The organism is Rhodospirillales bacterium (assembly GCA_016699855.1).
In the GTDB taxonomy this organism is placed as follows: domain Bacteria; phylum Pseudomonadota; class Alphaproteobacteria; order Reyranellales; family Reyranellaceae.
On record CP064988.1, the window covers coordinates 114,085 to 171,755 of the forward strand.

General features: G+C 70.3%; 35 protein-coding genes, 4 tRNA genes, 3 rRNA genes and 6 pseudogenes (2 of these 48 only partly in view). 14 read left to right on the forward strand and 34 right to left on the reverse strand.

Translation table 11 applies throughout. The features are described 5' to 3' along the window. Nucleotides 1–6,507: pseudogene (locus IPK81_00540) on the reverse strand (glycosyl transferase); it reaches 2,191 nt to the left of the window's first position. Nucleotides 6,508–6,707: 200 nt separating this feature from the next. Between IPK81_00540 and IPK81_00545 the strand changes: the two are divergent. The 3 genes and pseudogenes from IPK81_00545 to IPK81_00555 all read left to right on the forward strand — a co-directional run bounded on the left by IPK81_00545 (nt 6,708) and on the right by IPK81_00555 (nt 8,476). After that, a pseudogene (locus IPK81_00545) lies at nt 6,708–7,088 on the forward strand (mandelate racemase/muconate lactonizing enzyme family protein). A gap of 206 nt (nt 7,089–7,294) precedes the next feature. Continuing rightward, nucleotides 7,295–8,299, forward strand: a complete 1,005-nt coding sequence (locus IPK81_00550) for a phytanoyl-CoA dioxygenase family protein (GenBank protein QQS12826.1) — start codon at nt 7,295–7,297, stop codon at nt 8,297–8,299. Nucleotides 8,300–8,326: 27 nt separating this feature from the next. Further along, the gene (locus IPK81_00555; protein QQS12827.1) at nt 8,327–8,476 is read left to right on the forward strand and encodes a hypothetical protein; all 150 of its coding nucleotides are present in this window, start codon (nt 8,327–8,329) and stop codon (nt 8,474–8,476) included. 514 nt (nt 8,477–8,990) lie between these two features. Here IPK81_00555 and IPK81_00560 read toward each other — a convergent pair. From IPK81_00560 to IPK81_00660, 21 genes and pseudogenes are all read right to left on the reverse strand, one after another. Further along, on the reverse strand, nt 8,991–9,758 hold the full coding sequence (locus tag IPK81_00560; GenBank protein ID QQS12828.1) for a tetratricopeptide repeat protein: 768 nt from the start codon (nt 9,756–9,758) through the stop codon (nt 8,991–8,993). 115 nt (nt 9,759–9,873) lie between these two features. After that, nucleotides 9,874–10,194: an adenylate/guanylate cyclase domain-containing protein gene (locus tag IPK81_00565; protein ID QQS12829.1), complete on the reverse strand. Its 321-nt coding sequence runs from the start codon at nt 10,192–10,194 to the stop codon at nt 9,874–9,876. Nucleotides 10,195–10,426: 232 nt separating this feature from the next. Next, nucleotides 10,427–10,503: transfer RNA gene (locus IPK81_00570), tRNA-Met, on the reverse strand. A 67-nt stretch (nt 10,504–10,570) separates the two neighbouring features. Next, nucleotides 10,571–10,685 (reverse strand): 5S ribosomal RNA (rrf, locus tag IPK81_00575). Nucleotides 10,686–10,783: 98 nt separating this feature from the next. Next, a 23S ribosomal RNA gene (locus IPK81_00580) occupies nt 10,784–13,533 on the reverse strand. A 295-nt stretch (nt 13,534–13,828) separates the two neighbouring features. Then, nucleotides 13,829–13,904, reverse strand: a tRNA-Ala gene (locus tag IPK81_00585). An 18-nt stretch (nt 13,905–13,922) separates the two neighbouring features. After that, nucleotides 13,923–13,999 (reverse strand) — tRNA-Ile (locus IPK81_00590). 190 nt (nt 14,000–14,189) lie between these two features. After that, nucleotides 14,190–15,521, reverse strand: a 16S ribosomal RNA gene (locus tag IPK81_00595). Together the 16S, 23S and 5S rRNA genes with 3 tRNA genes alongside form the textbook arrangement of a ribosomal RNA operon. A 415-nt stretch (nt 15,522–15,936) precedes the next feature. Beyond that, entirely contained in the window at nt 15,937–16,977 is a 1,041-nt protein-coding gene (locus tag IPK81_00600) for an NAD(P)/FAD-dependent oxidoreductase (GenBank protein QQS12830.1), read from the reverse strand. A 66-nt stretch (nt 16,978–17,043) separates the two neighbouring features. Continuing rightward, nucleotides 17,044–17,120: transfer RNA gene (locus tag IPK81_00605), tRNA-Met, on the reverse strand. 35 nt (nt 17,121–17,155) lie between these two features. Further along, nucleotides 17,156–18,256 (reverse strand): tRNA 2-thiouridine(34) synthase MnmA, encoded by a 1,101-nt coding sequence (gene mnmA, locus IPK81_00610; protein QQS12831.1) that lies wholly within the window; start codon nt 18,254–18,256, stop codon nt 17,156–17,158. A gap of 142 nt (nt 18,257–18,398) precedes the next feature. Next, nucleotides 18,399–18,899 (reverse strand): glycine zipper 2TM domain-containing protein, encoded by a 501-nt coding sequence (locus IPK81_00615; GenBank protein QQS12832.1) that lies wholly within the window; start codon nt 18,897–18,899, stop codon nt 18,399–18,401. Nucleotides 18,900–18,973: 74 nt separating this feature from the next. Continuing rightward, on the reverse strand, nt 18,974–19,177 hold the full coding sequence (gene iscX, locus IPK81_00620; protein QQS12833.1) for a Fe-S cluster assembly protein IscX: 204 nt from the start codon (nt 19,175–19,177) through the stop codon (nt 18,974–18,976). Between the two features lie 13 nt (nt 19,178–19,190). Next, nucleotides 19,191–19,525 (reverse strand): annotated as a pseudogene (locus IPK81_00625) (ferredoxin family 2Fe-2S iron-sulfur cluster binding protein). 31 nt (nt 19,526–19,556) lie between these two features. Then, nucleotides 19,557–21,445, reverse strand: a pseudogene (hscA, locus tag IPK81_00630) (Fe-S protein assembly chaperone HscA). Beyond that, nucleotides 21,442–22,065 (reverse strand): Fe-S protein assembly co-chaperone HscB, encoded by a 624-nt coding sequence (gene hscB / locus IPK81_00635; protein QQS12834.1) that lies wholly within the window; start codon nt 22,063–22,065, stop codon nt 21,442–21,444. The pseudogene hscA and the gene hscB overlap by 4 nt, the downstream one beginning before the upstream one ends. Before the next feature lie 40 nt (nt 22,066–22,105). Beyond that, nucleotides 22,106–22,426 (reverse strand): iron-sulfur cluster assembly accessory protein, encoded by a 321-nt coding sequence (locus IPK81_00640; GenBank protein QQS14907.1) that lies wholly within the window; start codon nt 22,424–22,426, stop codon nt 22,106–22,108. Between the two features lie 87 nt (nt 22,427–22,513). Beyond that, nucleotides 22,514–22,926 (reverse strand): annotated as a pseudogene (iscU, locus tag IPK81_00645) (Fe-S cluster assembly scaffold IscU). A 30-nt stretch (nt 22,927–22,956) separates the two neighbouring features. Beyond that, entirely contained in the window at nt 22,957–24,195 is a 1,239-nt protein-coding gene (gene iscS / locus IPK81_00650) for an IscS subfamily cysteine desulfurase (GenBank protein ID QQS12835.1), read from the reverse strand. 19 nt (nt 24,196–24,214) lie between these two features. After that, the gene (locus IPK81_00655; GenBank protein ID QQS12836.1) at nt 24,215–25,339 is read right to left on the reverse strand and encodes a cysteine desulfurase; all 1,125 of its coding nucleotides are present in this window, start codon (nt 25,337–25,339) and stop codon (nt 24,215–24,217) included. A gap of 29 nt (nt 25,340–25,368) precedes the next feature. Further along, the gene (locus IPK81_00660; GenBank protein ID QQS12837.1) at nt 25,369–25,878 is read right to left on the reverse strand and encodes an Rrf2 family transcriptional regulator; all 510 of its coding nucleotides are present in this window, start codon (nt 25,876–25,878) and stop codon (nt 25,369–25,371) included. Nucleotides 25,879–26,143: 265 nt separating this feature from the next. Here IPK81_00660 and IPK81_00665 point away from each other — a divergent pair, with 265 nt between their 5' ends. Further along, complete coding sequence (locus IPK81_00665; protein ID QQS12838.1) at nt 26,144–26,800, forward strand: alpha/beta hydrolase; 657 nt, start codon at nt 26,144–26,146, stop codon at nt 26,798–26,800. Here IPK81_00665 and IPK81_00670 read toward each other — a convergent pair. Next, nucleotides 26,801–27,854: pseudogene (locus IPK81_00670) on the reverse strand (anhydro-N-acetylmuramic acid kinase). It abuts the gene before it with no gap. Between the two features lie 160 nt (nt 27,855–28,014). Here IPK81_00670 and IPK81_00675 point away from each other — a divergent pair. Then, nucleotides 28,015–29,271 carry a tyrosine--tRNA ligase gene (locus IPK81_00675; protein QQS14908.1) on the forward strand — a complete coding sequence of 419 codons (1,257 nt, stop codon included), beginning with the start codon at nt 28,015–28,017 and terminating at the stop codon, nt 29,269–29,271. Between the two features lie 7 nt (nt 29,272–29,278). Here IPK81_00675 and IPK81_00680 read toward each other — a convergent pair whose 3' ends face one another. Continuing rightward, complete coding sequence (locus IPK81_00680) at nt 29,279–32,449, reverse strand: hypothetical protein (GenBank protein ID QQS12839.1); 3,171 nt, start codon at nt 32,447–32,449, stop codon at nt 29,279–29,281. Between the two features lie 82 nt (nt 32,450–32,531). Between IPK81_00680 and IPK81_00685 the strand changes: the two genes are divergently transcribed. Both IPK81_00685 and IPK81_00690 read left to right on the forward strand, forming a co-directional pair. Beyond that, nucleotides 32,532–35,480 carry a bifunctional [glutamine synthetase] adenylyltransferase/[glutamine synthetase]-adenylyl-L-tyrosine phosphorylase gene (locus IPK81_00685; GenBank protein ID QQS12840.1) on the forward strand — a complete coding sequence of 983 codons (2,949 nt, stop codon included), beginning with the start codon at nt 32,532–32,534 and terminating at the stop codon, nt 35,478–35,480. Continuing rightward, nucleotides 35,477–35,941 (forward strand): peroxiredoxin, encoded by a 465-nt coding sequence (locus IPK81_00690; protein QQS12841.1) that lies wholly within the window; start codon nt 35,477–35,479, stop codon nt 35,939–35,941. The genes IPK81_00685 and IPK81_00690 overlap by 4 nt, the downstream gene beginning before the upstream one ends. 22 nt (nt 35,942–35,963) lie before the next feature. Here the strand turns inward: IPK81_00690 and IPK81_00695 are convergent, their stop codons facing one another. The 5 genes from IPK81_00695 to IPK81_00715 all read right to left on the reverse strand — a co-directional run bounded on the left by IPK81_00695 (nt 35,964) and on the right by IPK81_00715 (nt 42,747). Beyond that, complete coding sequence (locus IPK81_00695; GenBank protein QQS12842.1) at nt 35,964–36,785, reverse strand: hypothetical protein; 822 nt, start codon at nt 36,783–36,785, stop codon at nt 35,964–35,966. Between the two features lie 415 nt (nt 36,786–37,200). After that, the gene (locus IPK81_00700; protein ID QQS12843.1) at nt 37,201–38,175 is read right to left on the reverse strand and encodes a D-2-hydroxyacid dehydrogenase; all 975 of its coding nucleotides are present in this window, start codon (nt 38,173–38,175) and stop codon (nt 37,201–37,203) included. A gap of 43 nt (nt 38,176–38,218) precedes the next feature. Further along, nucleotides 38,219–39,001: an enoyl-CoA hydratase/isomerase family protein gene (locus tag IPK81_00705; protein QQS12844.1), complete on the reverse strand. Its 783-nt coding sequence runs from the start codon at nt 38,999–39,001 to the stop codon at nt 38,219–38,221. 65 nt (nt 39,002–39,066) lie between these two features. After that, nucleotides 39,067–40,183, reverse strand: a protein-coding gene (gene prfB, locus IPK81_00710; protein ID QQS12845.1) for a peptide chain release factor 2 whose coding sequence is annotated in 2 segments (ribosomal slippage) — nt 39,067–40,113 and nt 40,115–40,183 — 1,116 coding nt in all. Because the reading frame shifts where the segments join, the coding sequence is not laid out codon by codon here. 32 nt (nt 40,184–40,215) lie between these two features. After that, nucleotides 40,216–42,747 carry a penicillin-binding protein 1A gene (locus IPK81_00715; protein QQS12846.1) on the reverse strand — a complete coding sequence of 844 codons (2,532 nt, stop codon included), beginning with the start codon at nt 42,745–42,747 and terminating at the stop codon, nt 40,216–40,218. A 1,524-nt stretch (nt 42,748–44,271) separates the two neighbouring features. Here IPK81_00715 and IPK81_00720 point away from each other — a divergent pair. Continuing rightward, entirely contained in the window at nt 44,272–47,046 is a 2,775-nt protein-coding gene (locus IPK81_00720; GenBank protein ID QQS12847.1) for a ribonuclease E/G, read from the forward strand. Nucleotides 47,047–47,156: 110 nt separating this feature from the next. Here IPK81_00720 and IPK81_00725 read toward each other — a convergent pair whose 3' ends face one another. Continuing rightward, complete coding sequence (locus IPK81_00725) at nt 47,157–48,341, reverse strand: pyridoxal phosphate-dependent aminotransferase (GenBank protein QQS12848.1); 1,185 nt, start codon at nt 48,339–48,341, stop codon at nt 47,157–47,159. Nucleotide 48,342: 1 nt separating this feature from the next. Beyond that, entirely contained in the window at nt 48,343–49,821 is a 1,479-nt protein-coding gene (locus IPK81_00730; GenBank protein QQS12849.1) for a gamma-glutamyltransferase, read from the reverse strand. 7 nt (nt 49,822–49,828) lie between these two features. Between IPK81_00730 and IPK81_00735 the strand changes: the two genes are divergently transcribed. After that, on the forward strand, nt 49,829–51,076 hold the full coding sequence (locus IPK81_00735; GenBank protein ID QQS12850.1) for a M48 family metalloprotease: 1,248 nt from the start codon (nt 49,829–49,831) through the stop codon (nt 51,074–51,076). A gap of 92 nt (nt 51,077–51,168) precedes the next feature. After that, nucleotides 51,169–51,909, forward strand: coding sequence for a DsbA family protein (locus tag IPK81_00740; protein ID QQS12851.1), 741 nt, complete (start codon nt 51,169–51,171; stop codon nt 51,907–51,909). 21 nt (nt 51,910–51,930) lie between these two features. Here the strand turns inward: IPK81_00740 and IPK81_00745 are convergent, their stop codons facing one another. From IPK81_00745 to hppD, 3 genes are all read right to left on the reverse strand, one after another. Further along, nucleotides 51,931–53,406 (reverse strand): hypothetical protein, encoded by a 1,476-nt coding sequence (locus IPK81_00745; GenBank protein ID QQS12852.1) that lies wholly within the window; start codon nt 53,404–53,406, stop codon nt 51,931–51,933. A 100-nt stretch (nt 53,407–53,506) separates the two neighbouring features. After that, nucleotides 53,507–54,151 (reverse strand): maleylacetoacetate isomerase, encoded by a 645-nt coding sequence (gene maiA / locus IPK81_00750; protein ID QQS12853.1) that lies wholly within the window; start codon nt 54,149–54,151, stop codon nt 53,507–53,509. A gap of 80 nt (nt 54,152–54,231) precedes the next feature. Next, the gene (gene hppD / locus IPK81_00755; GenBank protein QQS14909.1) at nt 54,232–55,272 is read right to left on the reverse strand and encodes a 4-hydroxyphenylpyruvate dioxygenase; all 1,041 of its coding nucleotides are present in this window, start codon (nt 55,270–55,272) and stop codon (nt 54,232–54,234) included. Between the two features lie 142 nt (nt 55,273–55,414). On the opposite strand from hppD, the gene IPK81_00760 reads away from it, so the two are divergent. The 4 genes in view from IPK81_00760 to accC are tightly spaced (at most 49 nt apart) and all read left to right on the forward strand, a layout consistent with a single transcriptional unit that may run on beyond the window. Next, on the forward strand, nt 55,415–55,906 hold the full coding sequence (locus IPK81_00760; GenBank protein QQS12854.1) for a winged helix-turn-helix transcriptional regulator: 492 nt from the start codon (nt 55,415–55,417) through the stop codon (nt 55,904–55,906). Between the two features lie 49 nt (nt 55,907–55,955). Further along, a complete protein-coding gene (gene aroQ, locus IPK81_00765) occupies nt 55,956–56,414 on the forward strand; it encodes a type II 3-dehydroquinate dehydratase (protein ID QQS12855.1) in 459 nt (152 codons plus the stop codon). 23 nt (nt 56,415–56,437) lie between these two features. Next, the gene (gene accB / locus IPK81_00770; GenBank protein ID QQS12856.1) at nt 56,438–56,896 is read left to right on the forward strand and encodes an acetyl-CoA carboxylase biotin carboxyl carrier protein; all 459 of its coding nucleotides are present in this window, start codon (nt 56,438–56,440) and stop codon (nt 56,894–56,896) included. 49 nt (nt 56,897–56,945) lie between these two features. Beyond that, on the forward strand, nt 56,946–57,671 hold the 5' portion of the coding sequence (gene accC / locus IPK81_00775; GenBank protein ID QQS12857.1) for an acetyl-CoA carboxylase biotin carboxylase subunit. The gene runs 618 nt beyond the window's last position; the window shows 726 of its 1,344 coding nt (coding positions 1–726); it begins with the start codon at nt 56,946–56,948; the stop codon falls past the right edge of the window.

Genomic DNA, 57,671 nt, shown 5'->3' on the forward strand with positions numbered 1-57,671 from the left:
CGGTCGCTCACGGGATCGTTCGACCACGGTGTGAGCTGGTTGTCCCGGCTGTTGAGCGACCATGTGTAGCCGCTGCCCTCGGTCGCGACCTGGAATCCGAAAGCGGGATTGGCGACGACGTTTATCCACGGCGCCGGCGTCGACCTGCCCGGTCCGAGCACGGTGACGTACTCGCGCCCGTTCGGCGAGAAGCCGCCCAGCCCGTTGAAGAACTGCAAGGACGCCAGCGCCGCCACGGATGCCTCCGCGCCGGCGGGCGCGGCGCGCTCGACCAGCGGCTTGCGTCGCGGCGCCGGCTGAGCCGGCGCCACCGCCTGTATCCGCTCGAGCTGGTCCCCCAGGGTGCCGCGGCGGCCGACCAGCACGGCGCGCGCCACCGCCGGCAGCAGCGCCCGGGTCTCGGCCGAGATCAGGTCGGCGCGCAGCACGAACACCGCTCCGGGCGTACCAGCGCCGAGATGCGTGCGGGACCGGTTGGTGCGCACCAACGCCTCGAGCGCGATCTGCAGATCCTGCACGTAGGACGCGCCCCGCTCGTTGAGGATGACGAGGTCGACCTCGAGACCCTTCAGGCGCCAATACTCGTGCGCCCGCAGAAGTTCGCGGACGATGCCGATGTCCTCGATCTCGTCGATGCGCGCGAGCACGATCGGCAGATCGCCCGAGATGCCCTGCGCCCACAGCGCCGGCGGCCCGCCGGCGCCGCGCCGGATCGCGTCCGACGAGGGACGCATGGCCACGCCGGCGTAGAGCACGTGCCCGGCGAGGCGCTGGTACGTGGCGGCGTGGCCCGATTCGATGTCGAGATGGCGCAGCTGGACCTGGGCGTGGGTCCACGCCAACGTCACGGCGCGCTCATAGGCGTTGACGTCGTGGTGGCGGTCGATCGCGGCCAGCACGTCCGCGCGCGACGCCGCCGCCATCGTCCAGAACGCCACCCGCGCCGTGCCGCCGGCGGGAATCCTCACGCGGCGGCGCAGCGCGAAGACCGGATCGAGCACCGCGCCAACGGTGTTCGACAGGCTGCGGCCGTCCATCACCGACACCGGCGCCCGCGCGCCGCGGCCGCGCCCCAGGAAGCGGGCGCGGTCGGTCTCGATCTCGACCTCGCCGACCGTCTCGCCCTCCACCACGGCGAGATGCGCGGCCCAGATCTCGGGCTCGTCCGGCGCCCGGCGCCGGCGCGTCGCCAGGATGGCGCCGGAGTCCGCGAGATACTCGGTCTGCACGAACATCTTGGAGAACGCCTGATGGGCGGCGTCGGCGAGCGGCGCGGCGAGCGCGATCTCGGCGTACGATGTCAGTTCGATCGTGCGCGCCCGCGTGCCGGAGTTCGAGATGCACACGCGGCGAACCTCGGCGTCGTCCTCGGGCGAGACGACGATGTCGAGATGCGTGGTCAGCGTGCCGTCGCGGCGGATGAACTCCGCGCGGTCCTCGGCGAAGACGATGTCGCAGCTGTCGGGCTCCACGGCGGTGGGCTGGTAGGTCGCCGACCACACGCCGCCGGACTCGGCGTCGCGCAGATAGACGTAGCTGCCCCAGTCGTCGCGCGTCGAGTCCTCGCGCCAGCGCGTCACGCCGATATCGCGCCACTTGCTGTAGCCGGATCCGGCGGTCGTCAGCATCACCGAGTAGCGCCCGTTGGAGAGCAGATGCGCGCTCGGCCGCGGTCCGTGCGGCCCGCGGAACCGCCGCAGAACGGCCGGCTCGAGGTCGTCGACCGACGCCACGGTGCCCACCTCCTCCGCGCGGGGATGCGCCAGCGCGACCTCGCGCGGCGTCCTTTCCTGCAGCAGCAGTTCGGTGGCGCGCACGATGGGTTCGGAGTGGAAGCGCGTGCGCATGACCCCGTCGAACAACGCGTTGCCGATCGCGACGATGGTCATGCCCTGGTGGTGCGCCATGTAGGCCCGCACGATGGAGACGTCCCTGCCCTCGGGCAGGCGGGTCGGCGTGTAGTCCAGCGCCTCGTAGAAGCCGTACGCCCCAAGGCGCCCGCGGCGGCGAGCCGCGCGAAGTTCGCGCTGGCCGCGGCCGGGTCGACCATGGCGGCCAGGCCGGTGGCGTACGGCGCCACCACCGCGTTCTCGCTCAGCCCGCGTTTGAAGCCGAGTCCGGGCACGCCGAAATTCGAGTACTGGTAGGTCAGTTCGCGGTCGCGGGCGTTGTAGGCCGATTCCGAGATGCCCCACGGCAGTCCGAGGCCGGTGGCGTAGGCTATCTGGCGCCGCACGACCAGCAGGTTGGTGCGTTCGACGAGGCTGCCGAGCGGCGCGCGGACCACCAGCGACGGCATCAGGTACTCGAACATCGATCCCGACCACGAGATCAGCGCCGCGCCGCCGCCCAAGGGCGTGACGGCGCGGCCGAGACGGAACCAGTGCCGCGTCGGCACGTCGCCTTTGGCGATCGCCATGAAGCTGGCGAGCCGCGCCTCGGACGCCAGCAGATCGTAGCAACTCGGGTCGAGCCTCTCCTCGGCGACGCCGTAGCCGATCGACAGCAGACGCCGGTCGGCGTTGAGCAGGAACGCGAACTCCATGGCGTCCGCCATCCCGCGCGCCGTCGTCTCGATGGCCTCCAGCCGGCCCGACAACGACGGATCGACCGCGCCGGCGTCGCGCCGGTGGCTCTCGGCGCAGCGACGCGCGGCGTCGACCCAGAACAGGAGATGCGCGCCGCCGTCATCGCCGCGTTCGCCCGCGAACGTGCGCGCTAGATCGGCCGCCAGGCGCAGCCGCGGCAGGAGCGCCGCGAGGCGGTCGGCACCGCCCCCGGCCCGCGCCCTCCGGTCCGACGACGCGCACAACGCGCCGATCTCGGCCGCGATCTCGTCGCGCGTCACGGCATGGGTGCGCCGGTCGTCCGCGAGGCGCTCCAACTCGCCGCGCGCGAGGCTGAGGGCGTCGTGGATCCCGGCGAGGATGCCGGCATCGGCCGGCACGCCGGCGATCCAGCTCCGGCACGCCTGCGCGAGGGCGATCAGATGGCCGGCGAGATTGCCGCTATCGACCGAGGAGACGTAGCGTGGATCGAGCGGCCGCAGGTCGGTCGTGTCGTACCAGTTGTAGAAATGGCCCCTGAAGCGTTCCAGCCTCCGCATGGTCGCCAGCGTGGCCTCGATCCGCTCGACGGCCTCGGCACCGCCGATCCAGCCGAAATCGCGGGCGCTGACGATGGAGAGCAGGTAGAGGCCGATATTGGTAGGCGAGGTGCGGTGGGCGACCACCGGCCGCGGATCCTCCTGGAAATTGTCCGGCGGCAGCATGTTGTCGGCCGACGTCACGTGGCTTTCGAAGAAGCGCCAGGTGCGGCGGGCGACGAGCCGTAACGCGTCCGCGTCGACGGGCGACACCGTGAGGTCCGCCGCGTCGAGCGGCGAGAGGCTGGCCCAGTGCGCGATCGCCGGGGCCGCGATCCAAGCCGCGATGAACGGCGCGGCGACCAACCACGCCCCGTCGTCCGCGGCGACGACGAGGATGGCGGCGGCCAGTCCGACGGCGACGCCGCCGGCCATGTTGCGGACGGCCCCGACAGGATCGGCGCGGGCCGCCAAACCGGCCTGCGTCGCGGTGACCCAGTCCAGCAGGTTGCGGCGGCTGACGAGCAGACGGAACAGGGTCCGCCCGATGGCGTCGAGCATGAGGCAGCCTTGATGGGCGAGGAACGCGACCAGCAGTCCCGACTGCGCCGCCGCCATGAGCAGATCGTCGCGCAGCGTGCTCAGGTGGCCGCGCAACCCGACGCCGGCGTGCCGCGGCAGGAGCGACGATAGAACGGGCAGCAACGCCGGCATCGCGACCGACAACAGGACGAATCCCGTCCAGACGACGGCGCCCGCCGCCGGTAGCGTCCAACCCGCAAGCAGCGCCGCGACGGCGGCCGGAGCGGTCAGCGAGCGGCGCAGGTTGTCGAACATCTTCCAGAAGCCGATCACCGGCATGGCGCCCGCGGCGCGCCTCCCCCGGCTCCGCCGGCGCCGCGGCCGAGGATCCATGGCAGCAGCTGCCAGTCGCCCCGCGCCCAGCGGTGCTGCCGGGCGGCGGCGACGACGTAGCGGGCCGGATATTCCTCGACGACCTCGATGTCGGACACCAGACCGGACCGCGCGAACACGCCCTCGAACAGGTCGTGGCTCAGCATGGCGTTCTCGGGCACGCGCCCGTCGAGCGCGGCCTCGAAAGCGTCGACATCGTAGATGCCCTTGCCCGAGTACGACCCCTCGCCGAACAGGTCCTGGTACACGTCGGACACGGCCGACGCGTAGGGGTCGATGCCGCTGTTGCCGGAGAACACGCGCTGGAACACCGAGCCCTCGCGGCCGATCGGCAGCGAAGGGGTGACGCGCGGCTGCAGCACGCCGTAGCCTTCGACGACGCGGCCCTCGGCGGGGTCGATACGCGGCCGGTTCAGCGGGTGCGCCATCTTGCCGACGAGCTTGCGGACCGTGTCGCGCGGCAACCTGGTGTCCGAATCGAGCGTGACGACATAGCGCACGCCGCCGGGCGCCGTCGCCACGCCGGTGAAGGTCGTGTCGACCGCTCCGCGCAGCAGGCGGTTCAGCTCGTGCAGCTTGCCGCGCTTTCGCTCCCAACCCATCCACGTGCCCTGGCTCGCGTTCCAGACACGGCGGCGGTGCAACAGCAGGAACCGGTCGCTGGCCGGCATGGGTTCGTAGCGCTTGTTGAGCCGCGCCACGCCGGCCATGGCGGCGTCGAGCAGCTCGGGTCCCCTCGACGCTCGCGGTCGAGGCGTCCGCCCAGTCAGATAGAAGCGCGAAATGCACTTCGCCGCCCGGGTTGGCGAGATAGTGCTCCTCGAGCCGGTCGATCTGCTCGTCGAGCGCCGCCCGAGTCGTCAGCAGCACGGGGACGGCGACCAGCGTGCGCAGCTCCGGAGGGACGCCGCCACGCAGCTCGAGAGCCGGCAGGACCGTCGCGCCGACGGTCGTCGTCAGCCACCGGTTGACGATGGTGATCGCCATGTCGATGGCCGGCAGGAGCCCGATGATCGTGAAGGCGCCGAGCGTCGTGCCGCGCACGCCGGCGGCGGCGAGCGCGAACAGCGACGCCAGCAGCACGGCCGCGTAGACCAGCGCGATGCTGCCGACATAGCCCCCGATTCCGGCCGTCGCGAAGAACCGCCCCAGCGACAACGGGTACCCCCGGCAACCGACCGTGGCCTCGAAGGCGGCGCGGCCGCCGCCGATCAGGTGGTACCCGGGATCGCTTCGCCGAGCGTCATCCCGCGCGCGCGCGCGGCGGCCTCGACGGCCGCCCGCGCGGTCTCCAGCTCCGAGACCGGCGCACGGCGCGCGATCCGCTCGATCGCCGTGCGGTAGAGGTTGCGGGTGGCGAAATCCATCTCCGCGAACCGGCAATCCGTGCGCAGCACCGCGTCGACGAGGCTGACCCTCTCGAACAGATCGGCCCAGTCCACGTCGGAGATCAGCCGCATGCTGGTGATGATGTTGCGGACGGTGACGTTGGTGGCGCCCTGCCGCCGCAGCTCGTCACGCACCAGCTCGTCCGCGGTCGTCCCCTGCGCGGCGAGGCGCTCCTCAAGCCAGCCGAGCGCCGGCGTCTGGTTGGGGTCCTGGTCGCGCAGGCGCTGCACGAGCTGGACGGCGAATCCATCCGGCATCGCGCCGCGCTCGTAGGCCGCCAGCGCCGCGGGATCCGCCGCCTGGCCGTTCGCGCCGAGCAGCCGGTCGACGGCCGCGTCGGCATCGTCGCGCGCCGAACGACGGGCGACGATGCGCTGGGCGGCGCGCCGGAGGTTCTCGATCAGCACGATGCGCAGCGTGATCGCCACCGCCCACAGCTCGCCGATCGTCAGCGGCTGGACGTTCTGGTAGGCGCGCACGAAGCGGCAAAGCAGGTCGGAATCGAAGCGGCTGTCGGTGTGCGCGACGAACGCCCAGGCCAGGCCGAACACCCGCGGATAGCCCGCGAACGGACCATCGCTCAGCTTCGGCAATTGGCGGTAGTAGCCGGCCGGGAGGTCGGCGCGCACCTCGCGCACCTGCTCCTCGACGATGTGGTAGTTGTCGAGCAGCCACTCGGCGGCCGGCGACACGGAGCGCCCGTCGCCCACGACATTCGCGATCGAGCGGTACGCCGCCAGCAAGGCCCGTTCGTTGTCGCCCAGGCGGGCGGCCAGCGGCGCGACCCGGCGCGCCTTCGCCGTCACCGGCTGGCTGGCGGCCAGGCTTTCGGCGTGCTGCTCGAGCCGCTCGACGCTGAAAAGCTCCTGCCGGATGGGCGTGTCGTCGTCCCATGGCGGCGCGGACCGGACGCGCGCCCCGGCGCGGAGGATCGTGAAGTTCAAATAACTCTCAAGCTCAAGCCCATCCAGGATGAGGTAACGATCTAGCCGCCTCGTGGTTGCGCGCGGACGCGCGCGAACGCCCGCGCCGGCCGCCGCCCGGGCGGCGACGTCACGGCCCCGGCATGCGCGAACGGAAGCGGCGCCGACGCGCGCGCCGACGTTCACGTTGTCCATTCCGGATCGAGTCGGCATCCGCTGGCGCCGAAGCCTGCATGTGGGCAGCCAAACGGCCGGTTCACAGGTGTCGCTGAAAAGAAACCCGGAGGGTCGCGTCGCGCGCGCGGGCATTCGCGCGTCCCGGATCGAAGAAAGGCGCCCGTCTGGGCGCCTTTGGATCCGGTCGGTCTGTGGAATGGCTGCGGGGCACGCCACCACCCCACTCCAAGGCCTGGATCTGTGCCTCCGAGACGCTGGCCTACACCCACTCCTTCCGCGAATACCTCGAGACCGGCGTCGCGGGCGTCGCCATGCTCGACCTGTCGTGGCGCGGCGGCCTCTCCGAAGCGCGGGAGATCGCGGCGTTGGCCGAGGCGTGGCACGTGCCGGTGGCGCCGCACGAGCGCACCGGCCCCGTGGTCTACGCCGCGTCGTGCCATTTCTCGCTGCATGCGCGCAATGCGCTGATCCAGGAGAGCGTGCGCGCCTTCTACACCGGCTGGTACACGGAGCTGGTCACCGACATCCCACCGATCGTGCAGGGCGAGGTGACGGTCAACATGAAGCCCGGGCTCGGCCTCGAACGGCTGCCCGGCATCGAAAGGCGCGTGGCGCCATCGTGCGCACGTCCCGCGCATGACCGGGGCGTCGCCCGCCCGAGCGGCCCCTCCCCTTCCAGTATTCGCGCCAGTTCGAGAGACCTCCGGGGAATCCCGGTTGACTTGCCCCCCGCCGGTTGGCGAGCATGCGGGGAAAATCAGAGCGCGCGGCGCCCTGACGCCGCACTAGAGAAGCGAGACGCGCCATGAACCACGCCGTCGGGTCCACAGCGGCCAGCCGAAGCGTCTCACGCGCCGAGCACGCCGCCGGCATGGTCGCCTACCAGGACGCCGGGGTGAAGCTGGCTGCCGAGATCAACAACCGCGGTCCGCTGCGCCTGACCGAGGCGGGCCGGCTGCATCCCGACATCGTCGCCGCCTACTGGAAGCACGGCTATTACATCTTCGAGGGCGTGATCGACGCGGACGAGATCGCCGCGCTGCGCACCGATGCCTTGACCATGCTCGAGCGCGCGCCGGTCGGGCCTGAGGCCAAGGTCGATGCGCGGGGACGACCCGCGCTGGGACTCGACTACAAGCGCTCACCCTATCGCTACACGAAACCACTGGCCGATCCTTGGGGCGGGACCACGCTGCTCGGTGGCCGGCATCCAGCGCAGATGTCGCAGCCGAGGCCGGACGCCGACGCACCGGAGCACGTCGTCTTCCTGATGTCTTCGATGTGCCAGTCGATGCCTTCGGGGCTTCGCGTCTATGGCCATCCGAGGCTGCTGGCCGCCGCCGCCTCGATCAACGGCGACGATTTCGTGCCCTTCAACGACGCGATCTTCGTCAAGCAGGCTGGCCTCGGCGGGTCCGTCGCGTGGCACCAGGATGGTGTGACCCACTGGAACAATCCGGAATGGGACGAGGGTATCCACGGCTTCAACTTCCAGGTCCAGCTTTTCCCGACGACGCCGGCGAACTGCCTCTGGGTCATCCCTGGCTCGCACAAGCACGGCAAGGCCGACATCAAGGCGATGGTGGCCGCCAATGGCGGGTCGGAGCAGCTGCCGGGCGCGTTGCCGCTGGTCTGCGAGGCCGGCGACGTCACCATGGTGAACCGGCAATGCGTGCACGGATCCTTCGCCAATTCCTCACCCGACATCCGCGTCTCGCTGACCTTCGGCTTCCATCGCCGCAAGTCGGTGCTGGGACAGAAGGCGGCGCTCTCGGTCGAGGACGGCGTGCCCGTGCACGACGAGCAGTGAATTTTCGACCGCTCCGCCGTCATCCAAGTGGCGATCGATGCGCGCCACCAGGACCGGCCGCGGGAGACGCGCTTCCGCTACGTGCCCTTCGCTGCGCTGGAGGACGAATACCGCTTCACTCCGGAGACCCGGGAGCGCGTGATCCGCGACTACTACATCAAGGACCTGGCGATCTGACGGGACTGCGGCTGGTCGGCCCTGCCGGAGCCGCCGTTGTGGCGCCTCGCTCGCGCGACCGATGGGACGGACGGGGCGCAAGCTGGATCGCTCCAACCGGCACGCGCCGGTCGAGCGCGTTCACGGGCGTCGCGTTACTACACGCATAGGCAACAGGCGCTTTCGAGGACGAACCTATTAGCTTGAGCACCACGCCGCCGGTACCGGTCATCGTGACGACAGCGCGAGCGGCGGCACGGACGTTCAAAACGACCACGATCGAGGATTCGCTGGGACGGTCACCACGCTGTGTCGGGCCCCCGGGGGAGCCGCCCAATCAACGGATCGCTTCGGCGGGCTTCCCCGTGAATCCCGCGACGTGTCCATGCCGGGGCGTAGATCGTCGAGAGCAGACGATGGTTTGCGGCGCGTCGAGATGCGCCTGGTGGTGATCGAAGAACGACTACGCCGGGATGGGCACGGTAGCATCTGTTCCGGCGGTCGCGGGCGTCGTCCGAGGCGAAACGCCCGTGCGCTACGATGGCGTTTCCAAATCGGGAACGAAGCCCGCTGCGCGGAGGATTGGCAGCGAATCGGATCGGAGAGGCTCAGGAAAGATTCCGAAGAGCTTTGCCAGCGTCGCCGGCCCGAAGCCAGGAAGAATTCGCGCCAACCGCTTCAGCTGCTGTTCGGCCCCGGCCCTGTTGCCGCGCGCGCTTTCGGCAACGATCAGCCAAGCGTAGCTCATCGGATAGCGCGGGGGCGCTCCCTCTATCACCTTGTGCGCCCAAGCGACCGCATCGTCGTAGCGCCGCAGCTCGATGCTGGCGATCGCCAGCGCCATCTGCGCCTGGTAGCCCGCAGGATCGAGCGGGCTCAAACGCAGCGCACGGTTCGCATCCTGGATGGCGCGCTCTTGCTCGCCGGACATGGCCAGGACGGCGGCCCGGTGGCCATACGCGGTTGCCGAGTTCGGATTCAACGCCACCGCCTTGTCGAGGGCGGCGCGCGCGCCGCCAACGTCGTTCTCGACAATCAGCAGCGCAAACCCGGCGTAGGCGAGAGCGGTGGCGTCCTCGTTGGCCGTCTCCAAGGCCCGCCGGGCGTGGGTGGCCGACTTGGCCCGTGCCTCCTCCCGCTCGGGCTCTCCGGCGGCGCGGAAGATCTGGGCGTACGCCAGCGCGCGAAACGCGTGCGCCCGGGCGTAGTCGGCGTTCAAGCGCAGCGCTTCACCCAGCAGCCTGATAGCCTCGACGGCCTCGGTCGCCGAATTGGCGATGATCAGCGGCAGGGCGCGCAGCAAGTAGTCTTACGCGTCCAGATTGACCGGGGCTTTGCGTTGCGCACGCTCGATCTCGGCCCGACGTAGTGTCGGCTGAAGGGCGCCCACCACGTTCTCCGTGATGCGGTCCTGAAGTTCAAACACGTCCGCGAGATCGCCTTCGTAGCGATCCGCCCAGAGATGGGCGCGCGTGTCGGCGTCGATCAGCTGTCTGGCCGTGGTTGGCGGTGGCCATCGCCTGCTGGAACTCGATCGCGGCCGACAAGGCGTCGACCGCGCTGCCGAACTCCACCAGCGCGCCGTCACCCGTCAGTTTCACGATCCGCCCGCCGTGCCGCGCGACGACCGGCTCAAGCCGCTCCGTCCGGTGCGCCCGCAGCGCCGCCAGCGTGCCGGACTCGTCGCGGCCCATCAGCCGCGAGTAGCCGACCACGTCGGCCACGACGATCGCCGCCAATCTGCGCTGCTCGCGTACCAGAGTGGTCCCCAGATGCCTGCGTGAACGGACTGTAGGCTCCGGGCGACAGGCGCGGCAACTGGCCGGCGTCGCCATCGCAGGAGCCTGGTGGACGCAGGCCACGCGACGGATCCAATGGAGCCGCTCCGGACCGCGCGCACCACGCTGCCGCGGACGCAGGTGTTCCAAACGCAAAAGCCCGCCGCCCTTTGGGGCTGGCGGGCTTTTGGTGTGGTTGCGGGGGCAGGATTTGAACCTGCGGCCTTCAGGTTATGAGCCTGACGAGCTACCGGGCTGCTCCACCCCGCGGGGGGTGGTAAGGGGGCGTGGGTTCGTGGAGATGGTGCGACGTTTCCGGGTGTTGCGCTCTTTGAAGGCCTGGCGGCGACCTACTCTCCCGCGTCTTGAGACGCAGTACCATCGGCGCTGAGGGTTTTCACGGCCGAGTTCGGGATGGGATCGGGTGTGCACCCCTCGCCACAGCCACCAGGCCGTCGAAGAGCGCGGCCGGGGACGTGTCGACGTGTGTCGTGTCGGGCAGGGAAGCGCCCGCGCGGCGGGGGCTCGCCGTCGCACGGGACGCGGAAGAAGGATCAAGCCGGTCGAGCGATTAGTACCGGTTAGCTGCACGCGTTACCGCGCTTCCACTCCCGGCCTATCGACGTGATGGTCTATCACGGCTCTAGGGAGACCTGGTTTCGAGGAGGGTTTCGCGCTTAGATGCTTTCAGCGTTTATCCCGTCCGTACATAGCTACCCGGCGATGCGGCTGGCGCCACAACCGGTACACCAGAGGTACGTCCATCCCGGTCCTCTCGTACTAGGGACAGCGCCTCTCAAGTCTCCAACACCCACGGCAGATAGGGACCGAACTGTCTCACGACGTTCTGAACCCAGCTCACGTACCGCTTTAAATGGCGAACAGCCATACCCTTGGGACCTGCTCCAGCCCCAGGATGCGATGAGCCGACATCGAGGTGCCAAACCTCCCCGTCGATGTGGACTCTTGGGGGAGATCAGCCTGTTATCCCCGGCGTACCTTTTATCCGTTAAGCGATGGCCCTTCCACGCGGAACCACCGGATCACTATGACCGACTTTCGTCTCTGCTCGGCTTGTCGGCCTCGCAGTCAGGCGGGCTTATGCCATTGCACTCCACAGCCGATTTCCGACCGGCTTGAGCCCACCATCGCGCGCCTCCGTTACTCTTTGGGAGGCGACCGCCCCAGTCAAACTACCCACCATGCAGGGTCCCGGATCGCGTTGCACGACCTCGGTTAGACATCAGAGAACGAAAGGGCGGTATTTCAAGGGTGGCTCCACGAGAGCTGGCGCCCAGGTTTCATAGCCTCCCGCCTATCCTACACATCCTTTCCCTAATGCCACTGCAAAGTTGTAGTAAAGGTGCACGGGGTCTTTCCGTCTGACCGCGGGTACCCCGCATCTTCACGGGGAATTCAATTTCGCTGAGCCGGTGTCGGAGACAGCGGGGAAGTCGTTACGCCATTCGTGCAGGTCGGAACTTACCCGACAAGGAATTTCGCTACCTTAGGACCGTTATAGTTACGGCCGCCGTTTACCGGGGCTTCGATTCAAGGCTTGCACCTCTCCTCTTAACCTTCCGGCACCGGGCAGGCGTCAGACCCTATACGTCGCCTCTCGGCTTCGCAGAGCCCTGTGTTTTTGTTAAACAGTCGCTACCCCCTGGTCTGTGCCCCTCGACCATGGTTGCCCATGGCCGAGGCCCTCTTCTCCCGAAGTTACGAGGGCATTTTGCCTAGTTCCTTCGACACCGTTCTCTCAAACGCCTTGGTATACTCTACCAGTCCACCTGTGTCGGTTTCGGGTACGGTCTATACGCTGGAGCTATTTCCTGGAACCCCTTCGCCGCCCCCGCGCTCCCTTGCGGGACCTATCGCGGAGACGGCACACGGGATCCGTCACTACCAGCAGGTGCGGGAATATTAACCCGCTTCCCATCGACTACGCCTCTCGGCCTCGCCTTAGGGACCGACTAACCCTGCGCGGATTAACCTTGCGCAGGAACCCTTGGACTTCCGGCGGAAGCGTTTCCCACGCTTCTTATCGCTACTCATGTCAGCATTCGCGCTTCCGATACCTCCAGGACCCCTCGCGGGTATCCCTTCGCAGGCTTACGGAACGCTCCGCTACCGCTCGTCTCTCGACGAGCCCGAAGCTTCGGTGCGTGGCTTCAGCCCCGTTACATTTTCGGCGCAGGCCGGCTTATTTAGACCAGTGAGCTGTTACGCTTTCTTTAAAGGATGGCTGCTTCTAAGCCAACCTCCTGGCTGTTTTGGCCTTCCCACATCCTTTCCCACTTAGCCACGACTTGGGGACCTTAGCTGTCGGTCTGGGCTCTTTCCCTCTCGACGACGGACCTTAGCACCCGCCGTCTGTCTGCCGCGCAAGACTCGCCGGTATTCGGAGTTCGGTTGGGTTTGGTAAGGCTTTGGGCCCCCCTAGCCCATCCGGTGCTCTACCCCCGGCGGCGTTCACGCGACGCGCTACCTAAATAGCTTTCGCGGAGAACCAGCTATTTCCCAGTTTGATTGGCCTTTCACCCCTAGCCACAGGTCATCCCCTACCTTTTCAACGGGAGTGGGTTCGGTCCTCCAGCGCGCGTTACCGCGCCTTCAACCTGCCCATGGCTAGATCACTCGGTTTCGGGTCTACTCCGCGCGACTGAAACGCCCGTTTCAGACTCGCTTTCGCTGCGCCTTCGCCTATCGGCTTAAGCTCGCCGCGCAGAGTAAGTCGCTGACCCATTATACAAAAGGTACGCCGTCACCCTCGCGGGCTCCGACTGCTTGTAGGCGTCCGGTTTCAGGTCTGTTTCACTCCCCTCATCGGGGGGCTTTTCACCTTTCCCTCACGGTACTTGTCCACTATCGGTCGCCAAGGAGTACTTAGGCTTGGAGGGTGGTCCCCCCATCTTCAGACAGGATTTCACGTGTCCCGCCTTACTCTAGGATCTTCAAGAGCACTACCCGTACGGGGCTATCACCCGCTCTGGCGCGCCTTTCCAGACGCTTCCGGTTTGACACGAAAGACCACTGGCCTGATCCGCTTTCGCTCGCCACTACTAGCGGAGTCTCCGTTGATGTCCTTTCCTCCGGGTACTGAGATGTTTCAATTCCCCGGGTTCGCCTCCCGCGCCTATGGATTCAGCGCGGGATCACCTTAAAAGGTGGGGTTTCCCCATTCGGATATCTCCGGATCAACGCTCGTTCGCAACTCCCCGGAGCTTTTCGCAGCGTACCACGTCCTTCATCGCCTCTCGGCGCCAAGGCATCCACCAAACGCCCTTATCACGCTTGATTCTGCTTCGCTTCCGTCCTGGCGCGCCTTGGCGACACGCCGGACGTCGTCCCGTGCGAGGGCCAACCCCCGTCACGAGGACGCTTCTCTTACCCGCCGGCACGGAACGCCGCCCTCTCGGACGCGCCCGTACCGGACGTCAAGACTTCGTCACACCATCTTCACGATGTCATACAGCCCCGCGGGCTCGCGCCCGCCCGGCGCCCGGACCCTGCGGCCCGGCACGCGCCGTTCTCGTTGTCTTCCGGCAGGCCCCGCGGTCGGGGCGTCGCCTCCGGGCTCGCGCCCGGCGGGTCCTGGTGGAGGCGGACGGGATCGAACCGACGACCTCCTGCTTGCAAAGCAGGCGCTCTCCCGACTGAGCTACGCCCCCGTCGTCCCCGCCTTCGGGTGGTGGGCCAGGGAGGACTTGAACCTCCGACCTCACGCTTATCAAGCGCGCGCTCTAACCAACTGAGCTACTAGCCCGCGATCCCCGCGGCTCCACAGCCCTGGACCCGCCCGCCCCGGAAGGGCGCGGATCCACGGCTTCTGCCAGGAAGGGAAACGTTGGCGGCGGCGTCGATCCCCGCGCCGGCCCCCGAGGGGGCCGTCGAAGAGGCAATGTACCAAGCACGGTCCGAAGAACCGGGTCGCCCTGACCCCGGACCATCCTTAGAAAGGAGGTGATCCAGCCGCAGGTTCCCCTACGGCTACCTTGTTACGACTTCACCCCAGTCACTGATCCTACCGTGGCCGACTGCCTCCTTGCGGTTGGCGCATCGTCTTCGGGTAGAACCAACTCCCATGGTGTGACGGGCGGTGTGTACAAGGCCCGGGAACGTATTCACCGCGGCATGCTGATCCGCGATTACTAGCGATTCCACCTTCATGGGCTCGAGTTGCAGAGCCCAATCCGAACTGAGACGGCTTTTCGAGATCGGCGCGGCCTCGCGGCTTGGCACCCCTCTGTCACCGCCATTGTAGCACGTGTGTAGCCCAGCCCGTAAGGGCCATGAGGACTTGACGTCATCCCCACCTTCCTCCGGCTTGTCACCGGCAGTTTCTCCAAAGTGCCCGGCTTTACCCGATGGCAACTGGAGACGAGGGTTGCGCTCGTTGCGGGACTTAACCCAAGCCCCCGTCAATTCCTTTGAGTTTCAACCTTGCGGCCGTACTCCCCAGGCGGTGTGCTTATCGCGTTAGCTACGACACCGAATGGGTAAACCCGCCAACGTCCAGCACTCATCGTTTACGGCGTGGACTACCAGGGTATCTAATCCTGTTTGCTCCCCACGCTTTCGCGCCTCAGCGTCAGTAATGGTCCAGATGGCCGCCTTCGCCACCGGTGTTCTTCCCAATATCTACGAATTTCACCTCTACACTGGGAATTCCACCATCCTCTCCCACTCTCAAGTCCCCCAGTATCGAACGCACCTCCCAGGTTGAGCCCAGGGCTTTCACGTCCGACTAAAAGGACCGCCTACGCGCCCTTTACGCCCAGTAATTCCGAACAACGCTTGCCCCCTTCGTCTTACCGCGGCTGCTGGCACGAAGTTTGCCGGGGCTTATTCTGCGGGTACCGTCATCATCGTCCCCGCCAAAAGAGCTTTACAACCCGAAGGCCTTCATCACTCACGCGGCATGGCTGGATCAGGCTTGCGCCCATTGTCCAATATTCCCCACTGCTGCCTCCCGTAGGAGTCTGGGCCGTGTCTCAGTCCCAGTGTGGCCGATCGTCCTCTCAGACCGGCTACCGATCGTCGCCTTGGTGCGCCGTTACCACACCAACTAGCTAATCGGACGCGGGACCCTCCTTCGGCGATGAATCTTTCCCCCTCGCGGGGATCATCCGGTATTAGCCCTAGTTTCCCAGGGTTATCCCGAACCAAGGGCAGGTTCCCACGCGTTACTCACCCGTGCGCCGCTCCCGTATTGCGGGGCGCTCGACTTGCATGTGTTAGGCATGCCGCCAGCGTTCGTTCTGAGCCAGGATCAAACTCTCATGTTCAATCCACCAACCGGCTCTCACCGGTCAGCTTCATCTTTAGGGATCCCGTCACTAACCCGAACGTCAGCATCCACATCCATCCCCACTGGCGCCGCCTCGCGGCGACACCACCGGAAACAAACGCAGATCTGCGTCCTCGCTAACGACGGCATTCCATCCACCGCCGCCAGCGTTTCCCTTCCCCTATCCAACCTGTCCATACAGCGGGGAGCTTCCGCCCCCAATTCCCGCCGCCGATCCGCTCCGCTCGCGCGCTGCGTTTCCCCGTCGAGAGGCGCGCTTATAGGGACGCGATTCCGCCGTGTCAAACGTTAAAAGACAGAAACGTCACGCGACGGAAAAATCCCGGCAACCATTGCATCGGATCGATTCCAGCGCGGCCCGCGCGCACGGCGCGCGAAGCCCCACGCGACGATCAATCCAAGCGGGCCACCCCGGAGGTCGTCGAATACTCGAAATGGAGCGGCTCGTCCGGCCGCAGCGCCGCGCGGATCGCGCGCGCCGCCATCGCCGCCTCGCTGAATCCACACAGGATCAGCTTGAGCTTCCCCGCGTAGGTCGCGATGTCGCCGATCGCGAAGACGCCCGGCAGATTGGTCGCGCACGTCGCCGCGTCGACCGCGATCAGATCGCGCTCCCGCGCCAGGCCCCATGAGGCGATCGGCCCGAGGTCGGTCGACAAACCGAAGAACGGCAGCAACGCGTCGGCCTCGAGGCGCCTCGTGTCGCCGTCCAGCGTCGCCACCGTCACCGCGCGAAGCGTCCCGCCGCGGGCGTCCAAGCCGTGCAGCTGATATGGCACGACCAGGTCGAGCTTTCCGGCGGTGGCGAGCGCCTTGAGGCGCGCCTCGCTCTCCGGCGCCGCGCGGAACTTCGCCCGGCGGTGCACCACCATCACCCGCGCGGCGATCTCCGACAGCGACAGCGCCCAGTCCACCGCGGAATCGCCGCCGCCGGCGATCACCACCCGCCGTCCGCGGAAATCCTCGCGGCGCGCCACGTGGTAGAACACGGACGTCCCCTCGAGCGCCTCGATGCCGTCCAACGGCGGCCGGTTCGGACCGAAGGCGCCGACTCCGCCGGCGATCACGACGGCGGCGCCATCGATCACGACGCCACGCGAGGTCGTCGCCCGCCAGCCGCCGCCGTCGCGGCGCTCCAGCCGCGCGACGCTCTGGCCGAGGTGGTAGACGGGGTCGAACGGCGCCGCCTGCGCCACCAGATTCCGTATGAGGTCGCCGGCGTCGATCCGCGGGATTCCGGGAATGTCGTAGATCGGCTTCTCGGGATAGAGCGCGACGCATTGCCCGCCGACGTCGTCCAGCGCGTCGACGACGTGGCAGCGCAGCCGGACCATGCCGCATTCGAACACCGCGAACAGGCCCACCGGCCCCGCCCCGACGACGATCACGTCGGTGTCGTGGCGGCCACCGGCCGCCGGGCGCTGCTCGTCCATCGCCTCGCCCCCGCCGCCCGCGCGGCGCGCCGTCGCGGGTGGATCGCCTCGTCGGTTCCGGAGAAATGGTAGCTGGGGGCGGACTTGAACCGCCGACCCCGGCATTATGAGTGCCGTGCTCTAACCAGCTGAGCTACCCAGCCGTGCGCAGCGGAGTTAATCCGCATCCCACCGAAAATCAAGCGCGTTCCACCGCGGGCTCCGGCGCCGCGTCACGCCGGATGGTCCCTCCGCCGAGCACGCGATCGCCCAAGTCGGCGTCGTAGATCACGCAGGCCTGACCGGGCGCGACGCCGAACTCGGGCGCGTCGAACGCCACGGCCAGACCATCGCCGGCCGCGCGCACGACCGCCGCGCGCAGCGGCTGGCTCGACCGCAGGCGCACCAGCACGCGCATGCCTTCCACCGGCGGCCCGGCGGACGCCAGCCAATTGACGTCGCCGAGCGTGATCGTCGTCCGCCCAAGCGCCGCGCGCGGTCCGACGACGACCCGTCGGCGCGCCGGATCGAGCCGCACGACGAAGAGCGGCTCGCTGTCGGGCCCGGACCGGTCGCCGAGCCGCAGGCCGCGCCGCTGCCCGACGGTGAAGCCGATGACACCGTCGTGGCGGCCGACGACGTCGCCGGCCACCGTGACGATCTCGCCCGGCGCGACGGCGTCGGGACGCAGGCGCGCCACCACGCCGGCGTAGTCGCCGTCCGGCACGAAGCAGATATCCTGGCTGTCGGGCTTGGCCGCGACCGGCAGGTCGAGCCGGCGCGCCAGCGCGCGCGTCTCGGATTTCGGCAGCCCGCCCAGCGGGAACCGCAGGAACGCGAGCTGCTCGCGCGTCGTAGCGTAGAGGAAGTAGCTCTGGTCCTTCGCGGCGTCGGCGGCGCGGCGCAGCTCGGGCCCGTCGGGGCCGTCGACACGGCGCACGTAGTGGCCAGTCGCGAGCGCGTCGGCGCGCAGATCGCGCGCCGTCGCCAGCAGGTCGCGGAACTTGACGGTGCGGTTGCAGGTCACGCACGGCACCGGCGTCTCGCCGCGCGCGTAGGCGTCGGCGAAGGCCTCCACGACCTCGGTCTTGAACCGGCTCTCGTAGTCGAGGACGTAGTGCGGGATGCCGATGCGCTCCGCGACCCGGGCGGCGTCGTAGATGTCCTGCCCGGCGCAGCACGCGCCCTTGCGCGCGGCGGCGGCGCCCTGGTCGTAGAGCTGCAGCGTGACTCCGACGACGTCGTAGCCCTGCCCGCGCAGCAAGGCCGCCGCGACCGACAGATCGACGCCCCCGGACATCGCGACGACGACGCGGCACTCCGATGGCGGCTTGTCGATGGCGAGGAGTTCACGGGACGCTCCGGGACGGCGGCCGACCGGCCGCCTTGCCGCACTGTCTACACGACCGGCGCCGAAGGTGAAGCGGTATCGTCGGGACGGCTCAGCGCGGCGCGGGCGCCGCGGTGGCCGCGCCGGTGTCCCGCGTCAGTCGGGTCTTGCCGCCGCCGTCCACGATCAGCACGCGCTCGTTGATCTGCAGATTGGCCTCGTTGGTCTGCACCACGTTGATCAGCTGGCCGTTCTCCTGCTGGACGTAGAACCGCACGGCCTTGCCGCTGGTCACGCTACGCTCGACCGCGTTGCCCACGACGGCGCCGATGATCGCCCCGCCGACTCCGGCCAGGACGCTGCCGCGGCCGGACCCGATCGCCGATCCGGCGACCGCGCCCGCGACGCCGCCGCCGACCGTGCCGATGCCGGAGCTGCTGCCCTCGATGGGCGCCTCCTCGATCGCCACGATGCGGCCCGACGACACCGCGCCCGCGCGCTGCATCTCGGCGCGGTTGTAGGTCTCGCCGGTGTGCGACGGCCCGCACGCCGCCAGGCCCGCCAACGCGACGGCACCGAAGGCGGCGGAGGCGAAGGCACGGACGGCGCGCATGGCGGTCTCTCCAGGACGACGGAAACGGCGATCTATGGCGCCGGGATTGGGGCCGAATTCAGGCGCCGGGCGCCTCAGTCCCGCTCCTCGATCCACGCCATCTGGATGGCCTCGAGGATCTTCTCGTTCGACTTGCCGGGATCGTCCTCGAACGTCGGCAGCGCCACCACCCAGCGGTGCAGGTCCGTGAAGCGCAGGTTGACGTTGTCGACGTCGGGATGCCGCTCGTCGAGCTCGATCGCGATGTCGCGGACGTCGGTCCACCTCAGCTTGCGCATCGTCCGCCCCGCCTCACTTGTCGACCATCATGTTGCGCGTCGCGGCCGGAAGCTTGACGGTCAATCCATCGAGTTCCGGCGTGATCTTGATCTGGCAACCGAGCCGCGATGTGTGGGTGAGTCCGAAGGCGAGGTCGAGCATGTCCTCCTCGTCCTCGGTGGGTTCCGCGAGCTTGCCGAACCACGCGGGATCGACGACGACGTGGCAGGTCGAGCAGGCCAGCGACCCTCGCAGGCGCCTTCGAGGTCGACGTGGTTGCGGTGGGCGATCTCGAGCACGGACAGACCGAGCGGCGCGTCGACCTCCTTGCGGTTGCCGTTCTTCTCGACGAACACCATCTTCGGCATCTCTCAGCTCCCGATCCCCTGCGCGCCGGCCTCAGCCGACCTTCGTTTCCAGCTGGTCGAGCGACAGGCCCGACAGCGCGGCGCGCACGCCGCGGTCCATCCGCCGCTCGGCGAACGGCTTCGAACGCTCCTCCAGCGCCTGCGCCGCGGCGTTGACGGCCTCGCGGTCATCGCCGGCGACGGCGGCGCGCACGGCGGCCATCGCCGCCGCGAGTCCGGCGCGCTCGGCGTCCGACAGCAGGTCGGCATCGGCCTTCAGCGCGGCATCCAGCGCCAGCAGCAGGCGTTCCGCCTCGACCCGCGCCTCGACCAGCACCCGCCGCTCCATGTCGGCGCGCGCATGCTCGATGCCGTCGTACAGCATGTCCGCCATCTCGTCCTCGGAGATGCCGTAGCTCGGCCGGACCTCGACGCGCTGGACGGCCCCCGTCACGCGCTCCTGCGCGGAGACGGTCAGGAGGCCGTCGGCGTCCACCGCGAACGTCACGCGGATGCGCGCGGCGCCCGCCGCCATCGGCGGAATTCCCGACAGCTCGAACCGCGCCAGGCTGCGGCAATCCGCGGCCAGTTCGCGCTCGCCCTGCACCACGTGGAGCGCCATGGCCGACTGGCCGTCCTGGTACGTCGTGAACTCCTGCGCCAGCGACACCGGAATGGGGGTGTTGCGCGGGATGATCTTCTCGACGATGCCGCCCATCGTCTCCATGCCCAGCGACAGCGGCGTCACGTCGAGCAGCAACGTGTCGGAGCCGCCGGTCAGCGCCTCGGCCTGCAGCGCCGCGCCGAGCGCCACGACCTCGTCGGGATCGATGTCGGCCAGCGGCGGCCGGCCGAACGCCGCCTCGACCGCGCGACGCACCGCCGGCACGCGCGTCGAGCCGCCGACCAGCACGGTTCCCGCCACCTCCGCCGGCGCGACGCCGGCGTCGAGAGGACGCGGGCGCAGATCGCGGCGGTCCGCGCCACGAGCGGCGCGATCCAGCTCTCGAAATCCGCGCGCTTGACCGTTTCGCGCGACGGCACGCCACCGACCACGACGTCGACATCCGCGGAGTCGTGCGTCGTCAGCGCCTCCTTGGCGGAACGCGCGGCGGCGAGCGCGATCTTGGCGTCGCCCGACGACGACAGCGCCGGCAATCCCCGCGCCGCGCGCGCCGCGAGCAGGCGTTCGGCCAGCAGCCGGTCGAAGTCGTCGCCGCCGAGCGCCGCGTCGCCACCGGTCGCGAGCACCTGGAAGACGCCCTGCTCCAGCCGTAGGAGCGAGATGTCGAACGTGCCGCCGCCGAGATCGTAGATGGCGTAGACGCCCTCGACCCCCTTATCGAGGCCGTAGGCCAGCGCCGCCGCCGTGGGTTCGTTGACCAGCCGCAAGACCTCGAGACCGGCGACGCGGGCGGCGTCGCGGGTCGCCGTGCGCGCGGCGTCGTCGAAATAGGCGGGCACCGTCACGACGGCGCGGTCGACCGAACGTCCGAGCGCCGCGTCGGCGCGGGCCTTCAAGGCGCGCAGGATGTCGGCCGATATCTCGACCGGCGAGCGCGCGCGGCCGCCGACCAGAAGGCGGACCATGCCGCCGTCACCGCCAGGCACCACCGTGAACGGCAGCGTGCCGGCCAGAGCCTCCAGATCGCCGGCGCCGCGGCCCATCAGGCGCTTGACCGAGGTGACCACCCGGTCCGGCTCGGCGACGAGGCGCGCGCGGGCGGCGTCACCGACGACCACGCCGCCATCGGCGCCGTAGTGCACGACCGACGGCACCAGCGCCGCGCCATGCTCGTCGCGCAGCGCCTCCGGCCTGCCGTCGCGCGCGACCGCGACCACGGAGTTTGTCGTGCCCAGATCGATACCCACGGCGGGCGCGGCGTCACCGGCGTGCGGCAACGGCGTCTGGCCGGGTTCGTGGATATCGAGCAGCGTCATATCCGTGTCGGTTCCAGGTTGAGGCGGCGGGCGCGCGCCTCTTCGGCGAATTTGTCGAGATAGGCAAGCCTCAAGATCGCCTTGCGCAACGCCGGCTTATCGCCGCGCTCGAACAAGGGCCCGAGCGCCGCGACGCCGCGCGCCAGTTCGTCGCGCGCGCCGGCGGCCAACCGCTCGACCCGCTCCGGCGTCGACGCCTCCGCCAGCGCCTCGCGCGCGTCCATCGCCTCCATCAGCAACTCCGGGTCGTCGATGGTGCGGCCGTCGCCCGGCAGGTCGACCCCGACAAGCGCCGCCAGATAGCGGGCGCGGCGCAGAGGATGGCGCAGAGTCTCGTAGGCCTCGTTCAGCGCCGCCGCGTGGCTTTGCGACACGACGCGCTCGCGCGGCGGCTTCCGCGCGAAACGATCGGGATGCAGCCGCCGCTGCAGGCCGAAATAGCGGCCGTCCAGCGCCTTGGGATCGACGTCGAAGGAACGCTCGAACCCCAGCCGCGCGAAATGATCGACCTGTCCCGGCGGCAGCACGACGCCGCATCCGTGGCAGAACAGCGCGGTCGTGGAGAGGTCGAGGCCGCACGACCAGCAGGTCGGCGCGGCCGCGGCGGACGCGGTGTCCATGGTCATGGGGCCAAACGGGCGGCGCGCCGGGCGCGCCGCCTCAGACGTGGAAGGATTCGCCGCAGCCGCAACGGCCCTTCTCGTTCGGATTGCGGAACACGAATCCTGATTTCAGCTTCTCCTCGACGAAATCCATCTCGGTGCCGATCAGGAACAGCGTCGCCTTGGGGTCGACCAGGATGGTGACGCCCTGCGTCTCCACCACCTCGTCCTTCGGACCCTTCTCCTCGGCGTACTCCAGCGTGTACGACAGGCCGGAGCAGCCCTTGGTGCGCACCCCGATGCGCACGCCGGCCGTCGGCTTGTCGCGTTGCGCGATCAGCTCCTTGACGCGCGCCGCCGCCGCCTCGGTGACCGCCATGAGCTGCGGGCGCGGCCGCGCCGGACGCGGCGCCTTGGGCTTCGACTCCGTGGGGGGGCTGTCGACGTTCATCGCCGTGTGACTCCGCTATTCCGCCGCCGGGGCGGCTTCCTCGCGACGCCGCTCCACCTTCGCCCGGTAGTCGGCGATGGCCGCCTTGATGGCGTCCTCGGCCAGCACCGAGCAGTGGATCTTCACCGGCGGCAGCGCGAGTGCCTCGCGATCTCGGTGTTCTTGATCGTCCCGGCCTCGTCGAGGGTCTTGCCCTTGACCCACTCGGTCACCAGCGAGCTCGACGCGATCGCCGAGCCGCAGCCGAAGGTCTTGAACTTGGCGTCCTCGATGACGCCCTCCGGCGATACCTTGATCTGCAGCTTCATCACGTCGCCGCAGGCCGGCGCGCCGACCAGGCCGGTGCCGACGTCCTCGGCGGCCTTGTCCAGCGCGCCGACGTTGCGGGGGTTCTCGTAGTGGTCGACCAGTTTGTCGCTATAGGCCATGGCTGTGTTCCTCTCTCGATCCGCCGATCGTCAGTGGGCCGCCCACTCGATCGACTTCAGATCCACGCCCTCCTGGACCATCTCCCAGAGCGGGCTCATCTCTCGCAGTTTCGTCACGTGGCGCACCAGGTCCGCCACCGCGGTGTCGACCTCCTGCTCCGTCGTGAACCGTCCGAAGCCGATGCGCAGCGACGTGTGCGCCAGCTCCTCCTCGACGCCCAGCGCGCGCAGCACGTAGCTCGGCTCCAGCGACGCCGACGTGCAGGCCGAACCGGACGACACCGACAGCGACTTGATCCCCATCATCAGCGACTCGCCCTCGACGTAGGCGAAGCTGAGGTTCAGGTTGCCGGGGATCCGGCGCGTCTCGTCGCCGTTGAGGAACACGTCCGGCAGCTTGGCGCGGATGCCGGCCAGGAAACGGTCGCGCAGGCGCGTCAGCTTCTCGGCCTCGGCGCCCATCTCCTTCATGGCGATGGCGCAGGCCTCGCCGAGGCCGACGCAGAGCGGCGTCGGCAAGGTGCCCGAGCGGAAGCCGCGCTCCTGGCCGCCGCCGTCGATCAGCGCGACCAGGCGCACGCGCGGCTTGCGCCGCACGTACAGGGCGCCGATCCCCTTCGGCCCGTAGATCTTGTGGCCGGAGATCGACATCAGGTCGATCTTCATCTCCTCGACGTCGAGCGGAATCTTGCCGGCGGCCTGGGCGGCGTCGGTGTGGAAGAGCGCGCCCTTCGCGCGGCAGATCTCGCCGATCTCCTTGAGCGGCTGGATCACCCCGATCTCGTTGTTCACGGCCATGACGGAGACCAGCACCGTCCGCTCCGTGACCGCCTCGCGCAGCAGGTCGAGGTCGAGCAGGCCGTCCTTGCCGACCGGCAGGTAGGTGACCTTGAACCCCTCCTGCTCGAGGTGGCGGCAGGTGTCGAGCACGCATTTGTGCTCCGTCACGACCGTGACGATGTGGTCGCGCCTGTCCTTGTAGAAATGCGCCGCGCCCTTGATCGCGAGGTTGTTCGACTCGGTGGCGCCGGAGGTGAAGATCACCTCCTTCTCGTCGGCGCCGATCAGCGCCGCGATCTGCCCGCGCGCCGTCTCGACCGCCTCCTCGGCCTCCCAGCCGTAGCTGTGGCTGCGCGACGCCGGGTTGCCGAACTTCACGGTGAAGTACGGCATCATCGCGTCGAGCACGCGAGGATCCATCGGCGTCGTCGCCTGGTAGTCCAGGTAGATCGGCTGGTCGTTGCGCCGGATCCTGTCGAACGCGTTCATTTCAGCACTCTCCGCAATCTCAAGCCGCCGCCGCGAGGCGGGCCGCCGGCGACAGCCGCGCGAACACCTCGCGCCACGCCGCCACGAACCTGTCGATCTCGACGTCCGTCGTCGTCCATCCGACGCTCACGCGGATGGCGGAAGCCGCGTCGTCCGCGTCCACGCCCATCGCCGCCAGCACGTGCGACGGCGACACCTTGCCCGACGAGCACGCCGAGCCGGCGCCGACGGCGAAACCGGCGAGGTCGAGCGCCATCGACTGCGTCCGCGCCGCGACGCCGGGCATCGACACGCAGCTCGTGTTCGCCAGCCGCGGCGCCGACGCGCCGTGCACGACCACGGCCGGATAGACGGCGCGCAACGCCGCCTCCAGCCGGTCGCGCAGACGCGACATCCGGGCCGTGGCGTCCACGTCGTCGGCCAGCGCCCCGATCGCGGCGCCGAAGGCGGCGATCCCCGCCACGTTCTCGGTGCCGGCGCGGCGGCCGCGCTCCTGGCCGCCACCGCGCGTCAGGGGATCGAAGCCCGAAATTCCGCGCACGACGATCGCGCCGACGCCCTGCGGTCCGCCCAGCTTGTGCGCCGACAAGGTCAGAAAGTCGACATCGAGCGCCGCGACGTCGATCGCCGTCTTGCCCGCCGCCTGGACGGCGTCGCAATGCACCAGCGCCCCGGCGCGGCGCGCCAGCCGCGCGGCCTCTGCCACCGGCTGCATCACGCCGGTCTCGTTGTTCGCCAGCATCACCGACACGATCGCCGGAACGTCGGACGCCGAAAGCATCCGGTCCAGCGACGCCAGATCGACGCGACCGTCGGCGGCGACGGGAATCTCCTCGCGCGCCTCGACCGCCAGCCGCGCGCTGTCGTGCTCGATCGCCGAGACGACGACGCGCGCCCGTCCCGCGCCCCGCAGCACTGCGTTGTTCGCCTCGGTTCCGCCGGCGGTGAAGACGACGTCGCCCGGCTTGGCGCCGACCAGTTCCGCGACCCGCTCACGCGCCCGGTCGACCCGCCCCCGCATGGCGCGGCCGAAGCCGTGGGTCGACGAGGCGTTGCCCACGACGCGCGACGCCTCGACCATCGCCGCGACGGCCTCGGGGCGCATCGGCGTGGTGGCGTTGTGGTCGAGGTAGACAGGCGTCATCGCCGTCGATCCATTCCCGGGTTCCGAACTCACTCCGCCGCGACGGCGGCGGCCGCCGACGCCGGACGCGGCGACGGCGGCGCGATCGCCTCGCCGCTCGCGGCTCCGAACGGCCGCGCCACGCCGAGCACGCGCCGCTCGACAACGTCCGCCAGCGTCACCGAGCTGAGGAAGTTCTGGATCTGGTTGCCGAGTTCGGCCCACAGATCGTGCGTCAGGCAGCGCGAGCGGTCGCTGTGGCAACCGTGCGGCGAATCCGTCTTGCAGCGCGTGGCGCGGATCGGCTCGTCGACGGAGAGGATGATATCCGAGACACGCGTTTCCGCCGGCGTGAAGGCCAGCAGATAGCCGCCCCCGGGGCCGCGCACGCTCTTGACGAGGCCACCGCGGCGCAACCGCGCGAACAGCTGCTCGAGGTAGGAGAGCGAGATCTCCTGGCGCGTCGCGATGTCCGCCAGCGAAACCGGCCGCTGCGCGCCATGCCGCGCCAGATCGACCATCGCCATGACGGCGTAGCGTCCCTTGGTGCTGAGCTTCACGATCGCCTCCCGCCCCCCGCAGCCGGCCGCTCGCAAGGGCCGAATGACGACGACGTTGAAATCGCTCTTGAAATCCGGCTATCGCGCCCCGATAGTGCGTTCCCTTGGCGCAAAGCCCGACCTACCGCGTGGGATATAGAAAGTCCGACGCTGCCGGTCAAGTATTAAGCCGTAAAATCGGCAAGGTGGTTCGAAATCCCCCACCGCGCCGAAGGGGTGTCACAGGTCGCTGGCGAGCAGGCTGGCCCTAGGTGCGGAACGGCGAATGCCCGATGTGATCTATACCGGCCCCGAAGGACGACTGGAGGGCCGGTACCACCAGAGCAAGCAAAAGAACGCCCCGATCGCGCTGATGCTGCATCCGCACCCGCAGGCGGGCGGCAACATGAACAACAAGGTGGTGTTCACGCTGTTCCACGTCTTCGCCAGCCGCGGCTTCTCGGTGTTGCGCTTCAATTTCCGCGGCGTCGGCCGTTCGCAGGGCGTTTTCGACAACGGCCTCGGCGAGCTCAGCGACGCCGCCGCGTCGCTCGACTGGCTTCAGGCCATGAACCCGGACGCGAAGGCCTGCTGGGTCGCGGGGTTCTCGTTCGGCGCGTGGATCGGCATGCAGCTTCTGATGCGGCGGCCGGAGATCGACGGCTTCATCTCCGTGGCGCCGCCCGCCAACAGTTACGATTTCACCTTCCTGGCGCCCTGCCCCTCCTCCGGGCTGATCGTGCACGGCGACAAGGACGAGGTCGTGCCGGCGGCCGACATCGCGAAGCTGGTGGCCCGCCTGTCGCAGCAGAAGGGCATCACGGTCGACTCGCGCAGCGTGAAGGGCGCCAACCACTTCTTCCACGACTCCCTCGACAAGCTCGCCGTCGAGGTCGACCGGTACGTGGCGCGGTCGCAGAAGCCGGCGCCGGCCGCGACCTGATCAGGGCAGATCCAGCCGGCCGCCCGACATCGGTATCGGTACGCCGGTCGTCGTCGGAAAACTGAACGGCAGATCGCGGAGCGAACGGACGGCGAGGTAGGCGAAAGCCTGCGCTTCCAACCCTTCGCCATCCCAGCCAAGGTCGGACGCACGGCGTGTATTCAATCCTAGAACCTCATCTAACTTGCTGATTAGAAAGGGATTGTTTGCCCCACCTCCACAGACGATCCACTCGCGTGGCCGCGCGGGGAGATGCTCAAGCGCCCGGCCGATAGCCGCCGCCGTGAACATCGCAAGCGTCGCCGCCCCATCCTCCACCGATAGATCTCTTGAAAAATTAACAATAAAATCATTTCTATCTAATGACTTGGGATATTTTTTTAAGAAAAAAGATGAATTTAGAAGCCGCGTCAATTCGTCACCATCGACCGCCCCCGCGAACGCCAACGCCCCGTCGAAATCCGCCGCCAACCCATTCTTTCTCAACACCCAATCGTCGATCAACGCGTTGCCGGGGCCGGTATCGAACGCGGCAAGATCGCCCGACGGTCCGACCCACGTGACGTTGGCGACGCCGCCGATGTTGAGGACGGCGACGGGAGGCTCGTACCGGGCCGCGACCAACGCCTGGTGGAACACGGGGACGAGCGGCGCGCCCTCTCCGCCGGCCGCGACGTCGGCGCTCCCTGAAATCCGAAACCACGGGGATGCCGACCCGGGCCGCCAGCGAGGCGCCGTCGCCGATCTGCCAGGTGAGGCGGCGTTCCGGCCGATGGGTGATCGTCTGGCCGTGGAACCCGACGACGTCGAAATCGCCGCTCGAGAACCCGTTGTCCGTCAGGTAGCGCCGGACGGCGGCGACATGGGTGTCGGTGACCACCCGCCCGGCGCTCTCGGTCGCCGCCGACCGCTGCGTCGCGCCGAGCGCCGAGCGGATAGCGTCACGCGACTCCGCGTCGTAGGGCAGCGTCAGCGACGGGCCGAAGCGGCGGATCTCGACCCCGTCGGTCTCGATCGACGAGACGTCGACCCCGTCGAGCGACGTGCCGCTCATCAGGCCGATCGCGCGGACGAAGCCGCCCTGCCGCGCACGCGTCGCCACATCCATCGCTCCGCCTCCCGCGGCCGGGCGCGCGTTGTTCGCCGGCCGCCGGCCGTGCTACATCCCGCCGCCGCCGCCGTCCACGCGCGGCGGTGAAACCATGGTCGGATCGATGTCGGCATCCTTCAAGTCCGAATTCATGCGCGTCGTGCACGAGCGCGGCATGGTGCACCAGTGCAGCGAGACAGAACGTCTCGACGCGCTGCTGGCGTCGGGGGTCCGCGTCGCCTACATCGGCTTCGACTGCACGGCCGACTCGCTGCATGTCGGCCATCTGCTCCAGATCATGCTGCTGCGCTGGTGGCAGCGGTGCGGCCACAAGCCGATCGCGCTGATGGGCGGCGGCACCACGAAGGTCGGCGATCCGTCGGGCCGCGACGAGACGCGCCAGCTCCTGAGCGACGCCCAGATCGCCGCCAACATGGCCAGCATCCGCCGCAGCTTCGCCAACTACCTCGCCTTCGGCGACGGGCCGACCGACGCGCTGATGGTCGACAACGCCGAATGGCTCGACACGCTGCGCTACATCCCGCTGCTGCGCGACGTCGGCCGGCATTTCTCGGTCAACCGCATGCTGACCATGGACTCGGTGCGGCTGCGGCTCGACCGCGACCAGCCGCTCACCTTCCTCGAGTTCAACTACATGATCCTGCAGTCCTACGACTTCGTGGAACTGTGGAAGCGGCACAAATGCGTCGTGCAGATGGGCGGCTCGGACCAGTGGGGCAACATCGTCATGGGCGCCGACCTCGGCCGACGCATGGCCGGCGCCGACCTGTTCGCGCTCACCTCCCCGCTGCTCTCGACAGCGTCGGGCGCGAAGATGGGCAAGACCGCGGCGGGCGCGGTGTGGCTCAATCCGGAGCGGCTCTCGCCATACCATTACTGGCAGTTCTGGCGGAACACCGAGGACGCCGATGTCGGCCGCTTCCTGCGCCTCTTCACCGACATGCCGCTCGACGAGATCGGCCGGCTCGAGGCGCTCAAGGGCGCCGAGGTGAACGACGCCAAGAAGATCCTGGCGACGGCGGTCACCGCGCTGTGCCACGGCGCCGACGCCGCGGCGCAGGCGGCCGAGACGGCGCGCCGGACGTTCGAGCAGGGCGCGGTCGCGGCCGACCTGCCGACGATCGAGGTGGCCCGCGGCCGGCTCGACGCCGGCGTGCCGGCGTTCGAGCTGGTGTTCGAGGCCGGCCTGGCCGAGAGCAAGAGCGAGGCCCGCCGCCTGATCAAGGGCGGCGGCGCCCGGATCAACGACGCCCCGATCAAGACCGAGACGCAGCCCGTGTCGATGGCCGACGCCGGCGCCGACGGGCTGATCAAGCTCTCCGCCGGCCGCAAGCGCCACGCGCTGGTGCGCGCGGCCTGAGCGCGCCTCAGCGCTCGAGCCGCTCGCGCTGGCGCTGCTCGAGGTCGATGATCGAACGCGCCGGCGTGCGGTCGCCGGGGAGGCAGTCCGATTCCATCACCCGGCGCAGAATGCCGATCGGCACTGCGCTCAGCATGTTCACATCGCCTTTCGGATCGGCGATCGGACCGTAGATCTTGTAGTTCAACGCCACGCCCTGCGACCGCCCGCCCGTCAGGATGTCCAGCGGCTTGAAGATGATGTCGAGGAACGACGACACCCCGACCGCGCCGGCGAGGCAGATGTCGTCCTTGTCGAGGTCGTAGCCGCCCTGGAACGTCAGCGAGATGGAATCCCCGGTCGTGCGGCCCGTGCGCAGCCGCAGCTGCGGCCCGCGCTTGTCGATGGCGACGCCGAGGCTCTTGAAGACCTGCTTGGAGTCGCCGGCCTTGTCGAGCTGGTCGACCACGCCGTTCAGGCTGGGCGTCTCCCGTCCAGCGACGGGCTGGGTCTTCGCCAGACGGAAGTTCGTCAACGCGACGGTCGCCGACATCGGCGGGTCGGCCTTCGTGTCGTCGGTCCGCGCCTCGACCGAGAGCGCGCCGCCGACCAGGCCGTCGAGCCAGCCCACCGACCGCAGCACCGCGCCGGTGTCGGGCGCGGTGATCGCGATCTGCCGGCCGGGCCCGGCCGCAGCCACCACCACGCGCGCCGGTCCGGCGGCGCTGGGCGTGGTCGTCAGGTCGGCCGAGAGGGTGAGGTCGCCGCGCTGGACGAGGGTGCCCTTGACCGCCGGCAGCGCGCCCCGCTTGAAGAGGACTTGCGCCGCGTCGATCGAGAACCGCAGCACTGGACCGGTCGGCGGCGGCGCCGCCACCTCGGGACCGGGGCGCGCCTTGGGGTCCTTGTCGCCGTCGAGAAACCGCGTGATGTCGAACGCCGCGCCGCGGAAATCGAAACCGTAGCCGTCCTCCGTCCGCCGCATCGTGCCCGCGAGGTTGGTGCGTCCGAGCTCGAAGCGGCTGAACGTCGCCGTCTCGAACCGGCCATCCGAGGGGCGGACGACGAGCCGGCCGACGATCGCGGTCTGCGGCGCGCGGACGTCGAAATCGGTCGTCGGCGGCGCCGGCCCGCCGGGACCGAACCGGGCGACGACGCTGGCGGTGCCGTCGACGCCGGCCGCCTTGTCGAAGCGCAGCTCCGGCATCGTCACCTTGGCCGCCTTGAGATCGGCCTTCACCGACAGTTCGCCGGAGCCGACCAGCGGCACCTGGTACACCAGCGGCTGCAGCCCGACCGGACCCGAGATATAGGGATTCAGGAACGTGACCCCGGCCTTGGCCAGCAACGGCATCGGCGCCACGCCGCGCACCTCGTAGCGCCTGCGGAAGGCCGGCTTCGGCCCGAACAGCTCGCGCCACGTGACGTCGAACGTCTGCCCCTCGACCTTCGTCCTGCCCACCACCTTCAGCTCGCGCGGATCGACCTCGAGCTTCGCCGTCGTGTCCTGCAACGCGAGACCGAGCACGGCGTCACGCAGCCCGACGCGCGTCAGATCGGCCGTGGCGGCGTAGTCGAGCTGCGCCATCGTCAGATCCGCCAGCAGCGGGAACGAAAGCTTCAATGTCAGCGCGACATCGCCCGAGGCCTTGGCCGGATCGAACAGGAACTCCTTCGACAGGCCGAGCCGCGGCTGCGCGAGATACGCCAGCGCGTCGGCGGCGGCGGCCTCGATCCGGACCTCGATGGCCGCCGTGTGGCCGTCGGCCTTGTCGAGTCCGATCAGATCGACGGTGCCGCCGGCGAGCTTGAGCGCGCCGGCCGTCGCGGCGGCGATATCGAACCGCATGTTCACGCCGTCGAACCGCGCCGTGCCGCCGACGCCGCGCGCCGGCGGCAGCGGATCGAGGTAGCGGACGGTCAGCCCGTCGTAGACGAGATCCGCCACAGACCGCTCGACCGTGAGGTCGGCGACGTGGTCGAGATCGCCGCGCAGCGCCAGGTCGAGGGTCGCCGATCGCAGCGTGCCCCCGGAGACGTTGGCGACCGCCCATTCGCGGGCGTTCCGCGCCAGCGGCTCGAGCCAGAACTCGCCGAGCCGGGAGAGCGGGACGTCGGTGACGGCGGCCTTGCCCTCGAACCGGAACGCGCGCCCCTTCAGCTCGAGCGCGCCGGACATCCGGGCCACCGGTCCGCCGAAATCGACCGAGAACTCGCGTAGCGCGATGACGTTCGTCGCCGGCGCGAACGACATGCGCAGATCGACCCGGTCGACCGCCCGCGCCGGCTCGAGCACGCCGGGGATGCCGACCTTGCCGGCGCCGCCATGCAGGTCGATCGCCACGTGGCGGATCTCGCCCTTGCCCGACGTGGTCAGCGTGATGGCGCCGTCCATCGGCAGGTCGAGGCCCGCCAGCGGCGCCAGCTGCGGCGCCGCCGTGGCGAACGCGGCGAGCCGGACGCCGTCGGCGCGCAGCGTGATATCGAGCTGCTCGCGGGTCCTCCCGTAGAGCGCGTCGAGCTGGAACTCCGCGCGGTGGCCGCCCGCCTCCACCGTCAGCGCGCCGCGTACGCGCACGCCGGCCGCGTCGCGCGACATCGTCGCCCGCGCCGCCGGCGCCTCCCAGACGAACCCTGTGGTGCGGTCATCGACCTTGACGCGCGCGGAGCCGATCCGCACCTCCGCCAGGCTGCCGAGGACGTGGTCGCCGCCGGGCTCCGCCAGAAGCTGCTCGACCAGGACCGGGATGATGCCGCCCGAGGCGCCCTCGCCCTCCTTCGGCACGATCATCTCGATCAGCCCGTCGCGCGTGATCACGACGTCGAGCTTCACGTGGTCGACCGTGATCTCGGTCGGGGCGAAGCGGCCGGACGCGACGGTCCGCGGATTCAGGCTGATCGTCACCTCGGGCACGGTCGCAACGCGCCGGCCGCGCGCGTCCGTGGCGGCGATGTCCGCGAGGATCAGGCGCAACGGGTCGCGGGCGCCGCCCCACGCCAGCGACACGCGGTCGGCGGCGAGCGTCATCTGCCCCTCCGGCGTGTCGAACGACCGCGTCGCGTAGCCACGCAGGAAATCGAGATCGATCGGACCGGACGACAGGCGCCAGAGCGCGAGCATGCCCAGCACCACGACTCCGACGATGACGGCGGCGACGGCGTTTGCGAGGTAGCGGATCAGGCGTCTGAGAGGCGACATTCCGTATCGTCGAGCTTGACTGCGCGCGGGATCGACGACCACCGTGCGTTCGCCGATGCAACACTACCCGAACGCGCGACGGATGACATTCCCCTGGCCTCTCTCATCGCTGCCCCGTCCCCATGATCCGGGCCGGGTCGGCGTCTACCTTGAACGCTGGTCGGAACGGGCGGCCGCCGCGGAGGCCACGCTCGACACCGCGCCGGAAGCCACGTTCCTGCCGGCGATCTTCGGCAACAGCCCGTATCTCGCTGAATCGGCTCTATCCGATACGGCCTTCACGGCGCTTTTGTGGCGCGAAGGTCCCGACGCCGCGACCCGCGCGGCGGTCGAAGCGGTGCCGGACGCCGGCGCCTGCGACGAATCGGCGCTGCGCGCGGCGCTGCGGCGCGCCAAGCGCCGGATCGCGCTGGCCGTCGCCGTCGCCGACATCGCCGGAGCGTGGCCGCTGGAGAAGGTGACCGCGACCCTCAGCGACTTCGCCGAGCTGGCGCTGCGCCGCGCCACCGACCGGGCGCTGCTCGACCTCGACGCCCGCGGCCAGCTCGCCCTTGGCGGCGCGCCCGACGCCTACGGCCTGACGGTTCTGGGCATGGGCAAGCTCGGCGCGCGCGAGCTGAACTACTCCAGCGACATAGACCTGATCGTGCTCTACGACCGCGAGATGCCGGCGGTGGCCGGCGACGACGCGCTCGGCGCCAAGCTTGTGCGCGCGACCCGGGCGCTGGTCGGCACGATGATGGAGACGACGGCCGACGGCTACGTCTTCCGCACCGATCTGCGGCTGCGCCCCGATCCCGGCTCGACGCCGTTGGCGATCTCGACCATCGCGGCCGAGACCTACTACGAGAGCGTCGGACAGAACTGGGAGCGCGCCGCGATGATCAAGGCGCGCCCCGTCGCCGGCAATCTCGACGTCGGCCGCGCCTTCCTGGCGACGCTGCGGCCCTACGTCTGGCGCCGCAACCTCGACTTCGCCGCGATCCACGACATCCATTCCATCAAACGCCAGATCGACGCCCACCGCGGCACCGGCGTGGTCAAGGTGCTCGGCCACAACGTCAAGCTCGGACGCGGCGGCATCCGCGAGATCGAGTTCTTCGTGCAGACGCAGCAGCTCATCTACGGCGGACGCAACGCCGCGCTGCGCACGCTGGGAACCGTCGACGGCCTGCGCGCGCTGACCGACGCCGGCCTGATCGACGCCGCCGCCGCCGCCGAGCTGGCGCGGTGCTACGCCTTCCTGCGCCGCGTCGAGCACCGCCTGCAGATGATCGACGACAAGCAGACGCACACGCTGCCGGCCGACGAGGCGGCGTTCGCGGCCGTCTCGACGTTCATGGGGCATGACGGACCCGAGCGCTTCGCCGAGGCGCTGCTGGCGACGTTCCGCTGCGTCGAAGGCCACTACGCCCGGCTGTTTGAGGACGCGCCGAGCCTCGCCGCCCCGGGCACCGGGAATCTCGTGTTCACCGGCACGGAGCACGACCCGGAGACGCTGCGGACCCTGTCCGACATGGGATTCCGCGAACCCGGCGTCGCGTGGGACATCGTCAGCCGCTGGCATCACGGGCGCTACCGCGCGACCTACACCGCCCGCGCGCGCGAGCTGCTGACCGAGCTCAAGCCGGCGTTGCTGAGATCGCTGGCGTCCAGCGTCGACCCGGACCAGGCGCTTCGCCGCTTCGACACGATGCTGTCCAACCTCCCGGCGGGCGTGCAGCTCTTCTCGCTGTTCAAGTCGAACCCCTCGCTGCTCGACCTCGTCGCGACCATCATGGGCAGCGCGCCGCGAGTCGCGGGACATCTCGCGCGCCGTCCGATCCTGCTCGACGGCGTGCTGTCGGCCACCTTCGGCGAGGCGCTGCCCGACGCCGCGGCGCTGTCCGCGGATCTCGGCCAGGTCCTCGACTCCGCGGCCGACGAGCAGGACCTGCTCGATTTCGCGCGCCGCTGGACCAACGACCGGCGCTTCCAGGTCGGCGCGCAGCTGCTGACCGGCGGGTCGACCCCGGCCGCCGCCGCCGGCGCCTACAGCGACATCGCCACCGCCGTGGTCGGCCAGCTCACGGCGCGGGTCGAGGCGCTGTTCGCGCGCCAGCACGGCGGCTTCGGCGGCCCCGCGCTCGCCGTGGTGGCGATGGGCAAGCTCGGCAGCCGCGAGATGACCGCGACCTCCGACCTCGATCTGATGTTCGTCTACGACGTGCCGGCCGGCGCCGAGCAGTCGGATGGCCCCCGGCCGCTGGCGCCGATCCACTATTTCGCCCGCCTGTCGCAGCGCGTGCTGAACGCGCTGACGGCGCAGACCAACGACGGCGCGCTCTACGAGGTGGACATGCGGCTGCGGCCCTCGGGCAACGCCGGCCCGATCGCCTGCTCGCTCGACGCGTTCCTCGCCTACCAGAGGGACCAGGCCTGGACGTGGGAGCACATGGCGCTGTGCCGCGCCCGCGTGGTCGCCGGCCCGGCCGGCGTCATGGCGAAGGTCGACGCGGCGCTGCGCCGCACGCTGACGACGCCGCGCGATCCGGTGAGGCTGCTGCGCGACGTCGCCGACATGCGCGCGCGCGTCGCCAAGCACCGGCCCCCCCAGGGGGCGTTCGATTTCAAGCTGACGCGCGGCGGCTTCTTCGACATCGATTTCGTCGTCCAGTACCTCTGTCTGCGCCACGCCGCCGAGCATCCCGAGGTCATCGACCCGTTCCCGATCGAGGCGTTGAGGCGCCTCGCGGCGGCCGGACTGATCGAGCCGGCCGACGCCGACACCCTTTCGTCGACCTACCGCCTGTTCTCCGACCTCCAGGGATTGCTGCGGCTGGCGCTCGACGGCCCCGAATCGGCGTTCGACGAGGACACCGCGCCGGGCGGCCTGCGCCGCCTGTTGGTCCGCGCCGCCGGCGTCGCCGGCTACGAGGATGTCGAACCGGCGGTGATCCAGTCCGCCGCCAACGCGTACGAGGCGTATCGCGCGATCATCGAGACCCCCGCCGCGGCGCTGCCGCCGGTGAAAAAGGAGGAGCCGGCATGAGCGTCGAGGAAGGCAAGAAAGCCCCGGATTTCACCGCCGAGACGGATGGCGGGGGCAGGTTGAAGCTGTCGGACCTCAAGGGGAAGGCGGTGATCCTGTACTTCTACCCGAAGGACGACACCTCGGGCTGCACCAAGGAGGCCTGCGGCTTCAACGACAACCTGCCGGACTTCTCGAAGGCGAAGGCCGTCGTCGTCGGCGTGTCGCGCGACTCCGGCGCCAGCCACGACAAATTCAAGAAGAAGTACGGCCTGACGTTCCCGTTGGTGTCGGATGTCGACGGCAAGGTGTGCGAAAGTTACGGCACCTGGGTCGAGAAGAGCATGTACGGCCGCAAGTACATGGGCATCGAGCGCGCCACCTTCCTGATCGACAAGGCGGGCGTCGTGCGCGGCGTCTGGCGCAAGGTGAAGGTCGCCGGCCACGTCGAGGAGGTCCTCGCGGCCGCGAAAGCGCTGTGACGGGCGGCGCGCCGGCGCGCAATCACGGCGCGCGGTAGCGGACCACCCTGACGACCGTCCGGTTGTCGACCACGTCGATCCGCGCCACGACCGCGCCGCCGTCGACGGCCGGGGCCGCCTTCACGATGTCGCTCGGAAGGTCGAGGCGCCAGCGGACACCGCCATCCGCGGCGATCGACGCGACGTAGGCCGGGCGCGGCTTGCTCTCGACCAGACCCGTCGCCACCACCACCACGGTTGCTCCCTCGCGGCGCAGCGCGGCGCAATCGTGCGCGCCGAGGTCGAGCGAGCGCCGCCGCTTGCCGGCCGCGTCGAAGAGATCCAGCCAGGTGCGCGACAGCTCGTCCGACGACCCGCGCCGCTCGTACTCCGCCCTTCCACGGAACTGGCCGGACGCGCCGGCGAAAGCCGTGCAGCCGACGTGCTGCGTCATGTCCGGATACGCGCGCTGGGTGGCAAGCCGGCCGTCGACGCCGTAGCGGCGCAAGGTCGGCCGCTCGGTCCCGCCCTCGGCGTCGACCATCAGCAGGCTGTAGCCGCCGCCGTCGTCCTCGCGCGCGTCCTCGACGTAGTCGGGAAAGCGCCGCGACTTGGCCTCGTAGAGCAGGTTGCCGGTCGTGGAGAAGCGCGCGAACCACCAGTAGGGCGGCCCGAAATAGCCGGTGCCGTCGGCCAGCAGCGATCCGTCGCGCATCACGCGCAGCACCGCCGCCTGGCGCATGTCGATGTCGTCGCGGCTCGCGGCGATGTGGCGCGGCAGGCGGCGCTCGACCGAGACGCCGCGGCCGACGTCGACCGCCGACAGGCGCGATACGGCCGGACCCTCGTCCTCGAGGCCGCCCATGAGCCAGTCGCGAACACCCAGATCCGCCGGCCGCCTTCCGCCGTGACGGCGATGGACCGGAGGATCGGCGTGGCGCCGTTCTCCGGCGCCGGCACGGGCAGCGTCGTGGCGCCCTCCGGGCGCCCCCCGGCGTCGACGAGAATCAACTTCAATTCCGCGCCCGGGCCGGGCCTGACCACGAGCGCGGCGCCTCCCTCCGGTCGCGCCGCCAGCGCCGCCAGCCTGTCGAGCGGTCCGCGACCGGCGGGCGCGCCGGTCTCCGCCGGCACCGGCACGTCGACCACGCTCTGCCACGCCAGCGCCGGCGCCGGCGCCTTCGCGAACTCCGGTCCCACCTGCTGCGCCGCCGCGGCGCACGCGAACGCCTGCGCCGCGAGCGCCGCCCAGACCCCGAACCTGAACCGCATCGGCGGCCTCAGACGATCTGGTTGCGGAGGTCCGCCTCGCCGCGCCGCAGCCGCGCGAGGTTCTCCATCAGGAGATCGAGCACGTTGTCCTCGTACTTGCGCGTCTCGCCGGCGCTGTGCGGCGTGACCAGCACGTTGTCCATCGCCCACAGCGGCGAGGACGCCGGCAGCGGCTCCTCGACGGTGCAATCCAGACCGGCGCCGGCGATCTGGCCGACGTTCAGCGCCGCGACCAAGGCGGGCTCGTCGACGCACTTCCCGCGCGCCACGTTGATCAGGAACGCCGAGCGTTTCATCGCGCCCAGCGCGCGGGCGTCGATGATGCGCTCCGTGCGCGGCGTCAGCGGGCAGGTCAGCGCGACGAAATCCGCCGAGGGCAGGACGTCGAGCAGCCGGTCGTCGGCGACCACCTCGTCGGCCGCGCCCCGACCCGTCGACACGTCGCGCTTGGCGCCGATCACGCGCATGTCGAACGCCTTGGCCAGAGTCGCCAGCCGCTGGCCGATGCGGCCGAGGCCGACGATCACCAGCGTCTTGCCGCCGAGCTCGTCCTCGCGCCGCGACAGGTCGCCGATCATACCGCGCCAGTGGCCCTTGCGCTGGTTGTCCCGGGCGAGATGGAGCTGGCGCGTCATCGCCAGGATCAGCGAGACCGCGTGCTCCGCCACCGCGCGCTCGTTGGAGCCTTGGGCGCTGGCCAGCCGCACCCCGGCGGCGCGCAGCGCGTCCTTGTCGTACTGGTCGACGCCGGCGCTGATCGACTGGATGAAACGCAGCTTCGGCGCCTTGGCCAGCAGCTCGTTGCGCCACAGGCCGGAGACCACGACGATATCTGCGCCGGGGATGGCCGCCTCCAGCGCCTCGCGGTCACGCGCCTCGACGAAGCGGATGCCGGCGCCGCGCGCCGTGAAGCGCTCGCCCAGCCGGTACGCGACATGCGCGAAACAGATGGTCAGATCGGAATCGGCCGGCAAACCCGTCATGTCTCGTCCCCGGAAAAAACGTCAACGATCGGAGGGAAGCCCCTCATCCCTTCTTGAATTTCGGCGCGCGGTGCTCGACGAAGGCGTTGAGCGCCTCCTGCGCGTCGGGATGGTCGCGCAGCAGGCACATGCTCTCGACCACGTTCTCGATGTTGCGGCGGTAGTCCAGATCGTTGGCCCGCATCCACGCGTCGCGCATCAGCCGCATCGCCGTCGGTGACTTTTCCGCGAATTTCGCCGCGATGGCGCGCGCCTTGGGCAGCACCTCGGCCTTGGGCACGACATGGTTGACGATGCCCAGCCGGTGCATCTCCGCCGACGGCACCGGATCGCCGGTGAACAGGATCTCGAACGCGCGGTGGCGGCCGATCTGCCGCGGCAGGTGCACGAGGTGCATCGCCGGCATCACGCCGACGTTGATCTCCGGGTAGCCGAAATTGACGCCCTCGGCCGCCACGATCATGTCGCACGACACCGCCCAGGTGGTGCCCGCCGCCAGCGCGTGGCCGGTGACGGCGGCGATGGTCGGCTTGCCCATGCGGTACTGGGCCTCGTGCATCTCGAAGTAGAAGACCTCGATGAAGTCGCGCAGGCCGCGTCCGTCGACGGCGCGCGCCATCCTGAGGTCCATGCCGGCGCTGAACACCGTGTCGAGCGCGCTGCGCAGGATCACGGCCCGCACGCCGTCGTCGATCCGGGCGCGGCGGTAGCCGTCGATCACCTCGCGCGCCAGCTCCTTGGTGATCGCGTTGACCGGCGGCCGGTTCATGGTGATCTCGGCGGCCGCGCCGCGGACGGCGTACTCGATGAAGGCGTAGTCGCCCATGCGTGACCTCCCCCCGCTGTCGGCGCGCCATCATACCCGAGATCGGCGCGCCGCGGGCACGGAGACTACGCCGCGTCGGCCTTCTGGCCGACGCGCTGCGCCAGGCTCGCGGCCATGAAGCCGTCGAGGTCGCCGTCGAGCACCTTCTGCGGGTCGGTGCGCTCGACGCCGGTGCGCAGGTCCTTCACCAGCTGGTAGGGCTGCAGCACGTAGCTGCGGATCTGGTGGCCCCAGCCGATGTCGCTCTTGTTGGCCTCGACCGCCGCCCGCTCCGCCTCGCGCCGCTGCAGCTCGGCCTCGTAGAGGCGGGCCTTCAGCATCTGCATCGCCTTGGCGCGGTTCTGGTGCTGGCTGCGCTCCTGCTGGCAGGCCACGGCGATGCCGCTGGGGATGTGCGTGATGCGCACCGCCGAGTCGGTCTTGTTGACGTGCTGGCCGCCCGAGCCCGACGCGCGGTAGGTGTCGACGCGCAGGTCCTTGTCGAGGATCTCGATCTCGATGCTGTCGTCGACCTCGGGATAGACCCAGGCCGAGGCGAAGCTGGTGTGGCGCCGCGCCTGGCCGTCGTAGGGCGAGATGCGCACCAGCCGGTGCACCCCGCTCTCCGTCTTGAGCCAGCCGTAGGCGTTCGGGCCGTCGATCTTGACGGTGCAGGATTTGATCCCCGCCTCCTCGCCCGGGCTCTCCTCGAGGTAGGTGACCTTGTAGCCGCGCTTCTCGGCCCAGCGCATGTACATGCGCGCCAGCATCTCGCCCCAGTCCTGGGCCTCGGTGCCGCCGGCGCCGGCGTTGATCTCGAGATAGCAGTTGTTGGCGTCGGCCTCGCCGGACAGCAGCGACTCGAGCCGCATCTGGTGCGCCTCGGCGGCCAGCCCGCGGATGGCGGCCTCGGCCTCGTCGACCAGCGCCTGGTCGCCCTCGGCGCCGGCCAGCTCGATCATCCCGATGTTGTCGGCCAGCGCGCCCTCGATGCGCCGCACGGTGCCGACCGACTTCTCCAGCCGGTCGCGCTCGCGCATGACGGTCTGCGCGTTCTTCGAATCGTTCCAGAGGGTCGGGTCCTCGGCGCGGGCGTTCAGCTCCGCCAGCCGGTCGACGGCGCGGTCGAAGTCAAAGATGCCTCCTCAGCAGCCCTACGGACTGCTGGATCTGGTCGACGAGCGACTGGATCTCCGCGCGCATGGTCATCGTTCCCGGTACGAGGGAGCGGCGTCTTAGTAGGTCTCGCCGGAGCCCGTCAAGGTCGGGCGGCCGGACCTCGCCGGCGGCGGGATCACGCGCGGCGACGCCCCCGGCGTGGGCTCGGCGCCCGCCGGCGGCGCCTCCGTCGTCTCGGCCGGCGGCCCCGGCGGCAAAGGCGGCGAGATCACCACGACCTCGGGCTCGTCGTCTGCGGTCTGCCGGCCGCCGGCGCCCGCCACGAAGCGGGTCGAACCGTCGACGACGTAGCCGTCGTAGCCGGTCGGCTCGGTGCCCGGTTTGAACGCCTCCCAGATGGCGCCGGGATCGCCGGGCGCCGGCTGGCCGCTGGACGGATTGACGCGCATCAGGCGCAGTCCCGGCGGGATCCGGAACGGTGTCGGCGCCTTGTCCTTGAACAGTTCGCGCGCCACGCGCTCGAAGATCGGCACCGCGACCGAGCCACCGGTCTCGCGTCCGAGCGATTTCGGTTCGTCGTATCCGACATAGACGCCGATCACGATGTCGGGCGTGAAACCGATGAACCACACGTCGCGCGCGTCGTTGGTCGTGCCGGTCTTGCCGGCGATCGGGCGGCCGAGCTTTGCCAACCGCGCCGCCGTGCCGCGGACCGTCACGCCCTGCATGATGTGCGCGATCTGGTAGGTCGAGTGCGGATCGAAGAACGGCGCGCGACGGTCGATGACCTCTGGCGCGCGCTCGGCGCTGGCCTCGCCGGCGCAGCCGACGCAGGTCCGCGGATCGTGCCGGAACATCGTGCGGCCGTGGCGGTCCTGCACGCGGTCGATCAGGCTGGGCGTGATCGGCTTGGCGCCGTTGGCCAGCATCGCGTAGCCCATGGTCATGCGCAGCAGCGTCGTCTCGCCGGCGCCGAGCGCCAGCGGCAGGTAGTGCTTCATCGAATCGTCGATGCCGAACTGCTTGGCGACCGAGGCGACCTTGTCCATGCCGGCGGCGCGCGCCAGGCGCACCGTCATGAGATTGCGCGACTGCTCGATGCCTTGCCTCAGCGTCAGCGGACCCGCCGGCGCCGTGCCACCGTAGTTCTGCGGCCGCCAGATCGGCTGGCCGCCGCCGGGATTGATCTCGATCGGCGCGTCGAGGATCAACGTCGAGGGGGTCATGCCCGCGTCGAGTCCGGCGAGATACACGAACGGTTTGAACGCGGAGCCGGGCTGGCGCTGCGCCTGGGTGGCGCGGTTGTACTGGCTGCGCGCGTAGCTCCAGCCGCCGGACATCGCCATGACTCGCCCGGTCTGCACGTCCATCACCAGCACGGCGCCGTCGACCTCGGGGATCTGGCGCAGGTGGAACGTGCCCGGCGCGTTGGCGCGCGCCTCGACCGCGACGATGTCGCCGATCTGGGCCGGCCGCTGGTAGCGCGTCCAGGCCATCTCCTGGTACGGAATGCGGCCCTCGCCGCCGTCGGCGAGGCCGATGCGGGCGCCCTGCCCGTCGTAACCGAGCACCAGCGCCGGCCGCCACGTCTTGTAGCCGCCCGGAAACGGCTTCTCGGCGACGTGTTTGGCGAAGCGCGCCTTCCAGTTGTCATGCGGCGGCGAGATCTTGTCCTTCGGCGGACGCCAGCCGCGGCGGCGGTCGAACTCCACGAGACCGTCGCGCAGCGCGTTGTCAGCCATGCGCTGGATGTCGAAATCGAGCGTCGTGCGCACCGTCAGGCCGCCCTCGTACAGCCCCTTCTCGCCGTAGGCGGCCAGCAGATTGCGGCGCACCTCCTCGGTGAAGAACTCGGCGGCCGCGAACTCCGGCTCGGCCCGCTTGCGCGGCACCAGCCGCTCGGCCTTGGCGGCCTGGACCTCGGCCGCCGTGACGTAGCCGTCCTCCAGCATGCGTCCCAGCACGTAGTCGCGCCGCTCGTGCGCGCCCTTGGGGTTGCGGGTCATGCTGTAGTGGTTCGGCGCCTTGGGCAGCGCCGCGAGATACGCCATTTCCGACAGCGTCAGCTCGTCGAGCGACTTGTCGAAATAGTTCAGCGCCGCCGCGGCGACGCCGTAGTTGCCGCCACCGAGGTAGATCTCGTTGATGTAGAGTTCGAGGATGCGGTCCTTGCTGAACGCGCCCTCGATGCGGAACGCCAGGATCGCCTCGCGGATCTTGCGCTCGATCGAGCGCTCGTTGCCGACCAGGAAGTTCTTGGCGACCTGCTGCGTGATGCTCGAGGCGCCCTCCGGACGCCGCCCGCTGCGCAGGTGCTGGAGATTGCTCATCGCCGCCCGGCCGACGCCGAGGAAATCGACCCCGGGATGCGAGTAGAAACGCTGGTCCTCCGCCGCGACGAACGCCAGCAGCAGCCGCTTCGGCATCGCCGACACCGGGACGAAGACCCGCTTCTCCTTATGGTACTCGGCCAGCAGCCGCCCGTCGCCCGTGTATAGGCGGGTCGTCATGGCCGGCTGGTGGTCGACCAGCTGCTTGTGGTCGGGCAGGCCCGGCGCGTAGTGGAAATACGCGGCCGCGACGACGCCGACCGCGAGCACGATCCCGGCGAATCCCAGCCGCAGCAACCACCTGACGATACCGAGCACCGGAACACCTCGTCCGCCGACCGCTCCGGCCGAGCCTGTTTGTACGCGCGCCGCCGCCACACGGCAACGCGTCCACCGCCGCAGGGTGCCCCGCGACTAAGCCTTTTTCGGGGCCGGGGGCGCGGCGGTCCGCGGCGGCGTCCCGCCGGTCCCCGGCTTGGAGACCGCCGGCGGCGACGGCGACGGTTCCGGCGGGCGCGGGCGGCTGGCGAAAAACCGGTCGGTCGCGTCGAGCACGCTTTGCGCGATCCGCCGCTGATGCGCGGGCTGGCGCATCAGGCGCTCCTCCCGGCGGGTTGGACATGTAGCCGATCTCCAGCAGGACGGCCGGCGTGTCGGGCGCCGTCAGGACCGCGAAACCGGCGTATCGGTGGCTGCGTGGCAGCAGCGCGACGCCGCCTCGCGCCAGCGCGTCCACGAGCTGGCCGGCGAACACGCGCGACTGGTTGATCGTCTCGCGCTGCGACAGGTCGATCAGGATGCTGGCGACCTCCGGCGGTTTGCCCCGGAAATCGACGCCCGCGACGACGTCCGCCTTGTTCTCCTTCGCCGCCAGCGCCGCCGCTTCGCGGTCGGAGGCGTCCTCGGACAGCGTGTAGACCGTGGCCCCTTGAGTCCCCGAATCCGGATGCCAATCGGCGTGCAGCGACAGGAACAGGTCGGCCTTGGCGGCGCGCGCGTGCGCGACCCGGTCGCGCAGCGGCAGATAGGAATCGCGCGAGCGGGTCAGCACCGGTCGATAGCGGCCCGTCGCCTGGTACTGGCGCGCCAGCTCGACCGCGACCTGCATCACGACTGTCTTCTCGTAGGTGCCGGAGACACCGATCGTCCCCGGATCGCCACCGCCATGGCCGGGGTCGATGACGACGACGCGCGGCTTGGCGCGCGGCTTGGGTTTGGCGGCGGCGGCCGACGGGGCCTGCGCCACCGGTCCTGCAGCGGCGGCCCTCGCGGTCGCGGCGAGGCTTCCGAGCAACGCCGTGGTGCCCAGCCAGATCGCCCGCCGCCGCGGAAAGCCGTCCTTCGTTCCCATGTCTCCACCCCTTCGCCGGGGTCACGGGCATATTTTCACTTCCAAAGATCATTATACATATCATTTACTTATGGCAGAGTCTTGATCAATATTAATGGCCATCTCGGATAGCCGCGCGAAGAAATGTTTGTGAACGGGGCGTGACGGGCGTATGGTCCGAACCGCGAACAGTCGTCGTCGTTCGGCTCGCCCCTAGGGCGCGGGCGTTCCGACGGCGTCCGGCTCAGCCCCCTACGTTTCTTAACGAAACGGTGATCGATGCGGTCGCGGGGGGCGACGACGAGGCGGACGTTTTGGTGACGGCGGCTAGATGAAACCCCCGAGGTCGGCGTAGGTTCAAGACGCCTCGGGGCGCCGAATTCGTCCCCGTCCTGGTGCTCGCACCGTTCGACGGGCGGCCGCGGCGCTGCCGACCTCGCGACTGAGCGACGGACGTCCCGCCCGACGGTTCGCACGGGCGTTTCCGCGGACGTCGCGGAGTCATAACGGCCATGGCCAAGCGCATGCTGGTCGACGCCACGCATCCGGAGGAAACCCGGGTCGTCGTGGTCGACGGAACCAAGCTCGAAGAATTCGACTTCGAGACATCGACCAAGAAACAGCTCAAGGGCAGCATCTACCTCGCGAAGGTGGTGCGGATCGAGCCGTCGCTGCAGGCGGCGTTCGTGGAGTATGGCGGGAACCGGCACGGCTTCCTCGCCTTCTCCGAGATCCATCCCGACTACTACCAGATTCCGGTCGCGGACCGCGAGAAGCTGCTCGCCGAGCAGAACCGCGCGCATCGCGACTACGACGAGGACCGGCCGCGCCGCAACCGCATCGACCGCAGCGACATCGAGGATGTCGCGGAGGCGCGCGAGGCGTTGGCGCCGTCCACCGCCGAGGCGCATGTCGGCGAGTCCGGCGGCGAGGACACGCCGGTCGACGCGGCCACCGCCGCCGAGAGCGTCGAGCGCATCGACGATGCCGCGGCGCGCGACGTCCCGGCCGCGCCGGTGATCGAGGCGGCCGCCGCGCACGACGAGGACGCCGCCGGACCCGGCGCGATCCCCGCGTCGAGGGCCGTGGACGCCGTGCAGGGTCCGACCGTCGGCGACGTCGCAGAGACGATCGACGCCGCGGGCGCCGCGCCGGCCGACGGCGACGCGCCGCCGGCCTCCGATCCGGCCGACGGCGCGCAGCCGGAGATTCCGGTCGAGACGCTGGGTGGCGACGACTACGAGCGGCCTCCTCGGCGCTCGAGCCCGTCGCGCCAGTACAAGATCCAGGAGGTCATCAAGCGCCGGCAGATCCTGCTGGTGCAGGTCGTCAAGGAGGAGCGCGGCAACAAGGGCGCGGCCCTCACGACGTACCTGTCGCTGGCCGGCCGCTACGCCGTGTTGATGCCGAACGCCGGCCGTGGCGGCGGCATCTCCAGGAAGATCACGAACGCCGGCGACCGCAAGCGCATGAAGGACATGCTGGCGGAGCTCGAGGTGCCGTCGGGCATGGGCGTCATCCTGCGCACCGCCGGCCTCGAGCGCTCGCGCCCCGAGATCCGGCGCGACTACGACTACCTGATGCGCCTGTGGGACAGCATCCGCGAGCTGACCTTCCAGTCCAAGGCGCCGGCGCTGATCTACGAGGAAGGCGACATCGTCAAGCGGTCGATCCGCGACCTCTACAACGCCGACATCGAGGACGTGCTGGTCGAGGGCGAGGGCGGCCACCAGCAGGCGCAGGACTTCATGCGCCAGCTGATCCCGCAGCACGCCGCCAAGGTGAAGCTGTACCGCGATCCGATCCCGCTGTTCCACCGCTACCAGGTCGAGGCGGCGCTCGACGCCATGCATTCGCCGTCGGTGCAGCTGAGGACCGGCGCCTACATCGTCATCAATCCGACCGAGGCGCTGGTCGCCATCGACGTCAACTCCGGCCGCGCCACCAAGGAGCGGAACATCGAGGAGACGGCGCTGCGCACCAACGTCGAGGCGGCGGAGGAGATCGCCCGCCAGGTGCGCCTGCGCGATCTCGCCGGCCTCGTCGTCATCGACTTCATCGACATGGAGGAGTCGCGCCACCAGGGTCAGGTCGAGCGCCGCCTCAAGGAGGCGATGAAGAACGACCGCGCCCGGATCCAGATCGGCCGCATCAGCGCCTTCGGCCTGCTCGAGCTGTCGCGCCAGCGCCTGCGGCCGAGCCTGCTGGAGAACTCGACCGAGGTGTGCCCGCACTGCGAGGGTACCGGCCGCATCCGCTCCGTCGAATCGACCGCGCTGCACGTGCTGCGCGGCATCGAGGAGGAAGGCAACCGCCGCCGCGCCGGCGAGATCGTCGTCAAGGTGCCGGTGTCGGTCGCGCTCTACCTGCTGAACCACAAGCGGATCAACATCGCCGACATCGAGCAGCGCTACGGCTTCCGCGTGCTGGTCGCCGGCGACGACGACCTGATCCCGCCGCACTACGACATCGAGCGCACGCGTCCGCGCGGCGCGATGGAGGCCGCACCGCTCGCGCGGACGACCGCCAGCGCGCACTACGAGGAGGTCGGCGAGGACGACGAGGAGTCGGCGGTCGACGAGGCGTCGGCCGAGACGCCGGTCGATTCCGCCGCGCCCGGCGAGGAGTTGGACGGCGACGGCCGCCGCCGCCGCCGCCGCCGGCGCCGCCGTCGTGGCGACGAGCCGGGTGGCGTCGACGCGCCGCACGCCGCGGCGCTGGGCGATGAGCCCGGCAGCGCCGACGCGGCGCGGCCGGCGCCGCATGGCGCGGTCGAGGACGACGGCGCCGCCGTCGCGAACGAGGCCGAGGACGCCGACGACGCGGCCGCCGGTCCGCGCGACGCCGCCGGTGACGACGAGGACGCGCGCCGCCGCCGACGCCGCGGACGCCGCGGTGGCCGCGGTCGCCGTCGCGACGAGCCGGGTGGCGACGTGGAGACGGCCGAAGCCTCCGACGCCGACCGGTCGCCGCGCGATCCGGTCGACCCGCCGGGCGGCGACTGGCACGCGCCCGCGGAGGCCCCGATCCCGCCGCCGTTCGTGGCGGACACCGCCGCGCCCGTCGAGCCGGCGCCGGCCGTGATCGTGCCGCCACCGACGCCCCTGTCGACGCCGGTCCCGATCCCGCCGCCGGCGCCCGCCGCGGCGGTCCAAGCCGCGGCCAATGACGCGGTGGCGCCGCCGCCAGCCGCGGTCGAGCCGGCGCCGCCGCCCGCAGTGCCGGCGACCGCCGTGGACATCCCGCCGGAGAAGCCGCGTCGCGGCTGGTGGGCGGCGGGCTCGTAGACACGCGGCGATCGGGCGGCCCTGCTCTCCCATCGGAACCGGACCGCCGCGCCATGCGCGGCGGTTCTTCGTTCAACCGGGCGTCGACGACGCCCGCCGCGCCGGCCGGGTCAACGCTTCCAGGCCGCGAGCCGTCGCGCGGCCTCGGCCATGTCGGCCGTGCTGCCGGCGAACGAGAAACGAAGGGTGCCGCGGCCGCGGTCCGGATCGAAATCGACGCCGGGAGTCGCGGCGACGCCCGCCTCGCGCAGCATGCGGCGGCAGAACTCGACGCTGTCGTTGGTCAGGCGCGAGACGTCGGCGTAGAGGTAGAACGCGCCCTCGGGCACGGTCAGCCGGTCGAAACCCGCCGCCGGCAGCCGTTCGAGCAGCAGATCGCGGTTGGCGCGGTAGCGCGCGACATGCGCCTCGAGCTCGTCGCGGCAGTCGAACGCGCCCAGCGCCGCGAACTGCGACAAGGTCGGCGTCGAGATCATCAGGTTCTGCGTCAACCTCTCGATCGGCCGCACGAGGTCCGGCGGCACGACCAGCCAGCCGATGCGCCAGCCGGTCATCGAGAAGTACTTCGAGAAGCTGTTCACCACGATCGCGTCGTCGGTGACCTCGAGCGCGCTGGTGGCGCGCCCGCCGTAGGTGAGCCCGTGGTAGATCTCGTCAGAGATCAGCCGCGTGCCGGCGGCGCGGCAATGCGTCGCCAGCGCCGCGAGCTCCCCGCGCGTGACCATGGTGCCGGTCGGATTCGACGGGCTGGCGACGATCAACCCGGCCAGCGGCTCCGCGACCTTCGACAGCGCCGCGACGGTCGGCTGGTAGCGCTCCGCCTCGGACGTGACGATGTCCAGCGGCCGCATGCCGAGGGACGACAGGATGTTGCGGTACGGCGGATAGCCCGGCGCCGCCATCGCGACGGCGTCGCCGGCGTCGAACGCGGCGAGGAACGCCATCAGGAAGCCGGCCGACGATCCCGTCGTGACGATCACCCGCGCCGGATCGAGCGCCACGCCATACCACTCGCCGTAGAGCGCCGCGATGCGTTCCCGCAGGACCGGCATCCCGAGCGCCTCGACATAGCCGATCTTGTCCTTCTCCAACGCCGTCGCGGCCGCGCGCAGGGCGCCGGACGGCGCCGGCGTGCTGGGTTGGCCGACCTCGCAATGCACGACCGACTCGCCGCGCGCCTCCATCGCGTTGGCGTCGCGGATAACATCCATGACGATGAAGGGCGGCACGCCCTCGGCGCGACGCGAAATCTTGCGGCCGCCCACCGGCGCCTTCCGCGGCGTCTCGCCATCCATTCTAACGGCCCGCCACCAGAGCGAGCCCGTAGCCGCGCGGATCGGCGACGACCTGGCACAATCCGGGACTCTGCCGCAGCCCCGCCGGACACACGATCATGCCGACCTGTCCGCCGGAGGTCGCCGCGATCGCGGCGCCCAAGGGGCGGCCGTCGCCGAGCGCCAGACGCGCCGCCGTGCCGACGGCCGCCGGCCCGCCGCCGCCGGAGGCAGCGCCCGCCAGCAGGGCGTCGCCGGTGTTGGTGTTCGCCACCACCATCGCCGCCGACGCGCCGCCGCCGGAATCCGGTGGCGCCGCCATCAGGATGCCGGTGCCCGGCGCCATACGGGCGCTGCCGAACGGTCCGTTCATGCCGACGACGCAGGCCACCGCGTTGGCCTGCCGGTCGATGGCGACGAACGCCGCCTCGCCGCCGCCCGCGCCCCCTGCCGATACCGGCGCCGCGCCGGTGAACGCCGCCCGCGCCGCGACCCCGCCCTGGAATGGCGGCGACGGCGCGAAATAGACGGTGTGGCTGCCGAAGCGCGTCGTCGCGGCCGGCGTCGCGCTGGCCACCGCGGCGCGCATATCCGTCTCGCTGAGGCCGCCGCCGGCGTCGCGGACAGCGTCGGACAGACGACGCGCGAACGCGCCGGCGAAGAACTCGCCGCCGCCCCTGACGCGGATCGTCGACAGCGTCGCCGCCAGATCGATCTGCGTCAGCCGGTCGCCCTCTCCCACCGCGGCCCCGCCGCCGCGCTCGAACACGCGGCGCGCCGCCGGATCGGCCCGGAGCCGCGCGGCGCCCTCGCGCAGGTCGCGCGCCAGCGCGCGCGAGACGGGCACGCCCTCCCGCGCCATGCGCTCGGCCGGCGCGACGAGCTGCTCCCAGCGCAGCGCGCCGTGACGCGCGTGCAGAAGGGTCATGCCGCGGACCGCCGTGGGCACGGCGATGTCGAACGCCCGCGACGCCGTGGCGGGCCGCGGCGCGGCGAAGACGATCGCCTCGGCCTGGCGGGTCTTGTGCGCGTGCGCGATGCAGACTCCGTTGGCGCCGAGGCTGGCGGCCGACGGCAGGGTCACCGCCATCGCGAAGTACATGGCGACCGCGGCGTCGGCGGCGGAGCCGCCGGCGGAGACGATTTCGCGCCCGACCTCCGCCGCGTAGGGCTCGTCCGCCACAACCGCGCCCAAAAAGCCCGCCATGAAGCCGGTGGGCGTGTCGCCCGCCCGACCACCGCAGCCCGCCATGGCCGCCAGCGCGAGCGACGCGGCGACGGCGAGGCTGGCACGTTGACGCGCCGGCGCGGCGTCCGTAGCCTTTTCAATCCCGGCCGCCGGGACCCGTCCGGGAGTATCGGATTTGAGCGTTCGCCTGTTCACGTCGTTCCTCGCGATCGCCGCCGTGCTCGTGCCGGCGGCCGTCCTGCCGTCCGCCGGGGCCAGCGCCCAGCGCGAGCGCATAGAATTAGTCCGCGACGCCGAGATTGAAAACGCCATTCGCACGATGTCGCGGCCGATCTTCCAGGCCGCCGGGCTCGACGCCGGAGCGATCGAGGTCCATCTGGTCCAGGACCGCAAGATCAACGCCTTCGTCGCCGGCGGCCAGCGGATCTTCATCAACACCGGACTGATCATGCGCACCGAGAGCGCCAACCAGCTCCTGGGCGTGCTCGCCCACGAGGCAGGCCACATCCGGGGCGGACACCTCGCGATCCTCCAGGAGCAGATGCGCAACGCCACCGCCCTGGCGGTCCTCGAGATGATCCTGGCCGCCGGCGCCGCCGGCGCCGGCGGCTCGATCAACCGTTCCGGCCAGGGAACCGGCGCCGGCGGCAACGTGCCGGGCCAGCCTGGCGCGCCCTACGCTTTGAAGCAGCTCCTGGCCTACAACCGGGCACAGGAGCAGGCCGCCGACCAGGCCGGAGTCACGGCGCTCGAGCGCGCCGGAATGTCGCCGCGCGGGATGGTCGAGGTCATGCGCATGCTGCAGCAGCAGGAGCGCATCTACGTCGGCAGCGGCGCCGACCCCTATCTGCGCAGCCATCCGTCGTCGAGCGAGCGGATCGCGTTCCTCGAGGAGATGGTGTCGCGGTCGCGCACCGCGAACGTGCCCGACCCGCCGGCCTTCAAGGAGATGCACGCGCGCATGGTCGCCAAGACGCTGGGCTATTTCGAGCCGGCGCGCGCGCTGCAGAAATACCCGTCGGGCGACAACAGCGTCGCCGGCCGCTACGGCCGCGCCATGGCGCTGTTCCGCATGGGCCAGGCCGCCGCCGCCGTCGCGATGGCCGACCAGCTCATCCGCGAGAATCCGCGCGACCCCTACTTCCACGAGTTCCGGGGCGACGTGCTGCGCGACTCGGGCAGACCGGGCGACGCGGTGGCGTCCTACGCCCAGGCGGTCGCGCTGTCCCCCGGCGACGCCGCGCTGCGGTTCGGCCTCGCCCAGGCGCAGTCCGGCGCCGGCCGCCACGCCGACGCGGCGAAGACGCTGGAGCAGGTCGTGCGCGTCGAGCCGACCAACGGCGGCGCCTGGGACCTGCTCGCGCGCACCTACGCCGCGCTCGGCAACCAGCCGATGACAGATCTGGCGACGGCCGAGAAATTCTACCTCGAGGGGCCGGAGAAGCGCAGCGCCGCCCTGCACAAGGCCGACGCCGCCGCCCGCGCCCTGCCGCGCGGGTCGCCGGCGTGGCAACGCGCCACCGATCTACGCGCCGCCATCGAGGCCGACCGGCCGAGCCGGCGGTGAGGCGCTTCCGCGCGCTCTCGCGGTGTTGATCGGCGCCCCGCCGGCGCCGTGCTAAGCGACCTTCGACTTGAAATTCCCCCAGGAGTAGTCCCATGCGCCTCGCGCGTCATTCCTTCACCGCCGCGGCGGTCGCCCTCGCCATGGCCGCCCTGTCGGCGCCCGCCGCCGCGCAGCAGCCGCTCGACAAGGCCGCCGTCGAGAAGATCGTGCGCGAGTATCTGATGGCCAATCCCGAGATCATCGTCGAGGCGGTCAACGAGCTCGAGAAGCGCCAGACCGCCAGCCGCGACGCGGCCGCGCGCAAGGCCCTGACCGAGCGCAAGGCCGAGCTGCTCGAGGATCCCGGCTCCCCGGTCGGCGGCAACCCCAAGGGCGACGTCACCATCGTCGAGTTCTTCGACTACCACTGCGGCTACTGCAAGCGCGCCAAGCCGACGGTGACGGGCGTCGTCGACGCCGACACCAAGATCCGCATCGTCTACAAGGAGCTGCCCATCCTGACGCCGAACTCGCGCGTGGCGGCGACGGCGGCGCTCGCCGCGGCGAAGCAGGGCAAGTACGCCGAGCTCCACATCGCGATGATGGAGGCGCGCGGCGACCTCACCAAGGAGCGCATCCTCAAGATGGCGGCCGATCTCAAGATCGACGCCACGCGGCTGGAGAAGGAAATGGCCGATCCGGCCATCGCCAAGCAGCTCGAGCGCAACCAGGCGCTGGCGGTGGCGCTGGGCGTCAACGGCACCCCGGCCTTCGTGATCGGCGACAAGATCATCCCCGGCGCGGTCGAGGCGGAGGTTCTGCGCGAGGCGGTGGCGGCGGCGCGCAAGGGCTGAGCCCCCGCGCCATCAGCCCCGTCAATTCGGCGTCGTCGAGGACCTGAGCCCCAGGCGCTCGAGCATGCGCCCGGGGTCGGCGATCATCGACAGCGCCTCGGAGAAGGGCGCCGGCCGGCCGGGTTCAAGCGCCACCGCGATCGTCGCCGGCGCGCCGAGGTAGGTATCGATCGACCGCCCGAACTCGACGACCCGCGGCGTGGCGCCCAGCGGCAGGAGCTGGGCGGCCACGTTCTGGCGCAGGCGCTGGCGCATATCCTCGGTCTGCAGCCCCGCCGCGCGCGCCTCGGCGGCGATGATCCTGTCGGTGATGCCGTCGTCGCGCCACGAGATCTGCGCCCGGTGCAGCGTCGCGCCGCCGAAGCGCCGCATGATCTCCGCCCCTGGATCCGCGCTTCCCGCCGCCTCCGGATTGGCGAGGTCGATGCCGGTCAGCAGCACCGAGAACGTCAACCGGCCGACGCCCTGCGCGCCCAGCTCGCAGCGGCCGATCTCGGCCCGTCCGTCCTTCGGATCGACCGCCGTCTCGCACTCCACGCGCACCACGGCGCGCTCGTAGCCGAGGCGCCCGAGCGCCACGGCCAGCGGCGAGTTGGGGCGCGCGCCGCGCGACAGGTCGAGCCCGCCGACCAGCAGGCGCTGCGAGGCGCGTTGCCCGGCGCGGAACGAGCCCGAGCTCGATAGTTCGACGCTGCCCACCCGCACGCCATGCTGCTCGACAAGCGCGCCGCCGAGTTCGCGCAGACGCACGGCCGACACCTCGCCGGCGGCGGCCACGGCGGCGGGATCGCCCGTCGCGATGGCGGCGGCGAGGAAGGCCAGCGGGCTGCACCCCTCCACCGTCAGCTCCGCCAGCGTGGCGATCTTGCCGCCATCCTCCAGACGCAACGCGCGCGCGCCCAGCCGCTGCACGCGGCCGCCCTCGTAGCGGTCGACCGACAGCCGCTCGATGGCGGCGCCGGAGTCGCTCTTGCCCGGCGGGCCCAGCGTGAGATCGGCGGCGTCGAGGCGCGCCACCCGCAGGATCGCGGGCACCAGCGCCGCGACGTCGGCGGCCTTTCCGGCCACGACCCGCTCGAGATCGGCGACCGAGTCGAACTGCCGGATCGCCACCAGATCCATGGCCGCGCGGTCGACCCGCAGGCGCGCGCCGCCGTCGGCGCCGACGATCAACTCCTCGATATCGACGCTGGTCGCCAGCGGTCGCATGACGCCGTCGCCGGAGCCACCGACGTAGCGGTCGGCGCGCGCGACCCGCTCGAGCGCCGCCGGGTCGAACGCCTTCGCCACGATCCGTCGGATGGTGACGCCGGGTACCGAGCCTTCGCCGCGCAGGCGCACGCCCTCCAGCGTCGTGCGCCGGCTCCATAGGCTGAAGCTGATCCCGTCATATGCGAAGCCGGCATACGGCGCCGGCGGCGTCCTGACCCGCGCGTCGAGCTGCGCGCGCACCTCGTCCTCCATCCAGCGCTCGACAAACACGTATCCGCCGGCCACCGCTGCGACCGTCCCGACAGCCACACAGCCCGCGATCAACAATGCCTTTCTCACCGGTCCCCCCGTTCAAGCTCTTTGCCCGCCCGTCCGTCGACCCACGTCAAGCCTCGGCGTCCGGTTGCTTCTCCGGCCTCGCAAGATCGAACGCCGGCAGCGCCATGCAGGCGTCGAAGATCCTCGACACCGTCGGATAGCGCGCCATGTCGTTGCCGAACCGGCGGGCGTTGAACACCTGCGGCACCAGGCTGAGATCGGCGAGGCCGGGGGCGTCGCCGTGCGAGAACCGCCCGGTGGCGGGATGGCCGGCCACCGACTCCTCGTACGCGGTGAAACCGACGTCGATCCAGTGCCGTGCCCAGGCCTCCTTGGCGGCCGCGTCGGCGGCGAACGCGGTGCCGAGGTGGTTGAGCACGCGCAGGTTCTGGATCGGGTGGATCTCGCACGCCGGGATCATCGCCAGCGACCGCGCCCGCGCCCGCCCCGCCGGATCGGCCGGCAGCAGCGGCGGCGCCGGATGCGTCTCCTCGAGGTACTCGATGATCGCCAGCGATTGCGCCAGCACGGTGCCATCGTCGAGCTCCAGCGCCGGCACCAGCCGCTGCGGATTGAGCCGCGCGAAGGCCGGCGAGGTCTGCTCCTGGCGGCGCAGGTGGATGAAGGCCTGGTCGGGCGCGAGCCCCTTGAGGTTGAGGGCGATCCGCACGCGGAACGCCGCCGACGAGCGGAAATAGCCATGCAGCTTCACGCGGCGTCCCTCCCGACGCGCCGGCGTCCCGGCGGGGCCGCGGCGGCGCGCAAGTTAACGCAACGCCAACCCCGCCGCCATCACGCCTTGAGCACGCCCCGCCGGATCTGGTCGAGCTCGATGGATTCGAACAGCGCGCGGAAATTGCCCTCGCCGAAGCCCTCGTCGCCCTTGCGCTGGATGATCTCGAAGAAGATCGGCCCGATCACCGTCTCGGTGAAGATCTGCAGCAGGCGGCCGCCCCCTTCGGTCGGCGCGCCGTCCATCAGGATGCGGTTGCGGCGCAGCCGGTCGAGGTCCTCTCCGTGGCCGGGCAGTCGCGCGTCGATACCCTCGTAGTATGTCTCGACGGTGTCCTGGAAGACGACGCCGGCGCGCCGCAAACCTTCGACGGTGGCGTAGATGTCGTCCGATCCCAGGGCCACGTGCTGGATGCCCTCGCCGTGGTAGGCCGAGAGGTATTCCTGGATCTGCGACTTGTCGTCGGAGCTCTCGTTGATCGGAATCCGGATCTTGCCGCACGGACTGGTCATGGCCTTGGATTTCAAGCCGGTCAGCTTGCCCTCGATGTCGAAGTACTTGATCTCCCGGAACCCGAACAGGCGCTCGTAGAACGACGCCCACTCCGCCATGCGGCCGCGGTGGACGTTGTGGGTCAGGTGGTCGATGTAGGTCAGCCCGGCGCCCGGCGGATTTCGGTCGACTCCCGCGGCGAAGTCGAAATCGACGTCGTAGATCGTGCCGCGCGCGCCGTAGCGGTCGACCAGGTAGATCAGGCTGTCGCCGATGCCCTTGATCGCGGGGATGTTCAGCTCCATCGGGCCGACCTTGCCCTCGACGCCCCAGGCGCCCAGCGACAACGCCCGCTTGTAGGCGGTGGCGGCGTTGGCGACGCGGAAGGCGATGGCGCAGATGCTCGGCCCGTGCACCCGCGCGAAGCCCTGCGCGAAGCTCTCCGGCTCGCCGTTGACGATGAAGTTGACGTCGCCCTGGCGGTAAAGCGTCACGTTCTTCGAACGGTGCCGGGCGACCGCGGTGAACCCCATCGTCTCGAACAGACGTCCCAGCGCGGCGGGATCGGGCGCGGTGTACTCGACGAACTCGAAACCGTCGGTGCCCATCGGGTTGACCGGCTGGGTGGCGGCGGGCGTCGGCATGGCGGCTCTCCGGTCGCGCTCCGGGCGGTGCCCGGAATTGGTTTCACTTGAAACTATCTCCCGTGCTATCCGGTTTCAAGTGGAACCCGACCGGAGCGCCGCGCGCATGCCCGCGAACCCCGCCCCCGCCTCCCTGGCGCTGGAGGATTTCCTGCCCTACCGGCTGTCGCTGCTCAGTCAGCTCGTCAGCGCCTCGATCCACGACCTCTATTTCGAGCCCTCCGGCCTGACGATCCCGCAATGGCGGGTCATGGCGGTGCTCGGGCGCTTCGCGCCACTGTCGGCCGGCGAGGTGTGCGGCCGCACGCTGCTGGACAAGGTCTCCGTCAGCCGGGCGGTCGCGACGCTGCGCGGCGCCGGGCACCTGGAGAGCGCCGTCGACGGCGATGACCGGCGGCGCTCGGCGCTGCGCCTTTCCGCCAAGGGCCGGCGGCTGCACGACCGCATCGTGCCGCTGGCCTTGGACTACGAACGCCGGCTGCTGGCGGCGCTGTCGCCCGCCGACCGGCGGACGCTGGACCGGCTGATGGCGGCGCTGTCGGCGCGTGCCCGGACGCTGCGGGCCGCGATCTTGTCGCCCGGCGCGCCCGTGGTATAACGCCGGGAAGCCGCCACCCAGTCGGCGCGCCCCTCGATAAGCGGTTGAAATGACGGAAAAATCAAAGCCCGTCCTCGTCGTCAACGGACCCAACCTCAATATGCTCGGCAAGCGTCAGCCCGACATCTACGGGCGCGAGACGCTGGCCGACGTCGAGGCGATGTGCCGTGCGGAGGCGGCGCGGCTCGGTCTCGGCGTCGAGTTCTTCCAAAGCAACCACGAAGGCGCGATCGTCGACCGGATCCAGCAGGCGCGCGACGGCAACGCGGCCATCGTCATCAACGCCGGCGCCTACACCCACACCTCGGTGGCGATCCTCGACGCGCTCTCGGTCGCCGAGCTGCCGGTGATCGAGGTGCACATCTCGAACATCCACCGCCGCGAGGCGTTCCGGCACCACTCCTACGTCAGCCAGGCCGCGGTCGGAATGATCGCCGGCCTCGGCACGCAGGGCTACGTGCTGGCGCTCCAGGCGCTGGCCCGCATCCTGTCCACCGCCCGGGCCTGACGGCGCCACCTTCGGGGAACACCATGTCCAAGCACGAGCAAGACATCGACCTCATCCGCAAGCTCGCGGCCCTGCTCAAGGAGAGCGACCTCGGCGAGCTCGAGTACGAGGCCGACGACCGGCGCATCCGTCTCGCCAAGCCGGCGCCGGCGATGATGGCCACGCCGATGCCGATGCAGATGGCCGCGCCGGCGATGGCGGCGGCCGCGAGCGCCACGGCGGCGCCAGCGGCGGACGACGCCGGCAACCCCGGCGCCGTGAAGTCGCCGATGGTCGGCACCGCCTATCTCTCGCCCGAGCCGGGCAAGCCGGTGTTCGTGGCGGTGGGGGACAAGGTCGCGGCCGGCCAGACCCTGCTGATCATCGAGGCGATGAAGACGTTCAACCCGATCAAGGCGCCCAAGGCCGGCACGGTGTCGAAGATCATCATCTCCAACGCCCAGCCGGTCGAGTTCGGCCAGCCGCTGATGATCGTGGAATGAGGGGCGATCCCGCCCGCGCCCGCAGCCGCCCCGACACGGTGACCGCCAGATGTTCGACAAGGTCCTGATCGCGAACCGCGGCGAGATCGCGCTGCGCATCCACCGCGCCTGCCGCGAGATGGGCATCCAGACGGTCGCCGTCCATTCGACCGCGGACTCCGAGGCGATGCACGTGCGCCTCGCCGACGAATCGGTGTGCATCGGCCCGCCGCCGGCGCGCGACAGCTACCTCAACATCCCCGCGATCCTCTCGGCCGCCACCATCGCCGGCGTCGACGCCATCCATCCCGGCTACGGCTTCCTGTCGGAGAACGCGCGCTTCGCCGAGCTGGTCGAGGAGCACGGCTTCACCTTCATCGGCCCGACGCCCGACCACATCCGGATGATGGGCGACAAGATCGTCGCCAAGCAGACGGCGGCGCGGCTGGGCCTGCCGCTGGTGCCCGGTTCGACCGGACCGGTCGAGACGGTCGAGGAGGTCAGGGCGATCGGCGCGCGCATCGGCTATCCCGTCCTCGTCAAGGCGGTCGCCGGCGGCGGCGGCCGCGGCATGAAGGTGATCGAGAGCGACGACCAGGCCGAGGAGGCGTTCACCCTGGCCCGCCAGGAATCGGCGGCGGCGTTCGGCAACGGCTCGGTCTACGTCGAGAAGTACCTCGGCCGGCCGCGCCACATCGAGATCCAGATCCTGGCCGACACCCACGGCAACGTCGTGCACCTCGGCGAGCGCGACTGCTCGCTGCAGCGCCGACACCAGAAGGCGCTCGAGGAGACG

Coding starts and splice junctions, on each gene's coding strand:
- IPK81_00600 (QQS12830.1), bottom strand. CDS start 16,977: ATGGACGAGCAGCGCCCGGCGGCCGGTGGCCGCCACGACACCGACGTG.
- accB (QQS12856.1), top strand. CDS start 56,438: ATGTCCAAGCACGAGCAAGACATCGACCTCATCCGCAAGCTCGCGGCC.
- IPK81_00665 (QQS12838.1), top strand. CDS start 26,144: ATGCCCGATGTGATCTATACCGGCCCCGAAGGACGACTGGAGGGCCGG.
- IPK81_00640 (QQS14907.1), bottom strand. CDS start 22,426: ATGGCGGTCACCGAGGCGGCGGCGGCGCGCGTCAAGGAGCTGATCGCG.
- IPK81_00730 (QQS12849.1), bottom strand. CDS start 49,821: ATGGCGTTTTCAATCTCGGCGTCGCGGACTAATTCTATGCGCTCGCGC.
- IPK81_00695 (QQS12842.1), bottom strand. CDS start 36,785: ATGGGCGGCCTCGAGGACGAGGGTCCGGCCGTATCGCGCCTGTCGGCG.
- IPK81_00675 (QQS14908.1), top strand. CDS start 28,015: ATGTCGGCATCCTTCAAGTCCGAATTCATGCGCGTCGTGCACGAGCGC.
- iscX (QQS12833.1), bottom strand. CDS start 19,177: ATGCGCAAGCTGAGGTGGACCGACGTCCGCGACATCGCGATCGAGCTC.
- IPK81_00680 (QQS12839.1), bottom strand. CDS start 32,449: ATGTCGCCTCTCAGACGCCTGATCCGCTACCTCGCAAACGCCGTCGCC.
- aroQ (QQS12855.1), top strand. CDS start 55,956: ATGACGGAAAAATCAAAGCCCGTCCTCGTCGTCAACGGACCCAACCTC.
- mnmA (QQS12831.1), bottom strand. CDS start 18,256: ATGTCCGGGGGCGTCGATCTGTCGGTCGCGGCGGCCTTGCTGCGCGGG.
- IPK81_00740 (QQS12851.1), top strand. CDS start 51,169: ATGCGCCTCGCGCGTCATTCCTTCACCGCCGCGGCGGTCGCCCTCGCC.
- IPK81_00655 (QQS12836.1), bottom strand. CDS start 25,339: ATGACGCCTGTCTACCTCGACCACAACGCCACCACGCCGATGCGCCCC.
- IPK81_00760 (QQS12854.1), top strand. CDS start 55,415: ATGCCCGCGAACCCCGCCCCCGCCTCCCTGGCGCTGGAGGATTTCCTG.
- IPK81_00700 (QQS12843.1), bottom strand. CDS start 38,175: ATGACGGGTTTGCCGGCCGATTCCGATCTGACCATCTGTTTCGCGCAT.
- IPK81_00685 (QQS12840.1), top strand. CDS start 32,532: ATGACATTCCCCTGGCCTCTCTCATCGCTGCCCCGTCCCCATGATCCG.
- hscB (QQS12834.1), bottom strand. CDS start 22,065: ATGGACACCGCGTCCGCCGCGGCCGCGCCGACCTGCTGGTCGTGCGGC.
- IPK81_00690 (QQS12841.1), top strand. CDS start 35,477: ATGAGCGTCGAGGAAGGCAAGAAAGCCCCGGATTTCACCGCCGAGACG.
- IPK81_00720 (QQS12847.1), top strand. CDS start 44,272: ATGGCCAAGCGCATGCTGGTCGACGCCACGCATCCGGAGGAAACCCGG.
- IPK81_00550 (QQS12826.1), top strand. CDS start 7,295: ATGAACCACGCCGTCGGGTCCACAGCGGCCAGCCGAAGCGTCTCACGC.
- hppD (QQS14909.1), bottom strand. CDS start 55,272: ATGGGCACCGACGGTTTCGAGTTCGTCGAGTACACCGCGCCCGATCCC.
- iscS (QQS12835.1), bottom strand. CDS start 24,195: ATGAACGCGTTCGACAGGATCCGGCGCAACGACCAGCCGATCTACCTG.
- IPK81_00615 (QQS12832.1), bottom strand. CDS start 18,899: ATGCGCGCCGTCCGTGCCTTCGCCTCCGCCGCCTTCGGTGCCGTCGCG.
- IPK81_00705 (QQS12844.1), bottom strand. CDS start 39,001: ATGGGCGACTACGCCTTCATCGAGTACGCCGTCCGCGGCGCGGCCGCC.
- IPK81_00735 (QQS12850.1), top strand. CDS start 49,829: ATGTCGCGGCCGATCTTCCAGGCCGCCGGGCTCGACGCCGGAGCGATC.
- IPK81_00725 (QQS12848.1), bottom strand. CDS start 48,341: ATGGATGGCGAGACGCCGCGGAAGGCGCCGGTGGGCGGCCGCAAGATT.